Consider the following 54,860-nt stretch of genomic DNA (forward strand, 5'->3'; position numbering starts at 1 on the left):
GGACGCCCTCCGCGGAGGTGGCGATCACACCGGCCAGGATGAAACCGGCGTGCGCGATCGAGGAGTACGCCAGGAGCCGCTTCACGTCGGTCTGGGTCACGGCGATCACCGCGCCCGCCAGCATCGTGACGATCGCGACGCCCCACATCACCGGCCGCCAGTCCCAGCGCAGGCCCGGCAGGACCACGTACAGCAGGCGCAGCAGCGCCCCGAACGCGGCGACCTTCGTCGCGGCCGCCATGAAGCCGGTGACCGGGGTCGGGGCTCCCTGGTAGACGTCCGGGGTCCACATGTGGAAGGGGACGGCGCCGACCTTGAACAGCAGGCCCATCAGGATGAGCGCGCCGCCGATCAGCAGCAGTACGTCGTTGCCCATGGTGGCGGCGAGGGCCGGGTCGAGGTTCTGGACCCTGCCGTCCACGACGTCGGCGATCACCGCGTAGGAGACGGAGCCCGCGTAGCCGTAGAGCAGCGCGATGCCGAAGAGGAGGAACGCCGAGGAGAAGGCGCCGAGGAGGAAGTACTTGACCGCGGCCTCCTGCGACATCAGCCGCTGGCGGCGGGCGAGCGCGCAGAGCAGGTACAGCGGGAGGGAGAAGACCTCCAGCGCCACGAACAGCGTCAGCAGGTCGTTCGCCGCGGGGAAGATCAGCATGCCGGCGACCGCGAACAGGGCCAGCGGGAACACCTCGGTGGTGGTGAACCCGGCCTTGACGGCGGCCTTCTCGCTGTCGCTGCCCGGGACGGACGCCGCCTGCGCGGCGAAGGAGTCCACCCGGTTGCCGTGGGCCGCCGGGTCGAGGCGGCGCTCGGCGAAGGTGAACACGGCCACGATCGACGAGAGCAGGATGATGCCCTGGAGGAACAGCGCCGGGCCGTCCACGGCGAGGGCGCCCATGGCGGCGATGTGTGCCTTGGTGCTGCCGTACCCGCCGGCGGCGAGGCCGACGACCGCGGCGAAGGCCGAGGCCAGTGCGGCGACGGCCAGGAACACCTGGACGTAGTAGCGGGACTTGCGCGGGACGAAGGCCTCGACGAGGACTCCGAGGATCGCCGCGCCCACCACGATCAGCGTGGGCGCGAGCTGCGCGTACTCGATGTGCGGGGCCGGGATCCGGTCGACCGGACCTTCGGCCGCCAGTGTCAGCAGGCTCCGGGCAGCAGTCGCTGTGCTCACTTGGCCGCCTCCCCATTCTTGGCGTGGACCGCCTCGACAGCCACTTCGGGCTTCGGGTCGGTCTGCTTCACGTCCGACAGGGTGTGCTCCACCGCCGGGTTGACGATCTCGGTGAGCGGCTTCGGGTAGACGCCGAGGCCGATCAGCAGCGCGATCAGCGGGGCGACCACCAGTACCTCCCGCAGGCGCAGGTCCGGCATGGTGCGGACCTCCTCCTTGACGGGGCCGGTCATGGTGCGCTGGTAGAGGACCAGCGTGTAGAGGGCGGCCAGCACGATGCCGATGGTGGCGATGATCCCGACGACCGGGTAGCGGGCGAAGGTGCCGACCAGGACCAGGAACTCGCTGACGAACGGGGCCAGGCCCGGCAGGGACAGGGTGGCGAGGCCGCCGATGAGGAAGGTGCCGGCGAGGACCGGGGCCACCTTCTGCACGCCGCCGTAGTCGGCGATGAGCCGCGAACCGCGCCGGGAGATCAGGAAGCCGGCGACCAGCATCAGCGCCGCCGTGGAGATCCCGTGGTTGACCATGTACAGGGTGGCGCCGGACTGGCCCTGGGAGGTCATCGCGAAGATGCCCAGGATGATGAAGCCGAAGTGCGAGATGGACGCGTAGGCGACCAGCCGCTTGATGTCCCGCTGTCCGACGGCGACGAGCGCGCCGTAGACGATGCTGATCAGCGCCAGGACGAGGATCGCGGGCGTGGCCCACTTGCTGGCCTCGGGGAACAGCCCGAGGCAGAAGCGGAGCATCGCGAAGGTGCCGACCTTGTCGACGACCGCGGTGATCAGTACGGCGACGGGGGCGGTGGCCTCGCCCATGGCGTTGGGCAGCCAGGTGTGCAGCGGCCACAGCGGGGCCTTCACCGCGAAGGCGAAGAAGAAGCCGAGGAACAGCAGCCGTTCGGTGTTGGTGGCCATGTCGAGCGTGCCGGCGGCGCGGGCGGCGGTGATCTCCTGGAGGGAGAAGTTCCCGGCGACCACGTACAGCCCGATGACGGCGGCCAGCATGATCAGGCCGCCGACCAGGTTGTAGAGGAGGAACTTGACCGCCGCGTACGAGCGCTGCGCGGCGGCGTTCTCGTCGGTGCCGGAGTGCGCCCGGTCCCCGAAGCCGCCGATGAGGAAGTACATCGGGATGAGCATGGCTTCGAAGAAGATGTAGAAGAGGAAGACGTCGGTGGCCTCGAAGGAGATGATCACCATCGCCTCGACCATGAGGATCAGGGCGAAGAAGCCCTGCGTCGGCCGCCAGCGCGAGGGCTGCCACGTGGCGGAGCCACTAATGGATTCAGCCAGGGGGTCGGCGTCGTTCCAGCCGGCCCCGATCACGAAGGGGATCAGCAGCGCGGTGAGCGCGATGAGCGCCACCCCGATGCCGTCCACGCCCAGTTCGTAGCGGACGCCGAAGTCGGCGATCCAGGCGCGGGACTCGGTGAGCTGGTAGCGGTCGCCACCGGGCTCGAAGCGGACCGCGACGAGCACGGCCAGGGCCAGTGTCGCCAGCGAGAACAGCAGCGCGAGCCACTTGGCGGCGGTCCGGCGGGCGGCCGGGACGGCCGCCGTCAGGATCGCGCCGACCGCGGGCACGGCCGCCGTCACCGTCAGAAGCGGGAAACTCATCTCACACCGCCCTCATCAGCAGGGTCGCGGCGATGAGGATCGCCGTGCCCCCGAACATCGAGACCGCGTAGCTGCGGGCGTAGCCGTTCTGCAGCTTGCGCAGCCGGCCGGAGAGCCCGCCGACCGAGGCCGCCGTACCGTTGACCACTCCGTCGACCAGGCTGTGGTCGACGTAGACGAGCGAGCGGGTCAGGTGCTCGCCGCCGCGTACGAGGACGACGTGGTTGACGTCGTCCTGGAAGAGGTCCCGCCGGGCCGCCCGGGTGAGGAACGAGCCGCGCGGGGCGACGACGGGGACGGGCTTCTTGCCGTACATCGCCCAGGCGATGCCGACGCCGACGAGCAGGACCACCATGGTGGAGGCGGTCACCGCCATGGCGCTGACCGGCGGGTTGCCGTGCTCGTAGCCGGTGACGGGCTCCAGCCAGGTGAGGAAGCGCTCGCCGATCTCGAAGAAGCCGCCGGCGAAGACCGACCCGAACGCCAGGATGATCATCGGGATGGTCATGGACTTCGGGGACTCGTGCGGGTGCGGCAGTTCCCCGGGGCGGGCCTCGGCGCCGGGCTCCACGCCCGGGGTCGTGGCCGGGTCCGGGGCGGGCTGCCAGCGCTTCTCCCCGAAGAAGGTGAGGAGCATGACGCGGGTCATGTAGAAGGCGGTGATGCCGGCGCCCAGCAGGGTGACCCCGCCGAGGATCCAGCCCTGGGTGCCGCCCTTCGCGAAGGCCGCCTCGATGATCATGTCCTTGGAGAAGAACCCGGACAGACCCGGGAAGCCGATGATCGCCAGGTAGCCGAGGCCGAAGGTGACGAAGGTGACCGGCATGTACTTCCGCAGGGCGCCGTACTTGCGCATGTCCACCTCGTCGTTCATCCCGTGCATCACGGAACCGGCGCCGAGGAAGAGGCCCGCCTTGAAGAAGCCGTGCGTGACCAGGTGCATGATCGCGAAGACGTAGCCGATGGGGCCGAGGCCCGCGGCCAGGATCATGTAGCCGATCTGCGACATCGTGGAGCCGGCGAGGGCCTTCTTGATGTCGTCCTTCGCGCAACCGACGATCGCACCGAAGAGGAGCGTGACCGCGCCCACGACGGTGGTCACCAGCTGGGCGTCGGGCGCCCCGTTGAAGATCACGCCCGAGCGGACGATCAGGTAGACGCCGGCGGTGACCATGGTGGCGGCGTGGATGAGGGCCGAGACCGGGGTCGGGCCCTCCATCGCGTCACCGAGCCAGGACTGCAGCGGGACCTGCGCCGACTTGCCGCAGGCGGCCAGCAGCAGCATCAGGCCGATCGCCGTCAGCTTGCCCTCCGTCGCCTCGCCGACCGCGCCGAACACCGGCTCGAAGGCGAAGGTCCCGAAAGTGGTGAACATCAGCATGATCGCGATCGACAGGCCCATGTCGCCGACCCGGTTGACCAGGAAGGCCTTCTTCGCGGCGGTGGCCGCGCTGGGCTTGTGCTGCCAGAAGCCGATCAGGAGGTACGAGGCGAGGCCCACGCCCTCCCAGCCGAAGTACAGCAGCAGGTAGTTGTCGGCGAGGACGAGCAGCAGCATCGCCGCGACGAACAGGTTGAGGTAGCCGAAGAAGCGGCGGCGCCGCTCGTCGTGCTCCATGTAGCCGATGGAGTAGATGTGGATGAGCGTGCCCACGCCGGAGATCAGCAGGACGAAGGTCATCGACAGCTGGTCGAGCTGGAAGGCCATGTCGGCCTGGAAGCCCTCCACCGGGATCCAGCTGAACAGCCGCTGGTGCAGGGTCCGGTCCTCGGCCCCGCGCCCGAGCATGTCGGCGAAGAGGACGACGCCGATCCCGAAGGAGGCGGCCGCGAACAGGGTGCCGAGCCAGTGCCCGGCCTTGTCGAGGCGCCGGCCGCCGCAGAGCAGCACCGCCGCCCCGAGCAGGGGCGCCGCGATCAGCAGCGCAATCAGATTCTCCACTGTGAACGCCCCTTACAGCTTCATCAGGCTGGCGTCGTCGACCGAGGCCGAGTGGCGGGTACGGAACAGCGACACGATGATCGCGAGGCCCACCACGACCTCCGCGGCGGCGACGACCATCGTGAAGAACGCGATGATCTGGCCGTCGAGGTTGCCGTGCATCCGGGAGAAGGCCACGAAGGCGAGGTTGCAGGCGTTGAGCATCAGCTCGACGCACATGAACAGCACGATCGCGTTCTTGCGGATGAGCACCCCGGTCGCGCCGATGGTGAACAGCAGCGCGGCCAGGTACAGGTAGTTGACCGGATTCACTTCGAGGCCTCCTCACGGCCGAGGCGCTCCGTGGAACGCTGCTCCAGTGCCTTGAGGTCGTCCATCGCCTGGCTGGACACGTCGCGGATCTGGCCGCGGGCGCGCAGCGTCTTGCTGACGGTGAGCTCGGACGGGGTGCCGTCCGGCAGCAGGCCGGCGATGTCGACGGCGTTGTGCCGGGCGTAGACGCCGGGGGCCGGCAGCGGCGGGAGCTGGACGCCCTCGCGGACCCGCTGTTCGGCGAGTTCGCGCTGGGTGGCGGCCCGCTCGGTGCGCTCGCGGTGCGTGAGCACCATCGCGCCGACGGCCGCCGTGATCAGCAGGGCGCCGGTGATCTCGAAGGCGAAGATGTAGCGGGTGAAGATCAGCTCGGCCAGGCCCTCGACGTGCCCGGCGGAGTTGACCCTGCCGAGGCCGTTGAAGTGGCTGAGCCCGGCGTTGCCGATGCCGGCGGCGAGCAGGACGCCGAAGCCGAGCCCGCACAGGGCGGCCATCCAGCGCTGCCCCTTGAGGGTCTCCTTCAGGGAGTCGGCGGCGGTGACGCCGACGAGCATGACCACGAAGAGGAACAGCATCATGATGGCGCCGGTGTAGACGATGACCTGGACGACGCCCAGGAAGTAGGCGCCGTTGGCGAGGTAGAAGACCGCCAGGATGATCATCGTCCCGGCGAGGCAGAGGGCGCTGTGGACGGCCTTCTTCATCAGGATCGTGCACAGCGCGCCGATGACGGCGGTGATGCCGAGCACCCAGAACTGCACGGCCTCCCCGGTGGAGGTCACGGTGGCGGCGGACGCCGCGAGGGCGCTCACGCCTGCACCTCCTCGGCCGAGTCGGCCGGGCTCTCGCCCTTGGAGACGGCCACCTGCCGGACGGTGCCCGGGGCGGCCCCGGTCACCAGTCCGCGGTAGTAGTCCTGCTCGTCCGTGCCGGGGAAGACCGAGTGCGGGGCCTCGACCATGCCCTCGGTCAGGCCGGCGAGGAGCTGCTCCTTGGTGTAGATGAGCGACTCGCGGCTCTCGTCGGCCAGTTCGAACTCGTTGGTCATGGTCAGCGCACGGGTGGGGCAGGCCTCGACGCACAGCCCGCACAGGATGCAGCGGGCGTAGTTGATCTGGTAGACCTGCCCGTACCGCTCGCCCGGGGAGTAGCGCTCCTCCTCGGTGTTGTCCGCGCCCTCCACGTAGATGGCGTCGGCGGGACAGGCCCAGGCGCAGAGCTCGCACCCGATGCACTTCTCGAGACCGTCGGGGTGGCGGTTGAGCTGGTGTCGTCCGTGGAACCGCGCGGCGGTGGTCTTCGGCTGCTCCGGGTACTGCTCGGTGAGGCGCTTCTTGAACATGGCCTTGAAGGTCACGCCGAAGCCCGCCACCGGGTTCTGCCACTTCTCGTCAGACATCTCTCAAGCCTCCTCTCGGTCACTGTCAGTATTGGCCTGGCCACTGACAATCAGCTCGCGCTCCGCGCGGGGCCGCCTGCGCGGTACGGGAGCCAGGTGCTGGCCGGGCTTGGGCGGTACGGGGAAACCGCCCGCCATCGGGTCGAAGGGCTCGGCCGCGGCGGCCTTCCCGGCTTCGGTGGCGGCCGTCTTCTCGCGCTTGTCGCGGAAGACGTCCGCGACGAAGGAGAGCAGCAGGATCGCGACGACCCCGCTGCCGACGTAGAGGACGATCTCGCTGAAGTCGTAGCGCTCGTTGCGCAGTGCCCGGACGCTGGCGACCAGCATCAGCCAGACCACGGAGACCGGGATGAGCACCTTCCAGCCGAGCTTCATCAGCTGGTCGTAGCGCACGCGCGGCAGCGTGCCGCGCAGCCAGATGAAGAAGAACAGCAGCAGCTGGACCTTGAGGACGAACCAGAGCATCGGCCACCAGCCGTGGTTCGCGCCCTCCCAGTAGGTGGAGATCGGCGCCGGGGCCCGCCAGCCGCCCAGGAAGAGGGTGACCGAGACCGCCGAGACGGTGACCATGTTGACGTACTCGGCCAGCATGAACAGCGCGAACTTGATGGAGGAGTACTCGGTGTTGAAGCCGCCGACGAGGTCGCCCTCGGACTCCGGCATGTCGAAGGGGGCGCGGTTCGTCTCGCCGACCATCGTGATCACGTAGATGATGAAGGACACCGGCAGCAGCACGATGTACCAGCGGTCCGCCTGCGCCTCCACGATCGCCGAGGTCGACATCGACCCGGAGTAGAGGAAGACGGAGGCGAAGGCCGCGCCCATCGCGATCTCGTACGAGATCATCTGCGCGCAGGAGCGCAGGCCGCCGAGCAGCGGGTACGTCGAGCCGGAGGACCAGCCGGCGAGGACGATGCCGTAGATCCCGACCGAGGCCACCGCGAGGACGTACAGCATCGCGATGGGCAGGTCGGTGAGCTGCATCGTGGTGCGCTGGCCGAAGATCGACACCTCGTTGCCGGAGGGGCCGAAGGGGATCACCGCGATGGCCATGAAGGCCGGGATCGCCGCGATGATCGGGGCCAGGACGTACACGACCTTGTCGGCCCGCTTGACGATGAGGTCTTCCTTCAGCATCAGCTTGACGCCGTCGGCGAGCGACTGGAGCATGCCCCAGGGTCCGTGCCGGTTGGGGCCGATGCGCAGCTGCATCCAGGCGACGACCTTGCGCTCCCACACGATGGAGAACAGCACGGTCACCATCAGGAAGGCGAAGCAGAACACCGCCTTGATCAGGACGAGCCACCAGACGTCCCGGCCGAACAGGCTGAGGTCCTCGGCCGCGAGCTGTACGAAGTCGCCGTGTGCCGCGTTCACGCGCCCACCTCCGCAGTGGTGCCGTCGGCGTCGGCGGGGATGGCCGGGCCGATCCGGACGAGGGTGCCGGGCCGGGCGCCGGTGTCGGCGAGGACGCCGGAGCCGGTGGAGTTCAGCGGGAGCCACACCACCCGGTCGGGCATGTCGGTGACCTTCAGCGGGAGTTCCGTGGATCCCGCCGGGCCGGTGACGGCGAGGAGGTCGCCGTCCTTGACGCCGGTCTCGGCGGCGGTCGCGGCCGAGAGCCGGGCGTTCGCCTCGTGCCGGGTCCCGGCGAGGGCCTCGTCGCCGTCCTGGAGCCGGCCCTGGTCGAGCAGCAGCCGGTGGCCCGCGAGGACCGCCTCGCCCGCGCCGGGGCGGGGCAGCGGCTCGGGGCCGGTGGACTGCTCGGCCGCGAGCTCGCCCTCCCAGGGGCCGAGGCGCTCCAGCTCCCGGCGTACGGCGTGCACGTCGGGCAGGGCGATCGGCCGGTCGGCGGCGTCGGCCAGCATGTGCAGCACGCGGGCGTCGGCCGGGGCGAGGCGGCGGGTCATCTGGTCGGGCTTCAGGGCGGCCTCGAACGGCCGGATCCGGCCTTCCCAGTTGATGAAGGAACCGGCCTTCTCGGCGACGGCAGCCACCGGGAGGACCACGTCCGCCTGGTCGGTGACCTCGCCGGGCCGCAGCTCCAGGGAGACCACGAAGGCCTCCTTCAGTGCGGTCCGGGCGCGCTCCGGGTCCGGCAGGTCGGTGAGTTCGACGCCCGCGACCAGCAGGGCGGACAGCTCGCCGGTGGCGGCGGCCTCCACGATCTGGCCGGTGTCGCGGCCGTAGCGGTGCGGGAGTTCGTCCAGCCCCCAGGCGGTGGCGACCTCGCCTCGGGCCCGGGGGTCGGTGGCGGGGCGGCCGCCGGGCAGCAGCGACGGCAGGGCGCCCGCCTCGACGGCGGCCCGCTCCCCGGCCCGGCGCGGGATCCACACCAGGCGGGCCCCGGTGGCGGTGGCGGCGCGTACGGCGGCGGTCAGCGCGCCGGGCACGCCGGCGAGGCGCTCCCCGACGACGATGACGGCGCCGGGCGCGCGCAGTGCCTCGGCGGCCTCGGCTCCGCCGGCCTCCAGGCCCGTACGGGAGGCCAGTGCGGCCAGCCATTCGGGTTCGGTGCCGGGGGCGGCGGCGAGCAGGGTGCCGCCCGCCTTGCGCAGGCCGGGGGTGGTGAAGGGGGCCAGGGCGAAGGTCCGCTGCTTGTGCTTGCGGTGGGCCTTGCGCAGCCGCAGGAAGACCCCGGGGGCCTCCTCCTCCGCCTCGATGCCGACGAGGAGCACGGCCGGGGCCGCCTCCAGGGAGGTGTAGGTGACGCCGGTGCCGTCGAGGTCCTTGCCGGTGCCGGCGACGGAGGCGGCCAGGAACTCGGTCTCCTCCGCGCTGTGCACGCGGGCCCGGAAGTCGATGTCGTTGGTGTCGAGGACGACGCGGGCGAACTTGGCGTACGCGTAGGCGTCCTCGACGGTGAGCCGGCCGCCGGTCAGGACCCCGGCCCGGCCGCGCGCGGCACCGAGCCCGCGGGCGGCGGCCTCCAGGGCCTCCGGCCAGCTCGCGGGGGCGAGGACGCCGTCGGCGCCGCGCACCAGCGGGGTGGTGAGCCGGTCCGGGCGCTGCGCGTAGCGGAACCCGAAGCGGCCCTTGTCGCAGATCCACTCCTCGTTGACCTCGGGGTCCTCGGCGGCCAGGCGGCGCAGGACCTTGCCGCGCCGGTGGTCGGTCCGGGTCGCGCAGCCGCCCGCGCAGTGCTCGCACACGCTCGGGGAGGAGACGAGGTCGAAGGGGCGGGAGCGGAACCGGTAGGCGGCCGAGGTGAGGGCGCCGACGGGGCAGATCTGGATGGTGTTGCCGGAGAAGTACGACTGGAAGGGGTCGCCCTCGCCGGTGCCGACCTGCTGGAGCGCGCCGCGTTCGAGCAGTTCGATCATGGGGTCGCCGGCGATCTCGTTGGAGAAGCGGGTGCAGCGCGCGCACAGCACGCACCGCTCGCGGTCCAGGAGCACCTGCGTGGAGATCGGGACAGGCTTCTCGTACGTCCGCTTGCGGCCCTCGAACCGGGACTCGGCGTTGCCGTGCGACATGGCCTGGTTCTGCAGGGGGCATTCGCCGCCCTTGTCGCAGACGGGGCAGTCCAGCGGGTGGTTGATGAGCAGCAGCTCCATCACCCCGCGCTGGGCCTTGTCGGCGACCTCCGAGGTCAGCTGCGTCTTGACGACCATGCCGTCGGTGCAGGTGATGGTGCAGGAGGCCATCGGCTTGCGCTGGCCCTCGACCTCGACGATGCACTGGCGGCAGGCGCCGGCCGGGGGGAGGAGCGGGTGGTCGCAGAACCGGGGGATCTCGATGCCGAGCTGTTCTGCGGCGCGGATGACGAGGGTCCCCTTGGGGACGGACAGTTCGAGTCCGTCGATGGTCAGGGACACCAGGTCCTGCGGGGGTGGCACCGCGGCCTCTCCGCCACCGGCGGGAGCGTTCGTGGTGACGGTCATGCGTTCACCTCCGTGTCAGCCCAGAGGGTCGACTTCTTGGGGTCGAAGGGGCAGCCCTTGCCCGTGATGTGCTGCTCGTACTCCTCGCGGAAGTACTTCAGCGAGGAGAAGATCGGGCTGGCGGCGCCGTCGCCGAGCGCGCAGAAGGACTTGCCGTTGATGTTGTCGGCGATGTCGTTCAGCTTGTCGAGGTCGGACATGACGCCCTTGCCGGCCTCGATGTCGCGGAGCAGCTGGACGAGCCAGTACGTGCCTTCGCGGCAGGGGGTGCACTTGCCGCAGGACTCGTGGGCGTAGAACTCGGTCCACCGGGTGACGGCGCGCACCACGCAGGTGGTCTCGTCGAAGCACTGGAGGGCCTTGGTGCCGAGCATGGAGCCGGCGGCGCCGACGCCCTCGTAGTCGAGGGGGACGTCGAGGTGCTCGTCGGTGAACATGGGGGTGGAGGAGCCGCCCGGGGTCCAGAACTTCAGCCGGTGGCCGGGGCGCATCCCGCCGCTCATGTCGAGGAGCTGGCGCAGGGTGATGCCGAGGGGGGCCTCGTACTGGCCGGGGCCGACGACGTGGCCCGAGAGCGAGTACAGCGTGAAGCCGGGGGACTTCTCGGTGCCCATGGCCTTGAACCAGTCCTTGCCCTTGTTCAGGATCGCGGGAACCGAGGCGATGGACTCGACGTTGTTGACGACAGTGGGGCACGCGTAGAGCCCCTCGACCGCGGGGAAGGGGGGACGCAGCCGGGGCTGACCGCGCCGGCCTTCGAGGGAGTCGAGCAGTGCCGTCTCCTCGCCGCAGATGTACGCGCCCGCGCCCGCGTGCACCGTGATGTCGAGGTTGCGTCCGCTGCCCCCGATGTCCTGGCCGAGGTATCCGGCCGCGTACGCCTCGCGCACCGCCTCGTGCAGCCGCCGCAGCACCGGCACGGTCTCGCCGCGCAGGTAGATGAAGGCGTGCTCCGAGCGGATCGCGTAGCAGGCGATGATCATTCCCTCGATGAGGGAGTGCGGGTTGGCGAAGAGGAGGGGGATGTCCTTGCAGGTTCCCGGCTCCGACTCGTCGGCGTTCACGACGAGGTAGTGCGGCTTTCCGTCGCCCTGCGGGATGAACTGCCACTTCATTCCGGTGGGGAAGCCGGCGCCGCCGCGTCCGCGCAGACCGGAGTCCTTGACGTAGGCGATGACCTCGTCCGGTGTCATCGTGAGGGCCTTGCGCAGGCCTTCGTAGCCCTCGTGGCGCCGGTAGGTGGCGAGCGTCCACGACTCGGGCTCGTCCCAGAACGCCGACAGGACGGGCGCGAGGAGCTTCTCCGGACTCGTGCCGTTCTTACTCAGTTCGGTGGACACGGTCATCACTCCCCTCCCTCGGTGATGGCGCTGCCGCGGCCGTCCCCGCGGGACTCGCCGCGCGGGTGGACGATCGGGGTGTGCGGGGACTCGCCGCGGGCGATGCGCAGGCCGATCAGGGAGGCGGGGCCGGCGCCGCCGGTGGCCTCGACCGCGCCCTCGCGCTCGTCGGGGAAGCCCGCCAGGATCCGGGCGGTCTCCTTGTACGTGCACAGCGGCGCGCCCCGGGTCGGTTCGACGGGCCGGCCGGCGAGCAGGTCGTCGACCATGGCCTTGGCGGACTCGGGGGTCTGGTTGTCGAAGAACTCCCAGTTGACCATCACCACGGGGGCGTAGTCGCAGGCCGCGTTGCACTCGATGTGTTCGAGGGTGACCTTGCCGTCGGGGGTGGTCTCGTTGTTGCCGACCCCGAGGTGTTCCTTGAGCTCGTCGAAGATGGCGTCGCCGCCCATCACCGCGCACAGGGTGTTCGTGCAGACGCCGACCTGGTAGTCACCGGAGGGCTTGCGCCGGTACATGGTGTAAAAGGTGGCGACGGCGGTGACCTCGGCGGTGGTCAGGCCCAGCACCTCGGCGCAGAAGCGGATGCCGGTGCGCGAGACGTAGCCCTCCTCCGACTGGGTCAGGTGCAGCAGCGGCAGCAGTGCGGAGCGGCTGTCGGGGTAGCGGGCGATCACCTGCTGCGCGTCCGCTTCGAGCCGGGCGCGTACGTCGGCGGGGAAGTCGGGGGCGGGCAGCTGCGGCATCCCCAGGCTGACCCCTGCGTTCGCTGGGCTGGTGGTCATCGGTCGACGCCTCCCATCACGGGGTCGATGGAGGCGACGGCGACGATGACATCGGCGACCTGGCCGCCCTCGCACATCGCGGCCATGGCCTGCAGGTTGGTGAAGGACGGGTCGCGGAAGTGGACCCGGTAGGGGCGGGTGCCCCCGTCGGAGACGACGTGGACGCCGAGTTCGCCCTTGGGGGACTCGACGGCCGCGTACGCCTGGCCGGCCGGCACCCGGAAGCCCTCGGTCACCAGCTTGAAGTGGTGGATGAGGGCCTCCATGGAGGTGCCCATGATGTTCTTGATGTGGTCGAGGGAGTTGCCGAGTCCGTCGGGGCCCATGGCGAGCTGGGCGGGCCAGGCGATCTTCTTGTCGGCGACCATGACCGGGCCGGGCTCCAGGCGGTCCAGGCACTGTTCGACGATCCGCAGCGACTGGCGCATCTCCTCCAGGCGGACGAGGAAGCGTCCGTAGGAGTCGCAGCTCTCGGTGGTGGGGATGTCGAACTCGTAGGTCTCGTAGCCGCAGTACGGGTCGGTCTTGCGCAGGTCGTGCGGCAGTCCGGCGGAGCGCAGGATGGGGCCGGTGGCGCCGAGCGCCATGCAGCCGGTCAGGTCGAGGTAGCCGACGTCCTGCATGCGGGCCTTGAAGATGGGGTTGCCGGTGGCGAGCTTGTCGTACTCCGGCAGGTTCTTCTTCATGGTCTTGATGAAGTCGCGCAGCTGGTCGACGGCGCCCGGGGGAAGGTCCTGGGCGAGGCCGCCGGGGCGGACGAAGGCGTGGTTCATGCGCAGGCCGGTGATCCGCTCGAAGATGTCGAGGATCAGTTCGCGGTCGCGGAAGCCGTAGATCATGATCGTGGTCGCGCCCAGCTCCATGCCGCCGGTGGCGATGCACACCAGGTGGGAGGAGAGCCGGTTGAGCTCCATCAGCAGGACGCGGATGACGGTGGCGCGGTCGGGGATCTGGTCGGTGATGCCGAGGAGCTTCTCGACGCCGAGGCAGTAGGCCGTCTCGTTGAAGAAGGGCGTCAGGTAGTCCATGCGCGTGACGAAGGTGGTGCCCTGCGTCCAGTTCCGGTATTCGAGGTTCTTCTCGATGCCGGTGTGCAGGTAGCCGATGCCGCAGCGGGCTTCGGTGACCGTCTCGCCGTCGATCTCCAGGATCAGGCGGAGCACCCCGTGGGTGGAGGGGTGCTGGGGGCCCATGTTGACGACGATCCGCTCGTCGTCCGCGCGGGCCGCCGACTGGACGATCTCGTCCCAGTCCCCGCCGGTGACGGTGTAGACGGTGCCCTCGGTGGTCTCGCGCGCGGAGGCGTGGTGCGAGTCGTTGGGGGTGTTCATCAGCTGTACGACCTCCGCTGGTCGGGAGCCGGGATCTGGGCGCCCTTGTACTCGACGGCGATGCCGCCGAGCGGGTAGTCCTTGCGCTGGGGGAAGCCCTGCCAGTCGTCCGGCATCATGATCCGGGTGAGGGCCGGGTGGCCGTCGAAGACGAGGCCGAAGAAGTCGTAGGCCTCGCGCTCGTGCCAGTCGTTCGTCGGGTAGACCGCGACGAGCGTCGGCAGGTGCGGGTCGGCGTCCGGCACGGACACCTCCAGCCGCACGATCCGGCCGTGGGTGAGCGAGCGCAGGTGGTAGACGGCGTGCAGCTCGCGGCCCTTGTCGCCGGGGAAGTGCACTCCGCTGACCCCGGTGCACAGCTCGAAGCGCAGTGCCGGGTCGTCGCGCAGGGTGGAGGCGACGCGGACGAGGTGTTCGCGGTCGATGTGCAGGGTCAGCTCGCCCCGGTCGACGACGACCTTCTCGATCGCGTTCTCCGGGAGCAGGTCCTGCTCCTCCAGGGCGCCTTCGAGCTCGTCGACGACCTCGTCGAAGTACGAGCCGTACGGGCGGACGCTCGCGCCGGGCAGGGCCACGGTGCGGACGAGGCCGCTGTAGCCGCTGGTGTCGCCGCCGTTGTCCGCGCCGAACATGCCCTTGCGGACGCCGATCACCTCGGGGCCGGCCACGGGCCTGGGCGCCGGAACGTTGTTGCCGTTCTCCACGGCTGCCGGGTCGTCGCTCACCGCAGGAGCCCCTTCATCTCGATGGTGGGGAGGGCCTTGAGGGCCGCTTCCTCCGCCTCGCGGGCCGCCTCTTCCCGGTTCACGCCGAGCTTCGAGCCCTGGATCTTGTGGTGGAGCTTGAGGATCGCGTCCAGCAGCATCTCGGGGCGGGGCGGGCAGCCGGGGAGGTAGATGTCCACCGGGACGATGTGGTCGACGCCCTGGACGATCGCGTAATTGTTGAACATTCCGCCCGAAGAGGCGCAAACCCCCATGGAGATGACCCACTTGGGGGCGGGCATCTGGTCGTACACCTGGCGGAGCACCGGCGCCATCTTCTGGCTGACCCGGCCGGCCACGATCATCAGGTCGGCCTGGCGCGGGGAGCCGCGGAAGACCTCCATGCCGAAGCGGGCCAGGTCGTAGCGGCCGGCGCCGGTGGTCATCATCTCGATGGCGCAGCACGCCAGGCCGAAGGTGGCCGGGAAGACGGATGACTTGCGCACCCAGCCCGCGGCCTGTTCGACGGTGGTCAGCAGAAAGCCGCTCGGCAGCTTCTCTTCCAGTCCCATGGAAAATTCAGCCCCTCAGTCCCATTCCAGGCCGCCGCGGCGCCACACGTAGGCGTAGGCGACGAAGACGGTGAGCACGAAGAGCAGCATCTCGACGAGCCCGAAGATCCCCAGGGAGTCGAAGGTGACGGCCCAGGGGTAGAGGAAGACGATCTCGATGTCGAAGACGATGAAGAGCATCGCCGTCAGGTAGTACTTGATGGGGAAGCGACCGCCGCCGGCGGGCATCGGGGTGGGCTCGATGCCGCACTCGTAGGCTTCAAGCTTCGCCCGGTTGTACCGTTTTGGGCCGATCAGCGTGGCCATGACCACGGAGAAGATCGCAAACCCTGCGCCGATGGCGCCGAGCACGAGGATGGGTGCGTACGCATTCACGCTCCTCGCTCCTTCCAGTCGTCCTTGACCGTTGGACCGCTGCGCCGGCGCCGAGTGCTCCGCCTCGCGAGGGCCGGCCCCCGATGGCGGGGCCGGGTGCATGTGAGGCAGTTCACAAGCCGGGCTGGTGCGCATCTTATGCCTGCCGGTCTGTGATCTGCGACACGGGTAACAACACCGAGTTTGTGATCTCCACCACCTGACGAACGATCATGAAGTCGGATGAGTGGTGATCTTCGTACGCAAGGCATCCACATGATCACCAAAGGTGACATCCGGCCCCGTCGCCGCAGGTGGAAGGGGTGTTGCACTATCAAATCGTGGCTGGTGCAGGCAAATTGGCGACATGGCGGCCAGAATGATAAAGGGATCCGCGTCCCCCGGCCGGGGGAAGGGGTGCGTACAGGAGTGGACGCGGTGGCCGGAATTCGCTCGCGGGGCGGAGGAGGGGTGCATCCTGTGCATCCGTTCACGAGCCGTCACCCCGGCGGGCGGCCGCCAAACACACGACACGCTCACGGTCGGATCACGGACCGGCCACGGAGCCCTCCCGGGGGCGGGTCACTGTGACCTGCGACACGCGGAACGGGAGCCACCGAAAGGGGGCTTGGCCATCTGTGCGGGTCGATGGTAGGCGTTGGATCAATTCGGACTTATTGCTGAAAGCCCATGATCACAGGCTTGTGAAGGCGTGTCCGTTACGTCCGTTACGGCGTCAATAAGCGGCGCGACGCGCCCGGTTAAACCCCTTCGCGCGCAACTGTGGCGCAGACCACGTTTCTTGAAGGGAACCCGGCCCCCCTGATAGCGGTTGTTCTCATGTCCCACACCGCTCACATACCCAGCCACCGGAAGCCCCGCCGCAGCGCCTCGAAGCTCGCGGTCCGCGCCGGAGTTGCCGGTGGCGTCCTCAGCACGCTGGCCATGGCCGGCACCGCGAGCGCGTCCCCCGCCGAGCCGGTGGCCGAGACGACGCTCGAGATGCCGGTCCTCGACCTGGACCTCGGCACCGAGGTCTCCACCGCCGTCACCACGGCCGCCGAGAACACCCGCGTCGCCGCCGTGGAAGCCGCCGTGGAAGGCGAGCTGAACGCCCAGGAGGAGAGCGCCCGTACGGGAGCCGCCGCCGAGGCGAAGCAGGCCAAGGAAGACGCCACCAAGGCCGCCGAGCAGAAGGCCAAGCAGGAGGCCGACCGCAAGGCCGCCGCCGAGCGCGCCACCCGCGACTCCGGCCGTGACACCCTGACGAACGCCACCGCGTCCGACAGCGGTTCCGGCTCCGCCGCCGTCAAGGGCTCCGGCTCGGGCACCGCGAGCCAGGGCTCCGGCACCGTGACGGCCCCCGTCAAGGGCTCCGCCGCCGCCATCGTCAACTTCGCCCGCGCCCAGCTCGGCAAGGCGTACGTGATGGGTGCCACCGGCTCCTCCGCGTACGACTGCTCGGGCCTCGTCCAGGCCGCCTACCGCCAGGCCGGCATCACCCTGGACCGCACCTCCCAGGACCAGTCCACCGCCGGCCGCTCCGTCTCGCTGAGCGCCCTGCAGCCGGGCGACATCCTGTACTGGGGCTCCAAGGGCAGCGCGTACCACGTCGCCATCTACGTCGGCGGCGGCAAGTTCGTCGGCGCGCAGAACCCCAGCACGGGCATCGTCGAGCGCAACCTGAGCTACGACATGCCGACCGGCGCCGTCCGCGTCCTCTGATCGACCCGATCACACCGCAAGGGCCGTCGCTCCCCCGCTCGGGGGCGGAGCGACGGCCCTTCGGCGTACCGCGGTCCAGGAACCGGACGGGCGTGCCCGAAGGGGCAGGGTCCTGCGAAGATGGCGGCGGCGTGTCCGTTCCCGCCGAGCGGTCCGAGCGTGGAGGTGGTGGTCCTGTGAGCGCGAAGCCCTACGAGGCGCACGGCGACAGTGACGCCACCGCCGTCCCCGCCGCCGCCTCACTCGCCTTCCTCGCCGTCGGCGGCTGGCTGCTGAGCACCACCCGCCCCTGGCAGAAGCCGGGCCATCCGATCACCCTCGCCCTGGAATGGACCGTCTCCGGCGCGCTGCTGCTGTCCGGACTGGTCCTGCTGGCCCGGTGCGTCCGCACCGTCCACGGCCCGGACGGGGCCGAGGAGCCCGCCGGGGCCGAGAACTGACGAGGCGCCCCCGGCCGGGGGCCAGGAGCGCCTCGGAAGGCCTCAGGGGGCCTCTCAGGCCTTCGGGGCCACCTTCGAGAGGCCGTTGATGATGCGGTCCATCGCGTCGCCGCCCGTCGGGTCCGTCAGGTTCGCCAGCATCTTCAGCGTGAACCGCATCAGCACCGGGTGCGTCAGGCCCCGCTGCGCCGCGATCTTCATGACCTTCGGGTTGCCGATCAGCTTCACGAAGGCACGGCCCAGCGTGTAGTAGCCGCCGTACGTCTCCTTGAGCACCTTCGGGTAGCTGTGCAGCGCCAGCTCGCGCTGCGCCGGGGTCGCGCGGGCGTGCGCCTGCACGACGACCTCCGCGGCGATCTGCCCCGACTCCATCGCGTAGGCGATGCCCTCACCGTTGAACGGGTTGACGAGACCGCCCGCGTCACCGACCAGCAGCAGGCCCTTGGTGTAGTGCGGCTGCCGGTTGAAGGCCATCGGCAGGGCCGCGCCGCGGATCGGCTGCGTCATGTTCTCGGGGGTGTAGCCCCAGTCCTCCGGCATCGACGCGCACCAGGCCTTGAGGACCTCGCGCCAGTCCAGCTCCTTGAACGCGGAGGAGGAGTTGAGGATGCCGAGGCCGACGTTCGACGTACCGTCGCCCATGCCGAAGATCCAGCCGTAGCCGGGCAGCAGCCGGTCCTGGGTACCGCGCCGGTCCCACAGCTCCAGCCACGACTCCAGGTAGTCGTCGTCGTGCCGGGGCGAGGTGAAGTACGTACGCACCGCGACACCCATCGGCCGGTCCTCGCGCCGGTGCAGGCCCATCGCGAGGGACAGCCGCGAGGAGTTGCCGTCGGCCGCGACGACCAGCGGGGCGTGGAAGGTGACCGGGGTCTTCTCCTCGCCGAGCTTCGCCTGCACGCCCGTGATGTGCCCGGTGCGGGGATCGCGGACCGGCTCGCCGACGTTGCAGCGCTCGTACAGGCGGGCGCCGGCCTTCTGCGCCTGACGGGCCAGGGTCTCGTCGAAGTCGTCGCGCTTGCGGACGAGTCCGTAGTCCGGGTAAGAGGCGAGTTCCGGCCAGTCCAACTGGAGCCGCTGGCCGCCGCCGATGATGCGCAGGCCCTTGTTGCGGAGCCAGCCCGCCTCCTCGGAGATGTCGATCCCCATCGCGACCAGCTGCTTCGTCGCGCGCGGGGTCAGACCGTCACCGCAGACCTTCTCGCGCGGGAACGCCGTCTTCTCCAGGAGCAGGACGTCCAGTCCGGCCTTGGCGAGGTAGTAGGCGGTCGTGGAGCCGGCGGGGCCGGCCCCGACGACGATCACATCCGCGGAGTGCTCGGTGAGGGGCTCGGTCACAGCGGGATCTCCCGAAGGCTCGAAGGCTCGATAAGGGGTGCCAACGGCACCGGACAAAGTGCAGTCTAAGCAGCGAGAGAGATCACGATCCGAAGGGCTGCCCCCTATGACCACCTCGCCGACCCGGCCGCTCCCCGACGTACGGCTCCGCGTGCCCACGCACGAGGACGCGCACGCCTGGCACGGCGTCTTCGACGACCCCGACGTCATGGAGTTCCTCGGCGGGCCCGCCGAACTGTCCGCGTACATGGAGTTCACCGCCCGGCAGCGGATGCACGACGCCCAACTCGGCTACTGCCTGTGGACGCTGCTCGACGCGGACGGCGAGGTCATCGGCTTCACCGGGGCGCAGCCGTGGCCGGCGGACAAGGAGTGGGGGCCGGTCGGGGAGATCGAGATCGGCTGGCGGCTCGGACGCGGGGCGTGGGGGCGGGGCTACGCGTATGCGGCTGCGCTGGCGACGGTGGAGCGGGTGCGGGAGCTTGGGGTGCCGAGGGTGGTGGCGATGATCGACGATGCGAACGTCCGCTCGGCGGCGGTCGCGGAGCGGCTGGGCATGACCTTGGCCGCCACCTTCCCCCTGCCGGGGGGCCACCGCCTGGGCCGCCGCTACGAACTCACCTTCACCGAAGCCTGACCCCACCACCCCCGCTGCGCGGAGCCCCTCCCCGCCCCACACGCCGGCGAGGCTGGATCTGTCAGCCTCGCCGGCGTTTGAGGCGGGAACGGTGGAAGGGCGGGTAGGGGACCCCGCCCGCGTAGCGGCAACGGTCCGCAGACGACAGACGGGCCCGGCCACCCGAACCGGCCCCGCCCGGCCACCGCCGGACGGAGTCCGGCGCAGCGGCGCGAAGCCGGGGAGGCCCGCCAGGGCCGAGCCGTGCGAGCGGCGCGTCAGAAAATGGATAGCCCTGTCAGGGTCGTGAAGCGGTCCAGGGCCGCTACGCCCGCTACCGAGTTGCCGCGGGCGTCGAGGCCGGGGCTCCAGACCGCGAGGACGCACCGGCCCGGGACGACCGCGACGATGCCTCCGCCGACGCCGCTCTTGCCCGGCAGGCCGACGCGGTACGCGAACTCCCCCGCCGCGTCGTACGTCCCACAGGTCAGCATGACCGCGTTGATCTGCTTCGCCTCGCTGCGCGTCAGGAGCCGGGAGCCGTCCGCGCGGAGCCCGTGCCGGGCCAGGAACAGGCCCGCGCGGGCGAGGTCCGCGCAGTTCATCTCGATGGAGCACTGCCAGAAGTAGTGGTCGAGCAGGGCCGGTACGGGGTTGTCGATGTTGCCGTAGGAGGCCATGAAGTGGGCGACGGCGGCGTTGCGGTCGCCGTGTTCCTGCTCGGACGCGGCGACTTCCGCGTCGAAGGCCAGCGCCGGGTTGCCGCTCTCCTGCCGGAGGAACTCCAGGAGTTCGCTGCTCGCGTCGCCGGTCAGGGTCTGGAGCCGGTCGGTGACGACGAGCGCGCCCGCGTTGATGAACGGGTTGCGCGGGATGCCGTTCTCGTACTCCAGCTGTACGAGCGAGTTGAACGGATTGCCGGACGGCTCCCGCCCCACCCGCTCCCACAGGCTGTCGCCGCCCTCCGCGAGGGCCAGCGCGAGGGCGAAGACCTTGGTGACGGACTGGACGGAGAAGGGGACCTGCCAGTCCCCCACCCCGTGGACGTTGCCGTCGAGGTCGGCGACGGCCATCCCGAACTGCCGGGGGTCGACGGACGCCAGCGCCGGGATGTACTCGGCGGGGGTGCCGGTGCCGACGAGCGGGGCGACGTCGGCGGCGATCTGTTCCAGGAGTCTCCGGTAGTCCACCGCTGCTTACGCCTTGACCCCGCGGTGCAGGGCGACGATGCCGCCGCTCAGGTTTCGCCAGGCGACCTTGCCCCAGCCGGCCTTCTGCAGCAGGCCGGCCAGCGCGGGCTGGTCGGGCCACTCGCGGATGGACTCGGCGAGGTACACGTACGCGTCCGGGTTGGAGGACACGGCGCGGGCGACCGGCGGCAGGGCGCGCATCAGGTACTCGGTGTACACGGTGCGGAAGGGCGCCCAGGTGGGCTGCGAGAACTCGCAGATGACGACCTGGCCGCCGGGCTTCGTCACCCGGTGGAGCTCGCGCAGCGCCGCGTCGGTGTCCTGGACGTTGCGCAGGCCGAAGGAGATCGTCACCGTGTCGAAGACGTCGTCCTTGAAGGGGAGCTTCGTGGCGTCGCCCGCCGTGAGCGGCAGCCACGGGTTGCGCTTCTTGCCCTCGCGGAGCATGCCGAGGGAGAAGTCGCAGGGGACGACGTACGCCCCGGTCGCGGCGAAGGGCAGCGAGGAGGTCGCGGTGCCGGCGGCCAGGTCGAGGACCGTCTGGCCGGGACGGGCGGCGACCGCCTTGGCGACCTCCTTGCGCCACAGGCGGGCCTGGCCGAGGGAGAGGACGTCGTTGGTGAGGTCGTAGTTCGCCGCCACACCGTCGAACATGGAGGCGACTTCGTGCGGCTGCTTGTCCAGGGAAGCCCTTGTCACTGGCGTTGGCCCCTCGGTGTGCGGTTCGGCAGATACCGGGCCATCCTCTCAGGCCCCGCCGGGCCCCGGTCCGTCCCCCCGCCCCGCCGCGTCGTACCCGCCGTCCGTACGGGCCGCCGGGCACACTGGATGCCGTACGACCTAGGGGGGGTCCACGATGTCGGCTGGCCAGTACCTGAGCGCCCGCCGGGCCGATCGGCGCCGCAGGCTGCGCCGTACGGTCCTGTGCTCGACCGCGTTGGTCGTGCTGGGGGTGGCGGCCTACCAGCGGGGCACGGACGACGGGCAGCCCGCGCCCTCGGACGCCCGCCCGGCGGCCCGCCCCACCGCGGCGGAGTCCGCGTTACCCGCGGCCCCGACGGCCCCGGACAAGGGCTTCGTGGCCTCCACCGTGACCGGGCACGCGCAGGGCAAGGGGCCCGCGCGGCGCTGGCGGGTGGAGACGGAGCGGGGCAGCGGGGTCGACGCGGACGCCGCGGCGCGTGCCGTCGAGGCGATACTCGGGGACCGGCGCGGCTGGATCCGGGACCCGGCGTACGGCTTCCGGCTGGCCGGGCCGGGTGAGCCGGTGGACTTCACCGTGAAGATCGCCACCCCGGCGACCACCGACCGGCTGTGCGAGGTCGTCACCCCCGAGCTGGTCGGCGAGACCAACTGCCGTTCGGGCCACACGGTGGTGGTGAACCTGAAGCGCTGGCAGGAGGGTTCTCCGCAGTTCCGCGGGCCGGTGCAGGAGTACCGGGCGCTCATCGTCAACCACGAGGTGGGGCACGAGCTCGGCCACGAGCACGAGACCTGCCCGGGCCCCGGCAGGCCGGCGCCCGCGATGATGCAGCAGATCAAGGGCCTCCTGGGCTGCACCCCGAACGCCTGGCCGTACTCCGCGGACGGGACGTACCTGTCCGGGCCCCGAGTGCCCTGACGGACGGCCTAGCGGCGCCGGTGCAGGAGCCGGCCGGAGATGACGGTGGCCACGCAGGTCGTGGCGCCCCGGGCCAGCAGCTCGGCCTCGTCCGCGACCGCGAAGACCGCGAAGCGGGCCGGGACGCCCGCCTCCAGGACCCCGTGGAAGGCCTGTCCGGCGGACTCCCGCCCGGTGAGCGGGTCCAGGGCGGGCGGCCCTTCGTAGGGGGCGGGCGGGACGACGGCGAGGCCCGAGCGGACCACCGCGGTGCGCACCGAGGGGACCGTGAAGCGTCCGGCGACCGCCACGACCCCGCGCGCGAGGAGTTTCTGCGTGCCCCGCCGGGCGCTGTTGCCCCAGCGGGACTCGGTCATCTTCAGGGCGTCCAGAGCGGCGGCGCCGGTGATCGGGTCGGCGCCGAGCTCGGTGATCTCGTACGGGTCGTCCGGGTAGTACGTGCGCTCCAGCAGCTCGTCCGCGCCGCGCGCCAGCAGCCCCGGGGTCAGCACCCCGGGCCAGCGGCGGACCCGGGCGTGCGGATGCAGCTCGGTGAGTTCCGCGAAGGGGCCGGCCGCCGCGATCCGGTCGCCCTCGACCAGGACCGCGCCACCGGGCAGGGGGGCGGATCCCGGTCCGGTGACGAGGAGTTCGGCCGTGTGCAGCGTCAGCATCGTGTCGGGTGCGTCAGTTCGTCGAGATGAGCTTCAGCTCGGGGTGCGCGGTGCCGCCCTCGATGGCGGTGGAGGAGATGTGCGAGACGACGCGGTCGTCGACCGGGTCGTTCGCCGGGTCCTCGTGCACGAGGAGGTGTTCGTACGTCGTCGCGCGCTGCGCGGGGACGCGGCCCGCCTTGCGGATCAGGTCGATGATCTCCTGGCGGTTGGAGCGGTGCTTGGCACCGGCCGAGGAGACGACGTTCTCCTCCAGCATGATCGAGCCGAGGTCGTCGGCGCCGTAGTGCAGGGAGAGCTGTCCGGCCTCCTTGCCGACGGTCAGCCAGGAGCCCTGGATGTGCGCGATGTTGTCGAGGAACAGGCGCGCGATGGCGATCATGCGCAGGTACTCGAAGACCGTCGCCTGGGTGCGGCCCTTGAGGTGGTTGTTCTCGGGCTGGTAGGTGTACGGGATGAAGGCGCGGAAGCCGCCCGTACGGTCCTGGGTGTCGCGGATCATCGCGATGTGCTCGATGCGCTCGGCGTTGGTCTCGCCGGTGCCCATCAGCATGGTGGAGGTGGATTCCACGCCCAGCTTGTGGGCGATCTCCATGATCTCCAGCCAGCGCTCGCCGGACTCCTTGAGCGGGGCGATCGCCTTGCGCGGCCGCGCCGGGAGCAGTTCGGCGCCGGCGCCCGCGAAGGAGTCGAGGCCGGCGGCGTGGATGCGGCGGATGGCCTCCTCGGCGGAGACCCCCGAGATGCGCGCCATGTGGTCGACCTCGGAGGCGCCGAGGGAGTGGATGACGAGCTGCGGGAAGGCCTTCTTGATCGCGGAGAAGTGCTCCTCGTAGTACTCCACGCCGTAGTCCGGGTGGTGCCCGCCCTGGAACATGACCTGCGTGCCGCCCAGCTCCACGGTCTCCGCGCAGCGGCGCAGGATGTCGTCGAGGTCGCGGGACCAGCCCTTCTTGGTGTCCTTGGGGGCCGCGTAGAAGGCGCAGAACTTGCACGCCGTGACGCACACGTTGGTGTAGTTGATGTTGCGCTCGATGATGTACGTCGCGATGTGCTCCGTACCGGCGTAGCGCAGCCGGCGCGCGGCGTCGGCGGCCTGGCCGAGCGCGTGCAGCGGGGCGTGCCGGTAGAGGTCGAGGGCCTCGTCCTTGGTGATCCGGCCCCCTGCGGCGGCACGGTCGAGGACAGACTGGAGAGCGGCCTGGTCGGTCACCGGTGCGTCACCTTTCGGCGGTGTGTCAAGGGTTCGGACCGATCCAGCCTACGCCAGGGGCGCTCCGCGGCTGTCAGGGGCTACGGGTGAGGTCGCCCTCGGGGTTCCCGGCGGCCCGGTCGCCCGACTTGTAGTGGAGGGTTCCGTTCGGGTTGAGGGTGAAGCGCTCGTCGGAGGAGCCGCTCGCGCAGACGCCGGGGTTGGGGTTGGGGCCGCCCGCCGTGTCCAGGACGAGGGAGCGGTCGGTGGCGGAGGCCAGCTTCCAGTCCCCGCTGCAGTCGGTGCCGAGGAGGTCGATGACCGACTTGTCCCGGCCGACGACCTCGCCGACCTTGCCGGCCCGGATGGTGATCTCGAAGTTGCTCGGGACGCCGAGGCGGGCGGTGACGACCGAGCCCTTCCAGGTGCCGGTGAGTTCCTTGGGGACGTCGTTACGGGTCCCCTTGGGCGGGGCCGCGGAGTCGCTCGGCGCCGGGGAGGAGGCGGAGGGGCCCGGGGAGGCGGGGGCCGAGGCCGCCGGGAGCGGGGCGGCCGAGTGGCCGTTGTCGGCCGCCGAGTCCCGCTTGGTGCCCTGGCCCGGGAGCATGCCCAGGGCGTAGAGCCCGCCGGGCACCGCGGCGAGCACCGCGGCCGCGCCGAGCACGAGGGTGCAGCTGAAGCGGCGCCCGGCCACGCTGAGGCTCGCCCGCCGGCCGTCGGGGCCGGTCCGCTGCCCCGGCACGACGGGCACACCCTGAGCGGACGCGCCGGACGCGCCGGACGCGCCGCCCGCCGTCTCGGTCGGGGCCCCGTAGACCCCGCCGCCGCCGTACGGGCCCGCCGCGGAGTAGGGGTTGCCGCCCGGGACGCCGCTCCCGTAGGAGGGGTCGGGCGTCCCGAAGCCCACGCCCACGGACCCTCCGACGGAGGAGCCCGTGAACGGCACCGGCCCGGACGGGGCTTCCGCGGGGAACGCACCGCCCGCGGGGGTGTCGGCGTCCAGGTCCAGCAGGGCCACCGCCGCCCGGCTCGCCTCCTCCACCAGCGGCCCCGGCAGCCAGCCCGCGCTGCCCGGCGCCGCACCGAGGGCCGCCGCGAGGTCCTCGGGCGCCGGCCGGTCGGAGGCCGCCTTGGCCAGGCAGGACGCGACCAGCTCGCGCAGCCCCCCGGAGGGCAGCCCGTCCAGCTCCGGCGGCTCGTGCACCACCTTGTAGAGGAGGGTCGCCGAGTTGTCCCCGGTGAAGGGGGGCCGCCCGGTCGCCGCGAAGGCCAGGACCGCGCCCAGCGAGAACACGTCCGAGGCTCCCGTGACGCCCTTGCCGAGAATCTGCTCCGGCGACATGTAGCCGGGCGAGCCGACGGAGACCCCGGTGGAGGTGAGGGAGGCGGTGCCGTCGGTGGCGCGGGCGATCCCGAAGTCGATCAGACGCGGCCCGTCGAGGGTGAGCATCACGTTCGACGGCTTCACGTCCCGGTGGACGAGGCCCAGCGCGTGCACCGCGACCAGCGCGCGGGCCAGCCCCGCGCCGAGGGCCCGTACCGACGCCTCGGGCAGCGGCCCGTGCGCGGCGACCGCCCGGTCCAGGGAGGGGCCGGCCACGTAGCCGGTCGCCACCCACGGCACGGCCGCGTCCGGGTCGGCGTCCAGGACGGGCGCGGTCCACTCCCCGCCCACCCGCCGCGCGGCCTCCACCTCGCGGCGGAAGCGGGCGCGGAACTCCTGGTCGGCGGCGAAGTGCGGGTGCACGATCTTGACGGCCACGGTCCGGCCGCCCGCGCTGCGCCCGAGGTAGACCCGGCCCATGCCACCGGCCCCGAGCCGGCCGAGCAGCCGGTACGCGCCGATGGTCCGCGGTTCGCCGGCTTCCAGCGGCTGCATCGGCATCCCGTCCCCCCGATCGTGTGTGTCACCTGGACAGCAGCACCTTAGGGGGTGCGCCGGGATGCCCGTGAGAGATCGCCTACGGTGGGCGCCGGGCGGCACGCGAGGGGGAGAACATGGGCGGAGCGGACGTGGACACGGGTACGGACGCGGATGCGGACACGGGCCTGAGGGGCCTGACGGGGCGGAACCGGGCGGCCAGGATCGGGCTGTTCCTCGCCCTCGGCTCCCTGGGCTTCCTCGGGAACTTCGCCGGGCCGATCGCCTGGCTCAACCCGGTGCTCTTCGCCCTCCTGGCCCTGCTGTGCGCCCTGCTGGCGATCCCGTTCGGGCACGCCGGCCGGTTCAGGGCGCGGCGGCTCGGCGGGGAGGGCCGGGGCGCGGCCCTGGCCGCCGTCCTGATCGGCTGGCTGTGCCTGCTGGTCCTGCTGCTGGCCGGCGCCGCCGCCCTCCTGCTCGGGCTCTCGCTCGGCGCCCTCCTGGAACACGGCTGATCCGAAAGGCGAATGTGCGCAATCGCCCCCGGAGGCGGCCGATCCGGTAACGCCTCCGGGACAGGAATGCGAAAGGGGAACGAATTCCCGGGAAACGGGCGCATTCGGCTTCCGGGATGCGGAACGCCTCTCCGGATTCCCTTTACCGGACCCGTGCGGACATAAGCCCGACTAATGGCCGGGGCCGGCCGCCTTCAGGAGGTCGACGGTGACGTCCGACGCGTATCCCGTCGTCGCTCCGGTACGCCGCGCGAATTCCCGAACGCCGGCCAGTTGCTCGGGGCCGAAGCGGAAGTCGAGGGTCGTGAAGTAGCGCTCCAGCAGCTCGGCGTCGAAGGCCTCCCAGCGGGCGGCCTGGTCGGCGACCTTGGCGACCTCCTCCAGGGAGACGTCGCGGGAGGCGAGGAAGGCCCGGTGGATCTCGTGGACGGTCTCGGGCTCGCGGGCCAGGTAGTCCTTGCGGGCGGCCCAGACGGCGAAGACGAAGGGGAGTCCGGTCCACTCCTTCCACATCAGCCCCAGGTCGTGGACGGCCAGCCCGAGCCGGGGCGCGTCGTGCAGCGAGGCACGCAGCGCGGCGTCGCCGATCAGCACCGCCGCATCGGCCTCCTGCATCATCAACCCCAGGTCAGGGGGGCAGGTGTAGTAGTCGGGGCGTACTCCGTACTGCTCCGCGAGCAGGAGCTGGGCCAGGCGTACGGACGTACGGGACGTCGAGCCGAGGGCGACGCGGGCGCCGTCGAGGTGCTCCAGCGGCACCTGGGAAACGATCACGCAGGACATGACGGGGCCGTCGCAGCCGACCGCCAGATCGGGGAAGGCGACGAGCTGGTCGGCGTTGCGGAGGAACTCCACGAGGGTGATCGGAGCGATGTCCAGCTCACCCCGTACGAGGCGCTCGCTCAGCTTCTCGGGGGTGTCCTTGGTCAGGTCCATGTCCAGCAGCGTGCCGGTTCGGGCCAGCCCCCAGTAGAGGGGCAGGCAGTTCAGGAACTGGATGTGGCCGACGCGGGGCCGGCTGCGATAGACGTCCACATCGCGAGACTAGCCCCCGCCTCTCCGTCAGCGATCCAGCGGGTCTCAAACGTCCGGGTGACGTGATCTTTCCCTCTGGTCTCGCCCCGAGGGTGCGTGCTACGCTCGACGCAAGTTGCAGTTTGGTTTCCCTTGCAGTACGAGGCCTGCGGAGCATGTGACCCGCAGGCTTTTGTAGTTTTCAGACTTCTTAGCAGGTTCTGGAGCAGGGCGACCCTTTGGCCCATAGGAGGGCTCATGGCTACCGGAACCGTGAAGTGGTTCAACGCTGAAAAGGGCTTCGGCTTCATCGCCCAGGACGGCGGCGGCCCGGATGTCTTCGTCCACTACTCCGCGATCAACGCCTCTGGCTTCCGCTCCCTCGAGGAGAACCAGCAGGTGAACTTCGACGTCACGCAGGGTCCGAAGGGCCCGCAGGCTGAGAACGTCTCCCCGGCCTAGTCGCCTGGCCGGCCGGATCGCGGCTGGATTAGCAGTACCCAAGGAGCCCTGCCTCCTCCGTGCGAGCGGAGGGGGCGGGGCTCCTGCCTTTTGCCTCCGGCGGTTCCGGGGGGCTCCGGGGGTTCCGGGGGTTCCGGGGGGTCCGGACGACTCCGTTCGAGGGGTCCTGGCGGCGCCAAAGAGTGACGGGCCGTTACTTTGTGTGCGCGTTCCGGAGAGGGCGGGGAAAGCCGTTCCCGGAAACTCTCCTTCAGGGAAAGGAAGCACATGAGGAAGCTCGCTTGGGCTGCGCGTGGCATCTCGGCCGTATCGGGGGCCGTACTCCTCGGGGCGCTCATGGTCCCGTCCGCGGTCGCCGCCGACGGCCCGGCCAAGTCCTCCGACGGCAAGAAGAAGTGCGGCCCGGTGTCGCGCGACATCAGCACCGCGGCCCCGGACTTCGTCAACTTTCCGTCCGGTGTGGTGTTCCACGTCGCGACCGACCGGAAGGGACACGCCTTCGTCAACGACAGCCGGAACCCGGGCGTGTGGGTCAACCTCGGGCTCCTCGCGAACGCCCCGAAGTGCGTCGTGGACACCGCCGCCTCCGTCACCGAGGCGAACCCCGGCTACCTGTACATCACCCTGCAAGGGCACGACGGTGTGATCCACCAGGCCCGTTGCACCACCGACAACACGCCGTTCGCCCCGGCGACAATCGTCGGGGCCTGCGGCGCCGGGTTCTCGGAGCTGGCGAACACCCCGGTCTGACCCGTCCGGCGACAGCACGACGGCCGCTCGCTGGTGCGACCGGCCGTCGTGGCGTTCCGGGGAGCCCGGTACTTCAGTGCGTCAGGACTTCTTCTCCGTGGCGTCCGCCGCCGGGGCGGTGCCCGTCCCCGGCGCGGGGGCCGTCGTCGACCCGGAAGCGGTGACCTTGAGGTCGACGACCGCCGAGGTCGTCCCGTCCTCCGTGCTCAGCCGCAGGTGGTAGGTGCCCGCGGGCACGTCCTTGGTGAGCAGCTCCGGTACGGCGATCAGGCCGTCGTCGCCCGTCTTCTTCAGTTCCAGGGAGAACACCTTCGCGGTGCCCTCGCCCGGGAAGTACGGGCCCTTCGAGGTCGCCGGGTTCACCAGGGCCCATTCGCCCGGCTTGTCCTTCTTCTTCTCGACGAGCTCGGCCTTGACCTGCACCCCGGCGACCGGCTTGCGGCCGGTCACGGCGCGGAACTCCAGGCCCTTGACCGGGGTGCCGGCGACGGTCTCGACGGCGCCGCTGCCGTCCAGGCGGTTCAGGACGACCGGCTTGGCCTCGACCTTGCCCTTCACCGCCAGGGTGAACTGGTTCTTGGCGTCGTAGGCCGTGGCCCGCAGGGTGAAGGTGCCGCCGCTCTCGCCCGCCTTCAGCTCGGGGGCGGTCGCGATGCCCTCGGCGTCGGTACGGACGACCACGCTGGTCTCCTTGGCGAAGACGAAGCCGGTGCCGCCGGTGGTGTCCTGCTCGACGGCGATGACGACGGCCTGGCCGACGGCCGGCTTGCCGTCGCTGAGCAGCGCCTTGAAGCGGGGGCGCTCGGCGAACAGGCCGCCCGCCTCGGCCTCCAGCGCGACATCGCCCTGCCGCTCCAGCTTGGCCAGGGTGGCCGGTGCCGGGGTGGGCTTGGTGGGCTCGGTCGGCTTCGTCGGCGTGGTGGGGGTGGTCGGGTTGGTCGGCGTGGTCGGGTTGGTCTTCGGCGGGGTGACCGGCGCGGGCGGGGTGACCGGCGGGACCGGGGGCCGCGGGGTGGGCAGGGTGGGCGCGGGCGGGGTCGGGTAGGACCCGGTCGGCGGGTTCTCCACGCCGGTGGCGCCCTGCTGGTACTGCCGCATGTAGCCGAGGACGGTGTTCACGTACTCGCGCGAGTTGTTGTAGGCGAGGATCGCCTTGTCCAGGTCGGCGGGGAGCGTGAGGTCCTTGCCGCCCGAGCAGAGGTAGAGGCCGGTGCCCAGCGCCGCGTCGTAGATGTTGTTGGCGTCGCGCTTGCCGTCGGCGTTGCCGTCGGCCTTCCAGGTCACCCAGGTCGACGGGATGAACTGGAGCGGGCCGAAGGCGCGGTCGAACTCGGTGTCCCCGTCCCACTCGCCCTTGTCGGTGTCGGTGATCTTCGCGAAGCCGTTGCCGTCGAGGCGCGGGCCGCGGATCAGCTTCTCCGTGTAGCCGTCGGACTTGAGGCCGTAGCCGGAGGCGTGCACCGACTCGACCCGGCCTATGCCCGCGATCAGCTGCCAGGGCAGTTTGCAGTTCGGGAGGGCGGCGGCGACCGACACCTCCGCGCGCTTGTAGGCGTCCAGGGCGGTCGCGGGTATGCCCGAGGCGCCCTCGGTGGCGACGGTGCCGCCCGCGGCGGGCGGGACGACCGGATCGGCGACCGCGGGGGGCACGTCGAGGCGGGCGTCACCGCGGTCGACGGCCTGCGGGCTGTCCGGGGTCGGTTCGGCCTCTCCCGCGCCGGCGACCGGGCTGCTGGTCACGACGGCGGCGGTGGTCAGGCTGGCCGCTAGCGCGGCCGTGCACAGGACCTTGCGCGAGGTGTTGACTACGTGACGGTGAAGCGGCTTCACAGTGCGGCGATCCCCCCAAGGCGGCCGGCGAAGGCATCCGGCTGGTCCAGCCGTGATTCTTCTGTCTATCAGGTATTCCGATACGACTCGCCGTCGCCCCCGGAGATATGACACACCATTCGTCTCGGCTTCACCGGCTGGTGGCCCAGGACGTCCAGACCCGCCGCCGGGGACCCTCCGGGTCCGCCCCAAAGGCCCCAATGGCCTGCTCCGGCAGGCCTCGTGGGTCTTTGGCCTGGTTTCATGGCGGGCAGCAGCAGGAGGGACCAGCGCCGCGGCGAGGCCCCTACGCGCGGCTGCGGGCGCGGCGGGAGGCCGAGGCCCGGCGGGCGCGGCTGCGCGGGCGGCTGCTCGTCGCGGGCGCTCCGTTCGCGGTGGCCGGCGTCGCGGTCGGGGCGGGGTTCTTCGCCGCGCGGTCGGCGGCAAGGGGTCCAAGCGTGCGCCGAGCGGGCCGGGGGCCGTTCGCGCAGCCTGGTACTTTCAGGCCACACGAGAGCACCGGCGCTCCGTCCCGCGCGCCCCGGCACCGAGGTGAACGCACCCTCCGCGGGGGAACGCGGGCCGTGGCACCGGCTGTTCGCCGTTCCCCTGCCCGCGCAGATCCCGAAGGCCCCTTCATGAGCACTCCCCCTCCGCATTCCGGCGCGCCCGTCCCGCCCAACCCGTACGGCGCCTCCCCCAACCCGTACGCCGCCCCGCAGCCGGGGCAGCAGGTCCCCGCCCAGCCGTACCCGGCGCAGCAGCCGTACCCCGGCCAGCCCCAGCCCGGGCAGCCGTACCCGGGGCAGCCGTACGCCGGGCAGCCCCACCCCGGGCAGCAGTACCCGGGGGCGCCCGGCGGCGGCTGCCGCAACTGCGGTGCCGCGCACGCGGTGGACACCTCGGTCCGGGCCCACGTCGGTGTGCTGATCATGATGCGGTTCCACCGCGTCGACGGCCCCTTCTGCCGCCGCTGCGGCCGGGCCATGGTGCGGATCATGACCACGAAGACGCTGTGCCAGGGCTGGTGGAGCCCGCTCTCCGTGGCGATCTTCACGCCGTTCACGCTGATATGGAACCTGATCGCCTCGATGCGGTTCTCGAAGCTCCCGCCGTCGGAGCCGGCGCCGGGGCGCCAGCCGCTGGACGAGGGCCCGCCGGTGCACGCGCGCCCGCTGGCCTACGTGGCGATCGTGCCGCTGCTCTGGGTGGTCTGGATCATCTCGAACATCATCGCGGACGCGAGCGGCTGAACCCCCGGCGGCGGGACCGGTCCGGTCCCGCCGCCCCTTTGCCGCCGCCCCTTCACAACACCGGCCCGCACCCCTACCCTGACGCACCGTCAGATCGTCCAGGCCGTCAGGGGGCGCGTCATGCTGCTGCGAGGGAAGACCGTCATCGTCTCGGGGGTCGGGGCCGGGCTCGGGCACCAGGTGGCCGCGGCCGTGGTCCGCGACGGCGGGAACGCCGTGCTCGGGGCCCGCACGGAGGCCAATCTGGCCAAGTCCGCCGCCGAGATCGACCCCGACGGCGCGCACACCGCGCACCGGCCGACCGACATCACCGACGAGGCCCAGTGCGAGGCCCTGGTGGAGCTGGCCCGGGAGCGGTTCGGCGGGGTCGACGCCGTCGTGCACGTCGCCGCCTGGGACTCGTACTTCGGCGGCCTCCAGGACGCCGACTTCGGGACCTGGCAGCAGATCCTCGACGTGAACCTGCTGGGCACCCTGCGCATGACGCGGGCCTGCCTGCCGGCCTTCACGGAGCGCGGCGCCGGTTCCGTCGTCATCATCGGCACCCAGTCCGCCATCGCCTCCCCCAACGAGGTCCAGCAGGCCGCCTACGCCGCCTCCAAGGGCGCGCTGACCTCCGCCATGTACTCCATGGCCCGGGAGCTCGGCCCGCGCCGGATCCGGGTCAACACGGTGCTGCCCGGCTGGATGTGGGGGCCGCCCGTGCAGGCCTTCGTCACCTTCACCGCGCACACCGAGAACGTCCCGGAGGCCGAGGTCCACGCCCGGCTCACCGAACGGATGGCGCTGCCCGACCTGGCCACCGACGGGGACGTGGCCGATGCCGCCGTCTTCCTCGCGAGCGACCGGGCGCGGGCGATAACCGGCCAGTCGCTGCTGGTCAACGCCGGTGAGCTGATGCGATGACGCCCTCCGCGCACCGCCGGACGGATCGTATGCTCGCCGTATGACCACTCCGAGTGACGCTCCCACCGACAACGCGATGCGCCGCGCGCTCCGGCGGGCCCGCGACGGTGTCGCGCTGGACGCGGCCGAGGCGGCCGTACTCCTCCAGGCGCGCGGCGAGGCCCTGAAGGACCTGGCCGCCTCCGCCGCCCGCGTCAGGGACTCCGGGCTCGCCGCCGCCGGGCGGCCCGGGGTCATCACGTACTCGCGCAAGGTGTTCATCCCGCTCACCCGGCTGTGCCGCGACAAATGCCACTACTGCACCTTCGTGACCGTCCCCGGCAAGCTCCGCAAGGCCGGCCACGGCATGTACCTATCCCCCGACGAGGTCCTCGACATCGCCCGCCAGGGTGCGGCGATGGGCTGCAAGGAAGCGCTGTTCACCCTCGGGGACCGGCCCGAGGACCGCTGGCCCGAGGCCCGCGAGTGGCTCGACGCGCACGGCTACGACGACACCCTCGCCTACGTGCGGGCGATGGCGATCCGCGTGCTGGAGGAGACGGGCCTGCTGCCCCACCTCAACCCGGGCGTGATGAGCTGGTCCGAGCTCCAGCGCCTCAAGCCCGTGGCCCCGTCCATGGGCATGATGCTGGAGACCACCGCCACCCGCCTGTGGTCCGAGCCGGGCGGCCCGCACCACGGCTCCCCCGACAAGGACCCGGCCGTGCGGCTGCGCGTCCTGGAGGACGCCGGCCGCTCCAACGTGCCCTTCACCACCGGGGTGCTCATCGGGATCGGCGAGTCCTACGAGGAGCGCGCCGACGCCTTCTTCGAGCTGCGCCGGATCCAGCGCAGCTACCACGGCATCCAGGAAGTCATCGTCCAGAACTTCCGGGCCAAGCCGGACACCGCCATGCGCGGGATGCCCGACGCGGAGCTGGAGGAGCTGGCCGCCGCCATCGCCGTGGCCCGGCACATCCTGGGGCCGAGCGCCCGCATCCAGGCCCCGCCGAACCTGGTGGACGCCGAGTACGCCCTCCTGATCGGCGCCGGGATCGACGACTGGGGCGGGGTGTCCCCGCTGACCCCGGACCACGTGAACCCGGAGCGGCCCTGGCCGCACATCGAGGAGCTGGCCGAGCGGACCGCCGCGGCGGGCTTCGAGCTGCGCGAACGGCTCACGATCTACCCGGAGTTCCTCCAGCGCGGGGAGCCCTGGCTGGACCCCCGGCTGCTGCCGCACGTGCGCGCGCTGGCCGACGTCGGGACCGGGCTCGCCGACGAGGCGGCGACGGTGGAGGGCCGGCCGTGGCAGGAGCCCGACGAGGGCTTCGCCGCGTACGGGCGCACCGACCTGCACACCGCGATCGACACCGAGGGCCGCACCGGGGACCGCCGCGAGGACTTCGACCACGTGTACGGCGACTGGGAGGCCCTGCGCGAGGCGGCGGCCCCCGGGATGGTGCCCGAGCGGATCGACACGGACGTCCGGGCGGCCCTCGCGCAGGCCGCCGACGACCCGCAGCGGCTGACCGACGAGCAGGCCCTCGCCCTGCTGCACGCGGACGGCCCGGCGCTGGACGCCCTGTGCCGGATCGCGGACGACCTGCGCCGGTCGGTCGTCGGGGACGAGGTCACGTACATCGTCACCAGGAACATCAACTTCACCAACGTCTGCTACACCGGCTGCCGTTTCTGCGCCTTCGCGCAGCGCCGCACCGACGCCGACGCGTACACCCTGTCCCTGGACCAGGTCGCCGACCGGGCGGCGCAGGCCTGGGAGGTGGGCGCGGTCGAGGTGTGCATGCAGGGCGGCATCCACCCGGACCTGCCGGGGACGGCCTACTTCGACATCGCGCGGGCGGTGAAGGCGCGGGTGCCCGGCATGCACGTGCACGCCTTCTCCCCGATGGAGGTCGTCAACGGCGCCACCCGCACGGGGATGTCCGTACGGGACTGGCTGACGGCGGCGAAGGAGGCCGGGCTGGACTCCATCCCGGGCACGGCGGCGGAGATCCTGGACGACGAGGTCCGCTGGGTCCTCACCAAGGGCAAGCTGCCGACGGCCGACTGGATCGACGTGGTGTCCACCGCGCACGAGCTGGGCATCCGCTCCTCCTCCACCATGATGTACGGGCACGTGGACCAGCCCCGGCACTGGCTCGGCCACTTCCGCACGCTGGCCCGCCTCCAGCGGGAGGCCCTCGCCAAGGGCGTGGAGGGCTTCACGGAGTTCGTGACGCTGCCCTTCATCCACACCAACGCGCCCGTGTACCTGGCGGGCATCGCCCGGCCCGGTCCGACGGTCCGCGACAACCGGGCGGTGACGGCGATGGCCCGGCTGCTGCTGCACCCGTACATCCCGAACATCCAGACCAGCTGGGTGAAGCTGGGGGCGGAGGGCGCGGCCGAAATGCTGCGGTCCGGGGCCAACGACCTGGGCGGGACCCTGATGGAGGAGACCATCTCCCGGATGGCCGGATCGAGTTACGGCTCGTACAAGTCGGTCCAGGACCTGATCGCGGTCGCGGAGGCGGCGGGGCGGCCCGCGAAGGCCCGTACGACGCTGTACGGGGAGGTGCCGCAGGAGCGGCAGGACGCGGCGCGCGCCTCGGACGGGCACCTGCCGGAGCTGCTGCCCGTGCTCGAGTAGGCACCGGGACGTACGCGAGGGCCCAACCGGGGGAGTTCCGGCCGGGCCCTCGCGCGTTCACCCGCGGCCGGGTCAGCCGACGAGCAGGTCCTTCTTGAGCTGCTTCAGCTCGCGGGAGTCGATGCCGAGGCCGTCCTTCAGATAGCGGTCGAAGGAGCCGTACTCCGCCTTGACCTCGTCGTAGCCCGAGTTGAGGTACTCGGGGCGGACGTCGAGCATCGGCTTGTAGACGGCGGCCTGCGGGGCGGGCAGGTGCGAGAGGATCGCGTCGTTGGCGGCCTTGCGGTAGTCGTTGCTGGCCAGGTAGTCGGCCATCACCGTCTCCTGCGGGACGCCGAGGGCGGTCAGCAGGGTGGCGTTCGCCCAGCCCGTGCGGTCCTTGCCGGCGGTGCAGTGGAAGAGGACGGAGCGGCCGCGGTCGTTCCCGATGCCCTCGAAGACCTGGGTGTAGGCCTTCTTGCCGCCCTCGCCGCTGACCATGGCCTTCTCGGCGTCGACCATGGCCTTGACGGCCTCGTCGGGGGTCTTCGGCAGGCTCTGGAAGGAGCCGGAGCCGGCGAAGACGTCGGCGACGACGTAGGTGGCGCCGGCCGGGACCTTGTCGGCGTCCTTGGTGCGCTCGTCCTGCATGCGCAGGTCGAAGACCGTCTTCACGCGCAGCCGCTGGAGCTTGGCCAGGTCGTTCGCGGTGAGCTTGTTGAGGGCGTCGGATCGGTAGACCTCGCCCATCTTGACCCACTGGCCGGTGGTGGTGCGGTAGCCGCCCGCGTCGCGGAAGTTGGCCGTGCCCTCCAGCTTGACCAGGCGGTCGGCCAGGCGCAGGCCCTCGCCACGCTCCGGGTCGAAGTCGAACCACTGGCGGTCGGCGGCGGGCAGCCCGGAGACCACGGCCCGGCCCTGGGCACCGCCCTTGGCGACGACCTTGCCGTTGGCCTTGATCTCGACGCGCTTGGTGCCCTTGGCGTTCCACGTGAGGGTGTACGAGCCGTCGGCGCCGGCCGTGACCGTGGCCTCGGTGAAGGGGATGGCGGAGTGGCTCTGGTGACCGTTGTTCCAGGGGAGGTCCCAGCCGGAGGCGGTGGCGGCGGGGGCCACGACCAGGGAGGCGGTGAGTGCGGAGGCGACGACGGTCGCGGCGAGGAGAGCCTTCTTCATGTCCATGAGGCTGTGGGCGCCGGAAGAACGCCGTGTGAACGAGGCATGGCCGAAACCAGCCCCCTCGAAGGCGAGTGGCAAAACGTGCCATTGATCAGGGGCGGGGCTGAAACCGTTCGCATTCCGGCCGTTCTCCGCTCACTTACGGGCGACGCGACGGAGTCCTTCCGGATTCGACCGAAGCTGTCCATTACAGTGCGACGCGCCAGAGTCTGGGGGGAGACAACATGGACACGACGATCAGAACGGCGGCCTCCGATACGGCCGCCGAGCCCGCACCGACTGCCGCGGCGACCACCGCACCGCTGACCGCACTGTGGGGCCGTACCGAACAGCAGGACTTCCGCAGCCGGGTGCGCGGCACCCTGCTCGGCGCCGCCGTCGGCGACGCCCTCGGCGCACCCGTCGCCGGCCTGTCCCTCGACGGGATCCGCGCCGCCCACGGCCCGGCGGGCCTCACCGGACCGGCCCCGGCCCACGGCCGCCGGGGCGCCGTCACCGCCGCCACGCAGCTCACCCTGTTCACGGTGGACGGCCTGGTACGGGCCCACGTACGCCGGGACGCCGGCGGCTGGCACCCGCCGACCGACGTCCACCGCGCCCACCGCCGCTGGGCCGCGACCCAGCACGACTGGGGCCCCGACGAGCGCCGCGCCGACAACGGCTGGCTCGCCCAGGAGGAGTGGCTCTACGTCCGGCGCGACCCGGAGCGGGCCTGCCTGACCGGCTTCGCCGACGACACCCTCGGCACCCTGGAACACCCCAAGAACCCCACCGCCCGGGACGCGGCCGCCGCCGTACGCTCCGCGCCGTTCGGGCTCCTCGTCGGGTGGGAGCCCGGCCTCGTCCTCCAGCTGGCCGTCGAGTGCGCCACCCAGAGCCACGGCCACCCCGGCGCGTACCTGTCCGCCGGAGCCGTCGCCGCCGTCGTCCACGGCCTCACCCGGGGCGAGTCCCTGGAGGCGGCGGTCCAGCGCACCCTGGGCCTGCTCGCCGCCCGGCCCGGCCACCAGCCGGTCACCGACGCCCTCCGACGGGCGCTCACCGCCGTCACCCGGGGCGCGCCCGGGCCGAACGCCGTGGAGGCGCTCTCCGCCGGCGACGGCCGCGACGCCGAGGACGTCCTCGCCGTCGCCGTGTACTGCGCGCTCGTCGCCGAGGACGTCGCCCACGGGCTGCGGCTCGCCGTCAACCACGGCGGCGACTCGACCGCCGCGGGCGCGGTGTGCGGGGCGCTGCTCGGCGCCCTGCACGGGGAGACGGCCCTGCCGGCGGCGTGGCTCACCGAACTGGAGGGCCGGGCCACGGTCCTGGAACTCGCCGACGACTTCGCCCTGGAAATGACCCAGGGCCCCGCCCTCCACGGCCCGAAGTCCTCGTCCCCGGCCTGGGCGGCCCGCTACCCGACGGCGACGGCCTAGTCGGCCCTCGTGTAGGTCAGGCGCTCCACCTGGCCCGGCTGGAACACGTCGTGGATCCGCTTGCCGTTGACGACGAGCCGGACGGCGCTCGCGTCGCCCAGCACGAGGTCGATCCGCTCGTCGTCCGTGAAGGTCTTGCTCTCGCCGCTCGCGATCGTGCCGTCGAAGAGCAGCTTGCCCTTGGAGTCCTTGGCCGAGATCCAGGAACTGCCCTGGGCATCGACCTGAACGGTGGCCTGCGATCGGGCGGGGTCGCGCGGCGGCGTGGCCGCGTCCGGCCCGGACCGCCCCGGGTCGGGCGAGGCCCCGGGCCGGGACGCGGACGGCGACGAGGACGCGGGAGGCGACGCGGCGCCTCTGTCCTGGCCGTCCCCCTTGTCGGCGATGATGACCACCGTCGCGATGACCGCCCCCAGGACGACGGCCGCCACGGCCCCCCGCAACACCTTCGCCCGGCCCGCACCACCGGCCAGCCCCACCGAGGCAGCCACATCAACCGGGGCGGTCATATCCACCGGGGCGGCCCCATCCAGCCTCGCCGGCGTTTGAGGCGCCGGGATCCGGGGGTCGGCCACCGGCACCGGAGCCGCCCCATCCAGCCCCTCCGGCGTTTGAGGAGCGGGGGTCCGGGGGCTGGCCCCCGGCAACGGACCCGCGGGGGCGGGCGCAGCCCCATCCAGCCCCGCCGGCGTTTGAGGCGCGGGGGTCCGGGGGCCGGCCCCCGGCAACGGGCCCGCAGGCGCGGCCTGGGTGGGCTCCGGCGCGGCCGGCGCAGGGGCGAAGAGGTCCAGGAGGGTGGACGGGAGCGGGCGGGACGACGGGGACTTGGCCAGGCAGGCTTCGACCGTCGCGCGGAGCGGTTCCGGGACCGCCGACACGTCGGCCGGCTCGTGCACCGAGCGGTACATCAGGCCCAGCGGCGTACCCTCCCCGAACGCACTGCCCCCGGCCGCCGCGACCAGCACCGCACCCAGCGCGAACACATCGGCGGCGCCGGTCACGTCGAGGCCCTGCGCCTGTTCGGGGGCCAGGAAGCCGGGGGTGCCGAAGGCCGAGCCCGTGGAGGTCAGCCGGGTCGACTCGACGGCCCGGGCGATGCCGAAGTCGAGGACGCGCGGCCCGTCCTCGGCCATGATGATGTTCCCGGGCTTCAGGTCCCGGTGCACCAGCCCGCAGGCGTGCACCGCCTGGAGCGCCTCCGTCAGGGCCGCGCCGAGCCGCCGTAGCCGTTCCTCGTCCATCGGGCCCCGCTCGGCGAGCAGCCCGGACAGCGTCGGCCCCGGAATGTAGGCGGTGGCCAGCCACGGCACGTCCGCGTCGGGGTCGGCGTCCACGACCGGGGCGGTGTGGAAGCCGCCGACCTTGCGCGCCGCGTCGACCTCCGCCCGGAACCGCTCGCGGAAGTGCCGGTCGGCGGCCAGTTCGGGCCGCACCACCTTGACGGCGACGGCCCGCCCGCCCCGCGACCGGGCCAGGTACACCGTCCCCATGCCGCCCGCGCCGAGCTCCCGCTCGACGGCGTACGACCCGATCCGCTCCGGCAGATCCGCCCCGAACCGCATTCCGCACCCCTCCGCCGCGACACCGCGGATCAGTATGACCGAGCCCGCCCGGCCCCGGGGGGCATCAGGGGCGCGGCCGTACCCACAAGGCCTCGGCGTGGGCGCGGAGTTCGCCCTCCGCCGTGGCCAGGGCGGTGCCGACGCGGACCTTGCGGCCCTCCACCCCGAGGAGCCACGCGTACGAGATGAGGCCCCCGCCCGCCGGTACGGGCCGCAGCAGCCGCGCCGTCAGCGCCGCGGTGAACGCTCCGGGCGGGCCCGGGTCCAGCAGGCGTCCGGCGGCGTTGCCGGGGCAGTCCAGCGCGCCCCATACCAGTACGGGCGGCAACAGCCCGTCTTCGGTGGCGAGTTCGGGGCCGGGTGTCCAGGCCGTCGCGACGATGTCCCGGCCGGGGACCGTCCCGCAGTGCAGGCGCAGTCCCGTCGCCGCCGTCCGGTCCAGGCCGCAGCCGAAGCAGTCGGGGCTCTCGCCGGCCGGCGGGTCGGCGCGGTACGCGTCGGCGGCCTTCGACGCCTCCGCCCAGGTCGGGGCCGGCGGTACCTCCCCGGCGGGGGCGGGTACGGGCGTGGCCGCGGCGAGCAGGACCCCGTCCCGGCCCAGCAGCTCCGTGCCCCCGTCGGGTCCGGGGGCCGCCCGTACGGCGGTCCCGGTCGGTACGGGCCGCCGGAAGTCCACCCGTACGGCCCCCGTCTCCGCCGCCGGTGTCCGCGCGGCCAGCAGCCCGGCGACGTAGCCGCCGAAGGCCACCCCCGGGTAGCCGTGCAGGGTCTCCGGAACGGTGATCATCTCGATGCTGTCCATGCCGCCCACCCCATCACACGCCCGGCCCTGCCAACCTTCCGCGCCAGCCAGTACCTTGCCCTCCCCACGTCCCGGAGGTGCCCTCGCCCATGCGGATCGCCACGACCGTCTTCCTCACCGATCTGACCGTCACCCCCACGCGCCTGGCCCGCTCCCTGGAGGAGCGCGGCTTCTTCGGCCTCTACCTCCCCGAGCACACCCACATCCCGGTCAGCCGTGTCACCGCGGCCCCGATGGGCGGGGACCTGCCCGAGCGGTACGGCCGCACCCTCGACCCGTTCGTCGCCCTCGGCCAGGCCTGCGCCGTCACCGAGCGGCTCCACCTCGGCACCGGCATCACCCTGGTGGCCCAGCACGATCCGGTCGGTCTCGCGAAGCAGGTGGCGACCCTCGACCACCTCAGCGGCGGCCGCTTCACCCTGGGCATCGGCTACGGCTGGAACGTCGAGGAGGCCGCCGACCACGGCGTCGACTGGCCGACGCGGCGGGAGCGGGTATGCGACCACATGGCCCTGATGCGTGCGCTGTGGGCGCCGCGGCCCACCGCGTACGAGGGCCCGTACGGCTCCGTCCAGGCGAGCGCGGCGCACCCCAAGCCGGTGCAGGCCCCGCGCGAACTCGGCCCCGGCAGGCCCCTGTACGGTCCGCGCACCCTGATCGGCGGGGCGGCCGGGCCGAAGCTGTTCGCGGCGGTCGCCGACCACGCCGACGGCTGGCTGCCCATCGGCGGGGGCGGCCTCACCGAGTCCCTGCCGGTGCTGCGGCGGGCCTGGGAGGACGCGGGCCGCGACCCGAAGTCCCTCCAGGTGGTCCCGTACGCGGTGCGGCCGACGCCGGGCAAGCTGGGCCACTACGCCGAGCTGGGCATCGAGGAGGTCGTCCTCCAGCTCCCTTCCGTCGGGGAGGCGGAGATCCTGCGCACCCTGGACGCCTTCGCCCAGTACCTGTGAACCCAGCACCTGGGAGCCCCGGACCTGCGAACTCCGGCCGCACGGAACCGGATCACCCCCCTCCTGCGTGTCTGCGGGTGCCGCCGGTCGCCCTGACGGGCTGGTAGCTTGGCCCGTCTTTCGATCGACTCGGTTTCCTGGGGGACCTCCCGTGCACAGCAACCTGCGTATCTCCGTCGTCGCCGCCGCCGGCCTCGTGGCCGCCCTGACCCTGACGGGCTGCGGCAGCGACAGCGGCCCGGCCGCCGACAAGCAGACGGGCGTCCCGGCCCCGGCCACGCCCGCCCCGGGCGGGAGCGCGGCCGCGGGCGCGGGCGCCGGCAGCCTGGACGGCGGCTGGATCGCGATGGCGAACCCGGGCAAGGGCGTCGTCCTCACCGTCAAGGGCCAGATGGCCTTCGTCGTCGAGGCGGCCACCGGCCTGACCTGCGAGGGCACCACCGACGGCAAGACCCTCGACCTGAAGTGCCCGGCGGGCGCGACGCGCTCGAAGGGCAAGGTCGACTCCGTCGACGCCACCTCCCTGAAGGTCACCTGGGAGGGCGCGGCCGGCACCGACACCTTCCAGAAGAGCGAGCCGGGCAAGCTCCCGTCCCTCCCGGCCACGCTCCCGAGCAAGAAGTAACGCCGCCGCCCCGCCCCCGGCCGCCCGGGGGCGGGCCTTCCGTACGCTGATCCGCATGGACGCGTACCCGCAGGTGACAGCCCTCCTCCACACCCTGGACCGGCTGCCGGGCCCCCGCCACCTCTGCTTCCCCGACGGCTACGACCCCGCCCGCGCGCAGGCCCGGGCGGAGCGCCTCAGGGCCCGGCTGGAGCAGACCCTGGGCGGCCCGTGCGTCCTCACCCTCGCCGAGGACGCCGGCTACTACGGCACGATCGTCGTCCCACCCCGGGCCACGCAGGCGGGCGTCCCGATCGCGGTCCGCCTGAGCAACTACGGCGACCTGGCCGTGGTGACCACACCGGCCCCCGACAGCCACCACGACCTCGACCACGCGGTGGCCGCCGGCGCCCTCACCGCCTCCGACCGCCACCACATCGAGACGGCCCTGTCGGACCACTACCTCGTCCCCCTCCCCCCGCTCCACCACCTCTACGACGGGGTCGTCACCACCCTCAGGGACGACACCCCCCGCGTGAGCTACGGCCCCCACGCGGGCCGCACCACCTGGTGGACCCGCTTCTTCGAGCACCTGTGAGGCCTGCGGCGTGCAACCAGCCAAAGAATGAGGCAATGATAGGAAGCAAGTATCATTGACTCATGCTGTACTCCACGCCCCGCCTCCAGCCGGTCGACCTCCGCGTCCTCGACGAGGTCGACGACCTGCGCTCACAGCTACGCGACGCGGTGCAGCAAGCCCCCATGAAGTGGACCCAGGACCTGCGCAAGGCCCTGACGGCCAGTGCGATCGCCGCATCGAACACCATCGAGGGGTACCGGGTCGACGAGAAGGACGTCGCCGACCTGATGGACGGTGAACGCGAGGTCGACGCCAGCGAGGAGAACAAGGCCGAGACCCTCGCCTACCAGCAGGCCATGACGTACATCCAGTCCCTGCACGACGCGCCCGACTTCCGCTACAGCAAGGAGTTGCTCAACGCCTTGCACTGGATGCTCCAGGGCCACCACCACCCGGGCAGGACCGCGGGCCAGTGGCGCAAGACGGCGATCCGCATCACGGCCCCCGGGGACGAACTCGCCACGGACTACGACGGCCCGGACCGTGAGCTCGTCCCCGCGCTGATGACCGAACTGGTCGACTGGCTCAACGAGGGCGACCTCGACGCCCACACGCTGATCCGGGCCGCCATGGCGCACTTGAACCTGGTGAAGATCCATCCGTGGTCGGACGGCAACGGCCGCATGTCCCGCTCGCTCCAGACGCTCCTGATCGCGCGCGGCGGAGAACTCGCCCCGGAGTTCTCCTCCATCGAGGAGTGGCTCGGGATGCCGGGACACACCTGGGAGTACTACCAGGTCCTGCGGACGGTCGGCGGACCGGTGTACTCCCCCATGCGGGACACCTTGCCCTGGATCAAGTTCAACCTCCGCGCCTACCACGAGCAGGCCCAGCGGGTGCAGCACCGGGTCAACCGCTCCAACCAGTGCTGGATGGAGCTCCTCGAAGCCGCGGAACCCGCCGGGATCAGCGAACGGCAGGTGACCGCCCTGCACGAAGTGGCCATCACGGGCAGGGTGCGCCGCTCCCGGTACGAACGGGCCGAGGCGATCAACACCCAGCAGGCGACCCGGGACCTCCAGTCCCTGACGAAGTCCGGCGTGCTGACGGCGGTCGGCCAGACCAAGGGCCGCCACTACGTCGCCGGGCCCCGCTTCCCCCGGAACGCCCTGGACACCGCCAAGCGCCCCCACCGCATCGTCGACCCGTACGCGGACTGAGACCGGCCCGACGCCGCGTTCAGGAAGATCGGGTGCTCACGAGCGCCGGACGGGGCTCCGCGTCCGCGTCCCGCACCCGCTTCGGGCGGAAGCCGAGGGACAGGCAGGCCGCGCCCGCGAGGGCGAATCCCGCTGTCCAGAGGGCGCCCACGTGCATGGCGTGGAGGAACGCCGAGTCGGCGGCCGCCGCGAGCCCGGCGTCCTGGGTGGCGGCAGCCACGTGGCGGGCGAGTTCGGCCGAGACCCGGGCCTGTTGGCGGACCCCTTCCGGGAGGCCGGTCAGGGAGCCGTCGATGGCGCGCTGGTAGACGATCGAGGTGATGGTGCCGCCGGCCGCGATGCCGAGGACGCTGCCGGTCTGGCGCAGGGTGCTGTTGACCGCGCTGCCCGCGCCGGAGCGTTCCAGCGGCAGGGAGCCGAGGACGGCTCCGGTGACGGGTGCGATGACCATGCCGATCGCGGCGCCCTGCACCAGCATGACCGCCGAGTACCAGGCGATCGGGGTGGTCGCGTCGAACAGGGCCAGCGATCCCATCGCCAGCGCGGCGACGCCCAGCGACACGGAAGAGACCAGCCGGACGGAGGTCCGGCGGGCCAGCCGGACGGCGACGGGCGAGCCGACGACCACGCCGAGCGCTCCGGGGAGCCCGAGGAGCGCGGCGTCGAACGCCGAGTACTGGCGGGCGCCCTGGAGGTAGAAGGCGAGGTAGAAGGAGCCGGCCGTCATGGCCAGGAAGACCGTCATCAGGGCGATGTTGCCGGTCGCGAAGCGCCGCTGCGCCAGCAGCCGGGGGTCGAAGCTGGGGTGTGCGATCCGCAGCTCGACGACGACGAACACCGCGAGCAGCGCGAGCCCGGCCAGGGTGCATGCCCAGACGCGCGGGTGGGCGAAGGAGGCGTCCTGCCCGGCGCGGATCAGCCCGTACGCGAGGAGCCCCAGCCCGCCCGTGGACAGCACCAGCCCGGCCGGGTCGAGCCGGCGGACCTGGGTGCTGCGGAAGTTGGGCACGTAGCGGGCGATGAAGCCGAGGCCGAGGACGACCACGGGGACGTTGACGAGGAACACCGACCCCCACCAGAACCTCGCCAGGAGCAGCCCGGCCAGGATCGGCCCGGCGGCGATGCCGACACCCGCGAAGGACGAGAGGGTGCCGAAGGCCGCCGGGCGCTGGGCGGGCTCGAAGGTCCAGCTGACGACGGCCATGGTGGCCGGTACGAGCAGCGCCGCGCCGACACCCATGACAGCCCGCCCGGCGATGAGCTGGCCGGGGGTGGAGGCGTACGCCGCGAGGGCCGAGGCGGCGCCGAACAGGGCCATGCCCACCAGCAGGGTGTTGCGGTGCCCGAACCGGTCCCCCAGCGCGCCCCCGGTGAACATCAGGCAGGCGAAGGCCAGCGTGTACGCGCCCGTGGCCCACTGGAGCTGACCCGGCGTGGCCCCTAAGCCCCGGACGGGGTCGGAGAGGGTCTCGAACGCGGTGGACAGGATGGTGCCGTCGAGCCAGATGAGGAGCTGGGCGAAGACGAGGACGCCGAGGATGAGACGCCGGCGGGCAGGTGTGGTGGATGACATGCGTGACTGCCTTCGGAGGGCCATAGAATCGTCAGGTACCTGACGGCCCGTTCATCGTGACAACTCGTCAAGTTCCTGTCAATCATGTGGAGGTCGCCCCATGGGCGAGCAGACCGACGGTCCCGTGCTGAGCTTCCTGGTCCGGCACGCCTGGCTCGACATGCGGGCGGCGATCGGCGCCGAGCTGGAGGAATTCGGCCTGACCGTCCCGCAGTTCGCGACCCTGCTGATGGTCAGGCACACCCCGGGCATGTCGGCGTCCCAGGTGGCCCGCGAATGCGGGAGCACCCGCCAGGCCGCCAACGAGATGCTCACGACCCTGGAGCGCGACGGCCTGATCACCCGCTCCCCGCACCCCACCGACCGCAGGACGCACCAGGTGCACCTGACCGACCTCGGCGCCACCCGCTACGCGGAGACCCTCCCGGCCGTCATGCGCCGGGAGGCCGCACTGATGGAGGGAATTGCGCCGGAGGTGCGGGACGCGGCCGTCGCCTGGATGACGGCCGTCTCCACCGCCTGCAAGCTCGCTAAGTGACGGCGGGCCGGGCCAGCTCGGCCCACACCGTCTTGCCGACGACCCGGTCCATGACACCCCAGTCGACCGCGAGCCCGTCCACGATGCGCAGCCCGTAGCCCGACTCCGCCTGGTACTCCGCCGGCCGCACCTGCGGGCGCCTCTCCCGCCGGGCGTCGGACACCTCGACGCGCAGCACGCCGGCCAGGAGCACCATCCGCACCTCGAAGTCCCGCCCGGGGACCCGCCCATGGGTGACGGCGTTGGCGGCGAGCTCGGCGACGAGCAGCCCGGCACCGTCGGACAGGGCCGTGCCCTCGGGGACACCCCAGTCATGCAGCTCGACGAGGGCCAGCTGCCGGGCGAGGCGGGCTCCGCGCGGGGTGGAACTGAAACGCTGAGTGAACACGCGTACGAGGTTCCGGGTGGGGCCGGATGGTGTGGTCATGGGAACAACCTCCCCCGCAACAAGGGCAGTTCCCAGCAACTCAACTACTACCGGGAAAGAGTAGTAGCCCACTCTCTGGACAGGCGCAGTCACCGACCGTGAGCATGTGACGGGGAGGTGACCGTGATGACGGCTGACGACGACAGCGACAACGGTGGCAAGCAGGAGCGTGACCCTGACCTGCGGAACTTCGGTGAGACCTTGGCGGCCTGCCGCAAACGCGCGGGCCTGACACAAGAAGAATTCCGCCCGCTGGTCGGGTACTCGGTGCAGTACGTGGCCTCGGTGGAACAGGGCCGACGACATCCGTCCCCGAAGTTCGTGAACAAGGCGAACGAGGTCCTCGACACCTACGAGGTCCTCCAGATCGCCGCCCGGAACCTGTCCCGGAGGCGGGGCCTGGCAGCCTGGTTCCGACGGTGGGCGGAGCTGGAGGAACAGGCCGTCATCCTCAATACCTATGAGTGCAGGGTGGTGCCGGGGCTGTTGCAGACGGAGAACTACGCACGGGCCCAGATCGCGAACGTCCCGCCCATGGCCACGGCCGAGGAGGTGGAAGACCGCATCGCCCAGCGCCTGGTGCGGCAGGAACTGCTGACCCGCACCCCGTACATCTCCTTCAGCTTCATCATCGAGCAGAGCGTGATCGAGCGGTGCACCGGCGGACTGGAGGTCACGCGCGAGGTGATCGACCGCCTGTTGGAATGTGGCCAACTTCCCAACGTGGACATCCAGATCATGCCGACGTTCAGCCCGGAGCACGCCGGCACAGATGGCTCCTTCCGGCTCCTCCAGACCCAGGAGCACGAGTGGATGGGGTACACGGAAGGCCAGCAGACCGGCCGCGTCATCACCGAGCCGGAAGACGTCAGCTTTCTCCACCAGCGGTATGCCAAACTTCGCATCCAGGCCCTCAATCCCGTGGACAGTGCGGGCCTGTTGATGCGATTGCGAGGATCCCTGTGAACAGCTCCCAGCTCCGGTGGTTCAAGAGCAGCTACAGCGGCAGTCAGGGCGACAGCTGCGTCGAAGTCGCACTCTCCTGGCACAAGTCCACGTACAGCGGCAGCCAGGGCGACGACTGCGTCGAGGTAGCCGCCTGCACCGACACCGTGCACATCCGGGACTCCAAGCTCACCGCGAGCCCCGAGCTGACGGTCGGTCCTGCCACCTGGACCGCGTTCCTCGGCGGGCTCGGCGCGTAGCCGGGGCTACTCCAGCACCACCGGGTCGCCGACCCGGGCGGTGCCCGGGGTGAGGACCGTGGCGAGCATGTCGAGCCGGTTGTCGTGCGCCCGGGCGATGGCCTTCAGGACCAGCGGCGAGTGCGGCAGGTCGTGCTGGGCCTGGTTGGTCATGACGCACCGCTCGCTGGAGCGTACGAACTCCAGGCGCAGGCCGTCTCCCGTGTACGCCTTGCGCCCGGCCCACTCGTCCTCGACGAAGGGGCGGGTGCCGGGCGGGGTGCGCAGGAGGACGTTCGGCCGGAAGCGGCGTTCGTCGACGGGGACGTCGGGGATCTCCGCGCGGAGCCAGTCCAGGGTCGCGGTGGTGAGGACGCTGACGGGCAGCTGGTCGAAGTGCGAGATGCCGCCCTCACGGGCCAGCTCGACGTCGTCCCGGCCGAGGTAGCCACGGAGGTAGGCGGTGGGGTCGGCGACGACGTCTCCGTGCGGGTCGATCAGTTCGGGCTGCCCGCCTGCGGACGGGTAGCGGGAGCTCAGGTGCAGCAGGCCGTCCATGCGCCGGAAGCGGCGGGTGTTCTTGCCCGAGCCGAACTTGCCGTCGCCGTCGCGCACCGCGTAGAGCCGGTCGCCGACCAGGCCGCGCCCGTCGACGTCTGCGCTACGGAGCCGCTCACCGCCGGTCGACTTGACCGGGTACCGCCACAGCTGCTCGATCACACCCACGATGTCCGTCACGGTCGGACGCTAACTCACGGCGGCGGGATCGGTCCCGGGGCGGTGGTGCCGGCGGCCGGACGCCAGAAGCGCCCGTCAGGCAGGGCCTGACGGGCGCCGAGGAAGTAGTCAGCGTCACGCTCGAACCGGACGCCCGGCACGGTGGCCCGCACCTGGGCCCAGAGACTCGGTGCCACGCGGTACTCGCCCGCCACCATCCAGGGATCGTCGCCCAGCACGAAGAGGTGGCGTATCTCCAGGAACTGGTCGCGGGACAGCGAGACGGACTCGACCAGTTCCTCGTCGGCGCCACGGAACCCGGTCAGATCCCACACGAGGTTGTAGCCGTCGGCGAATGGATAGTCGCTGCTCACGGCCTCAAGCTAGGCGCCCCTCGCGTGCACCCGCACCTGTTTTTACGGCAGTTCCGGGGCTTCCGGTGGCGGCGGGATCCCCCGGAACGGTCTTGACAACCCATCATGCACCTGACAGCAGTGTCCCTGCACGCACTGCACCACTCCCCCCGAACGGCAGTACACCCCGAAGGGAGCGATCAGCGCATGACCAACCCTGAGAGCGCGGGACACGACGCCGACTACGACGCCGACGCCGACGCCGACGACAACGACTACGACGTGGTCATCAGCGGGGCCGGCCTCGCCGGCAGCGCCGCCGCGATCCTGCTCGCCCGGCGCGGTGTCCGCGTCGCACTGCTGGAACGCCGCTCGGACCCCGAGTCGTACAAGGCGCTGTGCACCCACTCCATCCAGTACAGCGCCCACCCGGTGCTGGCCGAACTCGGCCTCCTCCCCGCCCTGGAGAAGGCGGGTGCCGTCCACAGCGGGGCGCGCTGGCACACCCGCTGGGGGTGGATCGAGCCGAAGGCGCCGCCGGCGGGCCCCGAGCTGCCGTACTCGTACAACGTCCGGCGCAGCACCCTCGACCCGCTGATCAGATCCCGCGCGGCGGACACGACCGGCGTCGACCTGCTCCTCGGCCATCAGGTGACCGGGCTGATCACGGAGGCCGGACGGACCGTGGGCGTGCGCACCTCGACGCCGCAGGGCGAGCGCGAGATCCGTGCCCGGCTGGTGGTCGGGGCCGACGGCAAGGACTCGGCGGTGGCGAAGCTCGCCGCCGTCCCCGCCCGGCAGTACGAGAACGCACGGTTCGCGTACCTCGCGCACTTCCGAGGTCTCCCGCTCAACAACGGGGTCAGCCACACCTGGTTCCTCGAACCGGACATGGCGTACACGTTCCCGAACGACGACGGGGTGACGGTCGTCGCGGTGGTCCCGGGCAAGGAGCGGCTGCCGGCCTTCCGGGAGGACCTGGAGGGCAGCTTCCTCAACCTCGTCCGCTCGCTCCCCGAGGGACCGCCCATCGACTCAGCCGAGCGCGTCACAAAAATCACCGGCTTCGTCGACTACCCGCTGCACAGCCGCAGGCCGACCGCACCGGGCGTCGCGCTCGTCGGCGACGCCGCCGTGACCGGCGACCCGCTGTGGGGGGTGGGCTGCGGATGGGCCCTGCAGTCCGCGCAATGGCTGGCACAGGCGGCCGCCGCTCCCGCAGCCGGACGGGGCGACCTCGACAAGGCGCTCGCACTGTACGCACGCAGGCACCGGCGCCGCGTCCTGGGCCACCAGTACCTGGCCGCCGACTTCGCCACGGGCCGTCCGTTCAACCCCCTGGAGCGGCTGATGTTCTCGGCGGCGACGCGCGACGCGTCGGTGGCGCGGCACATGCACCGCTTCGCGAACCGCCTGATCGGTCCCGCGCGCTTCCTGAACCCCGCAGTGCTGGCCAAAGCCTCGGCCGTCAACATCAAGCACCGTGCGACAGCGCCGTGACCGGCTCCCCTCCCCCTCCACCACCCACAGCCGTCGGCCGCTGAGAAATGAGGAGCGCGTAGCGATCCGACGCGCCTCCCCACTCCACGCCCGGGCCCGCAAAGGACCTCTGAGCTGCCCGGATGCGCATCTGGCGGCCGAAGACAGCCCGCCCCTCCCTGGCTGACCCGCCCCTCCCCCCTTCCCCCCCGTCCCGTTCCTTCGGGGGTTTCCCGGCAGTCTTCGTTTTTCCGGGGCGGGACGGCTGTCAAGGGTGGCCGAAGGCCATCGCGAAGCGACGCGAACGCAGTGAGCGCCCTTGACAGGCCGACCCGCCCCGGAAGGACGATGAGACTGACGGGAAAGCCCCAACCCCTCCCTGACACCGCCCCGCCGGGACGCCGCCGTCGTGAGCTCAGCCCTTCGCCGCCGGCCGGTACGTGCAGACGTTCACGCCGGCCGGGCTCGTCACCGTGGAGACGAGTTCCAGGGTCCGCAGGCCGCCGTCCGCCGGGAAGATCGACTTGCCGCCGCCCAGGAGGACCGGCATCACGATCAGGCGGAGTTCGTCGACGAGACCCTCGGCGATGAGGGCGCGCGCCAGGGTGGGGCTGCCCATGACGACGAGGTCGCCGCCGTGCTTCTCATGCAGCGCGCGGATCTCGTCGAAGGCGATCCGCGAGGTGTTGTTCCACGTCAGGTCGGCGTCCGCGAGGGTCCCGGAGACGACGTACTTGGGAACAGAGTTCATCTGGTCCGCGAAGGGATCTCCGGCGCGGCCGGGCCAGGCCGCCGCCATCGTCTGCCAGGTGCGGCGGCCGAAGAGGAGGGCTTCGGCCTTGGCGGTGGCGTCGGCGAAGGCGCCGCCGACGATCTCCGGGTCGAAGAAGGGGTGCGTCCAGCCGCCGTGCGCGAAGCCGCCGTCGGTGTCCTCCTTCGGCCCGCCCGGGGCCTGGACGACGCCGTCGAGGCTGATGAATTCGGTGATGACGATGCGCATGGGACTGGTTCCTCTTCCTCGGGTCACTCACGCCGGACGTACTGAAGAAGAGACTGCCGGGCCTGACAAAAATCATCGCCCCTGCGACTACGACATGGCCCACATGGCCGTACGAGCCGGCAGGAGGCGGGCGGCCGCCACGAAGAGGGCGTTCGCGCGGCCGGGGACGACGGTCGGGCGCCGGCGCCGGCGCAGGGCGGCCAGGGCGGTGGCGGCGACCTGCTCCGGTGTGCGGACGAGCACGGCGGCAGCGGGACCTGCTGTTCGACTACTTCCGCCGGGCGGCCCCGGCCTTCCGCGAGGCGACGGAGACGATCCGCGCGGGCACCCAGGAACGCAAGGCCCGCTGACCCCTGCGGGGCGGCGTGCCCGGCACCCGGGGGTACCGGGGGGCACCGGCGGGCACGCGGGCGGGGGCACCCGGGCACCCCTCCCCGGAAGCCGCCCGGTACCTGACACACAGACGGTGCGGGTGTAGGGAGCGCGGACGCGGAGCCATACCCTCCGCCCATGATCGATTCACGCACCCACATCCGCGTCGCCCGGCCCTCCCTCGACCTGGTCGCCGCCGAGCGGTTCTACGTCGAAGGGCTCGGGCTGGAGGTCCTGTGGCGGACCGCGGGGCACGTCTCCGGCGAGCACGACCTCGTCATGGTCGGACCGGCCGGAGGCGGCTGGCACTTCGAGCTGACCCACGACCCGGAGAACCCGCTCGCCCCCACCCCCACCGTCGACGACCTGTTCGTCGTGTACCTCGGCCAGGCCCCCGACGAGGCCCTCGTGCGGCGGCTCATCGAGCACGGCGGGCGGCGCGTGTCCTCGCACAACCCGTACTGGGACGACTACGGCGTCACCGTCGCCGACCCCGACGGCTACCGGCTCGTGCTCTGCTCCCGCACCTGGGGCTGAGCTACCTGGGGCTGAGCCAGGGCGGCCAGACCGGCCTCCTGGGCGTCGAGGAGTTCGTCCCAGTGCTCCAGCGTCCACGCGCACGCCGCGTCCAGGGGGCCCAGCAGGCCGCGCCCGAGCAGGGTGAGCGCGTAGCCGCCGGCCTCCTCACGGACGACGAAGCCGTCTCGCTCCAGCCCGCGGAGGGACTGCGTCAGCGACTTCGAGGTGATCCCGCGCATCGGCACCTTGAGCTCCGAGAAGCGGCGCGGACCGCCCTCCAGGCAGCGCAGCACCATCGGGGCCCACTTGTCGCCGACGCGGAACGGCACCAGGGGCGAGGGGCAGACGGGGTCGAACATCTCGGGGTCCAGGGGCGGCTTCGTCATGATCGCCACGGTAGGCCGGTATCCGATCGGTCACCAGCCCTTTCCCTACGCTCGCCCCATGACGACGAACGAGGCGAACGAGCCGAACCAGCCCAACCAGCAGCCCAACCAGCAGCCCAACCAGCAGCCGCAGCCGCAGTCCCCCAGGATCATCGTGTTCGGCGGCTCCGGCCGCGTAGGCCGGGCGGTCGTCGCCGGGGCCCGGGCGCGCGGGGTCGAGGTGACGGCGGTGGGCCGGGCCGACGGGGAGGTGACCTCGGCGGCGGACGTGGCCCGGCTCGCGGCGGGGCACGACGCGGCGGTGGTCGCGGTGTACGACGCCGGGGCGGCGCCCGCCGAGTTCTTCCCGGCACTCGCCCGGGCCTTGGCAGCGGGGCTGCCGCAGGCGGGGGTGCGGCGGGTGGTGTCGGTGGGGCTGGCCTCCGTCCTGGCCACGCAGGCGGGGCCGCTGCTGATGGACACCCCGGGGTACCCGCAGGAGTGGCGGGAGTTCTACGTCGGCCACGGCGCCGGGACCGAGGCCCTGCGGGAGGCCGCGCCGGAGGGGCTGGACTGGGCGGTACTGAGCCCGGCCGGGGACTTCGGCGACGGCCCGGAGGCCGGGGGCTACGCCTTCGCCGCGGCGGACGCGGAGAGCCGGATCACCCACGCCGACTTCGCCCACGCGGTCCTCGACGAAACGACGACCCCGACGCTCCACGGCACCCACACGGGGGTGACGGCGGCATGACCCCCACCCCCCTGCTCACCGAGCCCGTGGAGGACAGTGCGAACCCCTGGGTCGCCGAGCACATCCGACGGTTCGAGGAGACCGCCGGGCGGCCGCGGCCCGGGTTCCAGGACCTGCTCCTGACCACCCGGGGCCGCCGCTCGGGAACGCTGCGCCGCACGGCGCTCGTCTACGTACGCGCCCCGCACCCGGACGCGGCCCCGGCCACAGGCTCCGGCTCCGGCTCCGGCACGGGCACGGATCCGGGCCCGACCGTCGGCCCGGAGGTGTACGTCCTGACGGCCTCCAACGCGGGAGCGGACCGGCATCCCGCCTGGTACCTGAACCTGGCCGCCGACCCGGCCGTCATCCTCCAGGTCGGCGCCGAGACCTTCCCCGGGCTCGCCCGTCGCGCGAGCCCGGAGGAGGAGGCGCGGCTGTGGCCGGTGGTGGTGGCCGCGATGCCCTCGTACGCGGCCTACCGCGAGGCCACGGACCGCGAGATCCCGCTGGTCCTGGTCACCCGCACCGCGTGAACCCGGTACGGCCGGGCCCCGCACACCCGGGCACCGCACACCCGAGCCCGCACGCCCGAGCCCGCACGCCCGGGCACCGCACACCCGAGCCCCGCACCGCCCGCCCCCGGCCCGGTGCGGCGCCGGTCAGCCGACCGACGGGGTCTTCGGGAGGCCTGCCGACAGGGCGGTGCCCGCGCCTCCCAGGGAGGCGTCGGTGGCGTGCGAAGCGCTCTGCGCGGCTCCGGCGGTGACGCCGACGGCGGTCTTGGTGTCCTCCACCGCCTGGCCGGGGTGGTCGACGATGTCGGTGACGCGCTGGGCGATCGGCGGGCCCTGGATGGCGGCGCCGTCGGCGCCGTCGGCCGCGGAGGCGACCGCAGGCGTGAGGGCGAGGGCGGCTCCGCCGGTGAGGACCAGGGCGGAAACGGTGCGCTTCATGGCTTTCATGGCATTCATGCCCCGCCCAACGACCCCGCCGGGCCCCCGGTCACTGCGGCGTCACCCGGGAACGCGCCGCGGCCCCGGATCGGGGGGATCCGGGGCCGCGCGATGACACAGCGGGACGGGACGACAGCGGGACGGGACTACGCAGGACGGAGCGACAGCGGAACGCGACGACAGCGGGACGGGGCGACAGCGGGACGGGGCAACAGCCCGCGGACCTGTCTCACGCGGAGCAACAGCCGGCCGGGTCAGTCCTCGACGACCAGCGCCGGGGTGGACTTCGTGAGGATCTCACCGCGGAAGAACGCGGGGCTGCGCCGTTCGGTGACGATCATGATGACCAGGCCGAGGGCCAGCAGGCCGACGCCGATGACGAAGACGCTGCCGACGCCGAGCCCGGGGATCGTGGAGCCGGAGCCGTACGAGGGGTCCCAGGCGTCGGTCAGGGTCTTGAAGAAGACCGCGGCGAGCAGCAGGCCGCCGAGCACCGGGAAGACGCCCTTGAAGAACAGGTCGCGGGCGGAGCGGCGCAGTTCGCCGCGGAAGTACCAGGCGCAGGCGAAGGCCGTCAGCGAGTAGTAGAAGCAGATCATCAGGCCGAGCGCGAAGATCGTGTCGGTGAGGACGTTCTCGCTGACCAGGGTCATCACGGTGTAGAACGCGCCGGTGGCGACGCCCGCCATGACGGTGGCGCGGCCCGGGGTCTTGAAGCGCGGGTGGACCTTGGCGTAGGAGGCGGGCAGGGCCTCGTACGTGGACATGGCCAGGACCGTGCGGGCGACCGGGATGAAGGTGGTCTGGAGGGACGCGGTGGCGGAGGCGAGGACGGCGACGAAGAGCAGGATGCCGAGCATCGGGCCCATGACGGGGCCGGCGAGGGCGGCGAAGACGTTGCCGGAGGTCTCCGGGTTGCCGAGGCCGAGACCGCCGGTGCCGGAGCCGACGGCC

Annotated in this window: 57 protein-coding genes (2 of these 57 cut by a window edge); 23 read left to right on the plus strand and 34 right to left on the minus strand. The window is 71.9% G+C overall.

The window, feature by feature from the left end; genetic code table 11:
* The 14 genes in view from nuoN to OOK31_RS32135 are tightly spaced (at most 15 nt apart) and all read right to left on the minus strand, a layout consistent with a single transcriptional unit that may run on beyond the window.
* On the minus strand, nt 1-1,177 hold the 5' portion of the coding sequence (gene nuoN / locus OOK31_RS32070) for an NADH-quinone oxidoreductase subunit NuoN (protein ID WP_267090906.1). The gene continues 479 nt to the left of window position 1, outside the view; the window shows 1,177 of its 1,656 coding nt (coding positions 1-1,177); its start codon is at nt 1,175-1,177; the stop codon falls past the left edge of the window.
* Complete coding sequence (locus OOK31_RS32075) at nt 1,174-2,799, minus strand: NADH-quinone oxidoreductase subunit M (protein WP_267090907.1); 1,626 nt, start codon at nt 2,797-2,799, stop codon at nt 1,174-1,176. The genes nuoN and OOK31_RS32075 overlap by 4 nt, the downstream gene beginning before the upstream one ends.
* A 1-nt stretch (nt 2,800) precedes the next feature.
* Nucleotides 2,801-4,741, minus strand: a complete 1,941-nt coding sequence (nuoL, locus tag OOK31_RS32080) for an NADH-quinone oxidoreductase subunit L (RefSeq protein ID WP_267090908.1) — start codon at nt 4,739-4,741, stop codon at nt 2,801-2,803.
* Between the two features lie 12 nt (nt 4,742-4,753).
* Nucleotides 4,754-5,053, minus strand: a complete 300-nt coding sequence (gene nuoK, locus OOK31_RS32085) for an NADH-quinone oxidoreductase subunit NuoK (protein WP_030653455.1) — start codon at nt 5,051-5,053, stop codon at nt 4,754-4,756.
* Nucleotides 5,050-5,865 carry an NADH-quinone oxidoreductase subunit J gene (locus tag OOK31_RS32090; protein ID WP_267090909.1) on the minus strand — a complete coding sequence of 272 codons (816 nt, stop codon included), beginning with the start codon at nt 5,863-5,865 and terminating at the stop codon, nt 5,050-5,052. The genes nuoK and OOK31_RS32090 overlap by 4 nt, the downstream gene beginning before the upstream one ends.
* Nucleotides 5,862-6,452 carry an NADH-quinone oxidoreductase subunit NuoI gene (nuoI, locus tag OOK31_RS32095; protein ID WP_267090910.1) on the minus strand — a complete coding sequence of 197 codons (591 nt, stop codon included), beginning with the start codon at nt 6,450-6,452 and terminating at the stop codon, nt 5,862-5,864. The genes OOK31_RS32090 and nuoI overlap by 4 nt, the downstream gene beginning before the upstream one ends.
* Before the next feature lie 3 nt (nt 6,453-6,455).
* A complete protein-coding gene (nuoH, locus tag OOK31_RS32100) occupies nt 6,456-7,829 on the minus strand; it encodes an NADH-quinone oxidoreductase subunit NuoH (protein ID WP_267090911.1) in 1,374 nt (457 codons plus the stop codon).
* Nucleotides 7,826-10,336 (minus strand): NADH-quinone oxidoreductase subunit G, encoded by a 2,511-nt coding sequence (locus tag OOK31_RS32105; RefSeq protein ID WP_267090912.1) that lies wholly within the window; start codon nt 10,334-10,336, stop codon nt 7,826-7,828. Before OOK31_RS32105 ends, nuoH begins: the two co-directional genes overlap by 4 nt.
* Complete coding sequence (gene nuoF, locus OOK31_RS32110) at nt 10,333-11,682, minus strand: NADH-quinone oxidoreductase subunit NuoF (protein WP_267090913.1); 1,350 nt, start codon at nt 11,680-11,682, stop codon at nt 10,333-10,335. Before nuoF ends, OOK31_RS32105 begins: the two co-directional genes overlap by 4 nt.
* On the minus strand, nt 11,682-12,461 hold the full coding sequence (gene nuoE / locus OOK31_RS32115) for an NADH-quinone oxidoreductase subunit NuoE (RefSeq protein WP_267090914.1): 780 nt from the start codon (nt 12,459-12,461) through the stop codon (nt 11,682-11,684). Before nuoE ends, nuoF begins: the two co-directional genes overlap by 1 nt.
* Entirely contained in the window at nt 12,458-13,792 is a 1,335-nt protein-coding gene (locus OOK31_RS32120; RefSeq protein ID WP_267090915.1) for an NADH-quinone oxidoreductase subunit D, read from the minus strand. The genes nuoE and OOK31_RS32120 overlap by 4 nt, the downstream gene beginning before the upstream one ends.
* Nucleotides 13,792-14,517: an NADH-quinone oxidoreductase subunit C gene (locus tag OOK31_RS32125; protein WP_267090916.1), complete on the minus strand. Its 726-nt coding sequence runs from the start codon at nt 14,515-14,517 to the stop codon at nt 13,792-13,794. Before OOK31_RS32125 ends, OOK31_RS32120 begins: the two co-directional genes overlap by 1 nt.
* Entirely contained in the window at nt 14,514-15,068 is a 555-nt protein-coding gene (locus OOK31_RS32130) for an NADH-quinone oxidoreductase subunit B family protein (protein ID WP_267090917.1), read from the minus strand. Before OOK31_RS32130 ends, OOK31_RS32125 begins: the two co-directional genes overlap by 4 nt.
* Nucleotides 15,069-15,083: 15 nt before the next feature.
* The gene (locus OOK31_RS32135; protein WP_045946775.1) at nt 15,084-15,443 is read right to left on the minus strand and encodes an NADH-quinone oxidoreductase subunit A; all 360 of its coding nucleotides are present in this window, start codon (nt 15,441-15,443) and stop codon (nt 15,084-15,086) included.
* Between the two features lie 819 nt (nt 15,444-16,262).
* Here OOK31_RS32135 and OOK31_RS32140 point away from each other — a divergent pair.
* Together OOK31_RS32140 and OOK31_RS32145 are read left to right on the plus strand one after the other, a co-directional pair.
* Nucleotides 16,263-17,147: a C40 family peptidase gene (locus OOK31_RS32140; RefSeq protein WP_267090918.1), complete on the plus strand. Its 885-nt coding sequence runs from the start codon at nt 16,263-16,265 to the stop codon at nt 17,145-17,147.
* Nucleotides 17,148-17,323: 176 nt separating this feature from the next.
* On the plus strand, nt 17,324-17,587 hold the full coding sequence (locus OOK31_RS32145) for a hypothetical protein (RefSeq protein ID WP_267090919.1): 264 nt from the start codon (nt 17,324-17,326) through the stop codon (nt 17,585-17,587).
* 54 nt (nt 17,588-17,641) lie between these two features.
* Here the strand turns inward: OOK31_RS32145 and OOK31_RS32150 are convergent, their stop codons facing one another.
* Complete coding sequence (locus OOK31_RS32150) at nt 17,642-18,925, minus strand: geranylgeranyl reductase family protein (RefSeq protein ID WP_267090920.1); 1,284 nt, start codon at nt 18,923-18,925, stop codon at nt 17,642-17,644.
* Between the two features lie 106 nt (nt 18,926-19,031).
* Here OOK31_RS32150 and OOK31_RS32155 point away from each other — a divergent pair, with 106 nt between their 5' ends.
* A complete protein-coding gene (locus OOK31_RS32155) occupies nt 19,032-19,562 on the plus strand; it encodes a GNAT family N-acetyltransferase (protein ID WP_267090921.1) in 531 nt (176 codons plus the stop codon).
* Nucleotides 19,563-19,819: 257 nt separating this feature from the next.
* On the opposite strand, the gene OOK31_RS32160 is transcribed toward OOK31_RS32155, so the two are convergent.
* Both OOK31_RS32160 and OOK31_RS32165 read right to left on the minus strand, forming a co-directional pair.
* Nucleotides 19,820-20,731 carry a glutaminase gene (locus OOK31_RS32160; protein ID WP_267090922.1) on the minus strand — a complete coding sequence of 304 codons (912 nt, stop codon included), beginning with the start codon at nt 20,729-20,731 and terminating at the stop codon, nt 19,820-19,822.
* Nucleotides 20,732-20,737: 6 nt separating this feature from the next.
* On the minus strand, nt 20,738-21,430 hold the full coding sequence (locus tag OOK31_RS32165) for a demethylmenaquinone methyltransferase (protein WP_267090923.1): 693 nt from the start codon (nt 21,428-21,430) through the stop codon (nt 20,738-20,740).
* Nucleotides 21,431-21,587: 157 nt separating this feature from the next.
* Between OOK31_RS32165 and OOK31_RS32170 the strand changes: the two genes are divergently transcribed.
* On the plus strand, nt 21,588-22,352 hold the full coding sequence (locus OOK31_RS32170) for a DUF3152 domain-containing protein (RefSeq protein ID WP_267090924.1): 765 nt from the start codon (nt 21,588-21,590) through the stop codon (nt 22,350-22,352).
* An 8-nt stretch (nt 22,353-22,360) separates the two neighbouring features.
* On the opposite strand, the gene OOK31_RS32175 is transcribed toward OOK31_RS32170, so the two are convergent.
* From OOK31_RS32175 to OOK31_RS32185, 3 genes are all read right to left on the minus strand, one after another.
* A complete protein-coding gene (locus OOK31_RS32175) occupies nt 22,361-23,005 on the minus strand; it encodes a hypothetical protein (RefSeq protein WP_267090925.1) in 645 nt (214 codons plus the stop codon).
* Between the two features lie 13 nt (nt 23,006-23,018).
* Entirely contained in the window at nt 23,019-24,218 is a 1,200-nt protein-coding gene (gene mqnC, locus OOK31_RS32180) for a cyclic dehypoxanthinyl futalosine synthase (protein ID WP_267090926.1), read from the minus strand.
* Nucleotides 24,219-24,291: 73 nt separating this feature from the next.
* Nucleotides 24,292-26,076 carry a serine/threonine-protein kinase gene (locus tag OOK31_RS32185; protein WP_267091223.1) on the minus strand — a complete coding sequence of 595 codons (1,785 nt, stop codon included), beginning with the start codon at nt 26,074-26,076 and terminating at the stop codon, nt 24,292-24,294.
* 119 nt (nt 26,077-26,195) lie between these two features.
* On the opposite strand from OOK31_RS32185, the gene OOK31_RS32190 reads away from it, so the two are divergent.
* Nucleotides 26,196-26,573 (plus strand): hypothetical protein, encoded by a 378-nt coding sequence (locus tag OOK31_RS32190; protein WP_267090927.1) that lies wholly within the window; start codon nt 26,196-26,198, stop codon nt 26,571-26,573.
* A 171-nt stretch (nt 26,574-26,744) separates the two neighbouring features.
* On the opposite strand, the gene OOK31_RS32195 is transcribed toward OOK31_RS32190, so the two are convergent.
* Nucleotides 26,745-27,608: a menaquinone biosynthetic enzyme MqnA/MqnD family protein gene (locus tag OOK31_RS32195; protein ID WP_267090928.1), complete on the minus strand. Its 864-nt coding sequence runs from the start codon at nt 27,606-27,608 to the stop codon at nt 26,745-26,747.
* 237 nt (nt 27,609-27,845) lie between these two features.
* On the opposite strand from OOK31_RS32195, the gene OOK31_RS32200 reads away from it, so the two are divergent.
* Both OOK31_RS32200 and OOK31_RS32205 read left to right on the plus strand, forming a co-directional pair.
* The gene (locus tag OOK31_RS32200; RefSeq protein WP_267090929.1) at nt 27,846-28,049 is read left to right on the plus strand and encodes a cold-shock protein; all 204 of its coding nucleotides are present in this window, start codon (nt 27,846-27,848) and stop codon (nt 28,047-28,049) included.
* Nucleotides 28,050-28,316: 267 nt separating this feature from the next.
* Complete coding sequence (locus OOK31_RS32205; protein ID WP_267090930.1) at nt 28,317-28,799, plus strand: hypothetical protein; 483 nt, start codon at nt 28,317-28,319, stop codon at nt 28,797-28,799.
* An 81-nt stretch (nt 28,800-28,880) separates the two neighbouring features.
* Here OOK31_RS32205 and OOK31_RS32210 read toward each other — a convergent pair whose 3' ends face one another.
* Nucleotides 28,881-30,629 (minus strand): hypothetical protein, encoded by a 1,749-nt coding sequence (locus OOK31_RS32210; RefSeq protein WP_267090931.1) that lies wholly within the window; start codon nt 30,627-30,629, stop codon nt 28,881-28,883.
* Between the two features lie 617 nt (nt 30,630-31,246).
* Here OOK31_RS32210 and OOK31_RS32215 point away from each other — a divergent pair.
* The 3 genes from OOK31_RS32215 to OOK31_RS32225 all read left to right on the plus strand — a co-directional run bounded on the left by OOK31_RS32215 (nt 31,247) and on the right by OOK31_RS32225 (nt 35,399).
* Complete coding sequence (locus tag OOK31_RS32215; RefSeq protein ID WP_267090932.1) at nt 31,247-31,861, plus strand: hypothetical protein; 615 nt, start codon at nt 31,247-31,249, stop codon at nt 31,859-31,861.
* A gap of 120 nt (nt 31,862-31,981) precedes the next feature.
* Nucleotides 31,982-32,767, plus strand: a complete 786-nt coding sequence (locus OOK31_RS32220) for an SDR family oxidoreductase (protein WP_267090933.1) — start codon at nt 31,982-31,984, stop codon at nt 32,765-32,767.
* Nucleotides 32,768-32,807: 40 nt separating this feature from the next.
* The gene (locus OOK31_RS32225; RefSeq protein ID WP_267090934.1) at nt 32,808-35,399 is read left to right on the plus strand and encodes a bifunctional FO biosynthesis protein CofGH; all 2,592 of its coding nucleotides are present in this window, start codon (nt 32,808-32,810) and stop codon (nt 35,397-35,399) included.
* Between the two features lie 72 nt (nt 35,400-35,471).
* Here OOK31_RS32225 and OOK31_RS32230 read toward each other — a convergent pair whose 3' ends face one another.
* Nucleotides 35,472-36,554, minus strand: a complete 1,083-nt coding sequence (locus OOK31_RS32230) for a tyrosine-protein phosphatase (protein ID WP_267090935.1) — start codon at nt 36,552-36,554, stop codon at nt 35,472-35,474.
* A 314-nt stretch (nt 36,555-36,868) separates the two neighbouring features.
* Between OOK31_RS32230 and OOK31_RS32235 the strand changes: the two genes are divergently transcribed.
* On the plus strand, nt 36,869-37,975 hold the full coding sequence (locus tag OOK31_RS32235) for an ADP-ribosylglycohydrolase family protein (protein ID WP_267091224.1): 1,107 nt from the start codon (nt 36,869-36,871) through the stop codon (nt 37,973-37,975).
* Here OOK31_RS32235 and OOK31_RS32240 read toward each other — a convergent pair.
* Entirely contained in the window at nt 37,972-39,537 is a 1,566-nt protein-coding gene (locus OOK31_RS32240; RefSeq protein ID WP_267090936.1) for a RodZ domain-containing protein, read from the minus strand. The genes OOK31_RS32235 and OOK31_RS32240 overlap by 4 nt on opposite strands.
* Before the next feature lie 64 nt (nt 39,538-39,601).
* Nucleotides 39,602-40,339, minus strand: a complete 738-nt coding sequence (locus OOK31_RS32245) for a hotdog fold domain-containing protein (protein ID WP_267090937.1) — start codon at nt 40,337-40,339, stop codon at nt 39,602-39,604.
* Nucleotides 40,340-40,428: 89 nt separating this feature from the next.
* Here OOK31_RS32245 and OOK31_RS32250 point away from each other — a divergent pair, with 89 nt between their 5' ends.
* The 4 genes from OOK31_RS32250 to OOK31_RS32265 all read left to right on the plus strand — a co-directional run bounded on the left by OOK31_RS32250 (nt 40,429) and on the right by OOK31_RS32265 (nt 43,693).
* Entirely contained in the window at nt 40,429-41,289 is an 861-nt protein-coding gene (locus OOK31_RS32250) for a TIGR03619 family F420-dependent LLM class oxidoreductase (RefSeq protein ID WP_267090938.1), read from the plus strand.
* Nucleotides 41,290-41,440: 151 nt separating this feature from the next.
* The gene (locus tag OOK31_RS32255; RefSeq protein ID WP_267090939.1) at nt 41,441-41,914 is read left to right on the plus strand and encodes a hypothetical protein; all 474 of its coding nucleotides are present in this window, start codon (nt 41,441-41,443) and stop codon (nt 41,912-41,914) included.
* Nucleotides 41,915-41,969: 55 nt separating this feature from the next.
* Nucleotides 41,970-42,491: a hypothetical protein gene (locus tag OOK31_RS32260; RefSeq protein ID WP_267090940.1), complete on the plus strand. Its 522-nt coding sequence runs from the start codon at nt 41,970-41,972 to the stop codon at nt 42,489-42,491.
* Nucleotides 42,492-42,553: 62 nt separating this feature from the next.
* A complete protein-coding gene (locus OOK31_RS32265; RefSeq protein ID WP_267090941.1) occupies nt 42,554-43,693 on the plus strand; it encodes a Fic family protein in 1,140 nt (379 codons plus the stop codon).
* 19 nt (nt 43,694-43,712) lie between these two features.
* On the opposite strand, the gene OOK31_RS32270 is transcribed toward OOK31_RS32265, so the two are convergent.
* On the minus strand, nt 43,713-45,266 hold the full coding sequence (locus tag OOK31_RS32270; protein ID WP_267090942.1) for an MFS transporter: 1,554 nt from the start codon (nt 45,264-45,266) through the stop codon (nt 43,713-43,715).
* Nucleotides 45,267-45,366: 100 nt separating this feature from the next.
* Here OOK31_RS32270 and OOK31_RS32275 point away from each other — a divergent pair, with 100 nt between their 5' ends.
* Entirely contained in the window at nt 45,367-45,804 is a 438-nt protein-coding gene (locus OOK31_RS32275; protein ID WP_267090943.1) for a MarR family winged helix-turn-helix transcriptional regulator, read from the plus strand.
* On the opposite strand, the gene OOK31_RS32280 is transcribed toward OOK31_RS32275, so the two are convergent.
* Nucleotides 45,797-46,231, minus strand: a complete 435-nt coding sequence (locus tag OOK31_RS32280; protein WP_267090944.1) for an ATP-binding protein — start codon at nt 46,229-46,231, stop codon at nt 45,797-45,799. The genes OOK31_RS32275 and OOK31_RS32280 overlap by 8 nt on opposite strands.
* Before the next feature lie 126 nt (nt 46,232-46,357).
* Here OOK31_RS32280 and OOK31_RS32285 point away from each other — a divergent pair, with 126 nt between their 5' ends.
* Both OOK31_RS32285 and OOK31_RS32290 read left to right on the plus strand, forming a co-directional pair.
* On the plus strand, nt 46,358-47,197 hold the full coding sequence (locus OOK31_RS32285; protein WP_267090945.1) for a helix-turn-helix transcriptional regulator: 840 nt from the start codon (nt 46,358-46,360) through the stop codon (nt 47,195-47,197).
* On the plus strand, nt 47,194-47,436 hold the full coding sequence (locus OOK31_RS32290) for a DUF397 domain-containing protein (protein WP_267090946.1): 243 nt from the start codon (nt 47,194-47,196) through the stop codon (nt 47,434-47,436). The genes OOK31_RS32285 and OOK31_RS32290 overlap by 4 nt, the downstream gene beginning before the upstream one ends.
* 6 nt (nt 47,437-47,442) lie before the next feature.
* Here OOK31_RS32290 and OOK31_RS32295 read toward each other — a convergent pair whose 3' ends face one another.
* Nucleotides 47,443-48,153, minus strand: coding sequence for an MOSC domain-containing protein (locus OOK31_RS32295; protein WP_267090947.1), 711 nt, complete (start codon nt 48,151-48,153; stop codon nt 47,443-47,445).
* A gap of 14 nt (nt 48,154-48,167) precedes the next feature.
* Nucleotides 48,168-48,506, minus strand: coding sequence for a hypothetical protein (locus OOK31_RS32300; protein ID WP_267090948.1), 339 nt, complete (start codon nt 48,504-48,506; stop codon nt 48,168-48,170).
* Between the two features lie 186 nt (nt 48,507-48,692).
* Between OOK31_RS32300 and OOK31_RS32305 the strand changes: the two genes are divergently transcribed.
* Complete coding sequence (locus OOK31_RS32305) at nt 48,693-49,985, plus strand: NAD(P)/FAD-dependent oxidoreductase (RefSeq protein ID WP_267090949.1); 1,293 nt, start codon at nt 48,693-48,695, stop codon at nt 49,983-49,985.
* Between the two features lie 394 nt (nt 49,986-50,379).
* On the opposite strand, the gene OOK31_RS32310 is transcribed toward OOK31_RS32305, so the two are convergent.
* Nucleotides 50,380-50,964, minus strand: coding sequence for a dihydrofolate reductase family protein (locus tag OOK31_RS32310; RefSeq protein ID WP_267090950.1), 585 nt, complete (start codon nt 50,962-50,964; stop codon nt 50,380-50,382).
* Nucleotides 50,965-51,051: 87 nt separating this feature from the next.
* Nucleotides 51,052-51,207 carry a hypothetical protein gene (locus OOK31_RS32315; protein ID WP_267090951.1) on the minus strand — a complete coding sequence of 52 codons (156 nt, stop codon included), beginning with the start codon at nt 51,205-51,207 and terminating at the stop codon, nt 51,052-51,054.
* Between OOK31_RS32315 and OOK31_RS32320 the strand changes: the two genes are divergently transcribed.
* Nucleotides 51,192-51,314 (plus strand): hypothetical protein, encoded by a 123-nt coding sequence (locus OOK31_RS32320; protein WP_267090952.1) that lies wholly within the window; start codon nt 51,192-51,194, stop codon nt 51,312-51,314. The two genes, OOK31_RS32315 and OOK31_RS32320, sit on opposite strands and share 16 nt — an antisense overlap.
* A gap of 160 nt (nt 51,315-51,474) precedes the next feature.
* Nucleotides 51,475-51,873: a VOC family protein gene (locus OOK31_RS32325; protein WP_267090953.1), complete on the plus strand. Its 399-nt coding sequence runs from the start codon at nt 51,475-51,477 to the stop codon at nt 51,871-51,873.
* On the opposite strand, the gene OOK31_RS32330 is transcribed toward OOK31_RS32325, so the two are convergent.
* Nucleotides 51,837-52,241: a helix-turn-helix domain-containing protein gene (locus tag OOK31_RS32330; RefSeq protein WP_267090954.1), complete on the minus strand. Its 405-nt coding sequence runs from the start codon at nt 52,239-52,241 to the stop codon at nt 51,837-51,839. The genes OOK31_RS32325 and OOK31_RS32330 overlap by 37 nt on opposite strands.
* Before the next feature lie 58 nt (nt 52,242-52,299).
* On the opposite strand from OOK31_RS32330, the gene OOK31_RS32335 reads away from it, so the two are divergent.
* Both OOK31_RS32335 and OOK31_RS32340 read left to right on the plus strand, forming a co-directional pair.
* A complete protein-coding gene (locus OOK31_RS32335) occupies nt 52,300-52,971 on the plus strand; it encodes an NAD(P)H-binding protein (protein WP_323188278.1) in 672 nt (223 codons plus the stop codon).
* Nucleotides 52,968-53,486: a nitroreductase/quinone reductase family protein gene (locus OOK31_RS32340; protein WP_267090955.1), complete on the plus strand. Its 519-nt coding sequence runs from the start codon at nt 52,968-52,970 to the stop codon at nt 53,484-53,486. Before OOK31_RS32335 ends, OOK31_RS32340 begins: the two co-directional genes overlap by 4 nt.
* Before the next feature lie 126 nt (nt 53,487-53,612).
* Here OOK31_RS32340 and OOK31_RS32345 read toward each other — a convergent pair whose 3' ends face one another.
* On the minus strand, nt 53,613-53,906 hold the full coding sequence (locus tag OOK31_RS32345) for a hypothetical protein (protein ID WP_267090956.1): 294 nt from the start codon (nt 53,904-53,906) through the stop codon (nt 53,613-53,615).
* A 254-nt stretch (nt 53,907-54,160) separates the two neighbouring features.
* Nucleotides 54,161-54,860, minus strand: the 3' end of a protein-coding gene (locus OOK31_RS32350; RefSeq protein ID WP_267090957.1) for an APC family permease. Its footprint extends 869 nt past the window's final position; only the last 700 of its 1,569 coding nucleotides appear in the window; its start codon lies off the right edge, out of view; its stop codon occupies nt 54,161-54,163.

Origin of the sequence: Streptomyces sp. NBC_00249 (assembly GCF_026342355.1) — a bacterium.
Lineage (GTDB): Bacteria > Actinomycetota > Actinomycetes > Streptomycetales > Streptomycetaceae > Streptomyces.

What these genes read in the sequence shown, in the direction of transcription:
- OOK31_RS32270 (WP_267090942.1), bottom strand. Translation starts at nt 45,266, where the DNA reads ATGTCATCCACCACACCTGCCCGCCGGCGTCTCATCCTCGGCGTCCTC.
- OOK31_RS32185 (WP_267091223.1), bottom strand. Translation starts at nt 26,076, where the DNA reads ATGCAGCCGCTGGAAGCCGGCGAACCGCGGACCATCGGCGCGTACCGG.
- OOK31_RS32240 (WP_267090936.1), bottom strand. Translation starts at nt 39,537, where the DNA reads ATGCGGTTCGGGGCGGATCTGCCGGAGCGGATCGGGTCGTACGCCGTC.
- OOK31_RS32345 (WP_267090956.1), bottom strand. Translation starts at nt 53,906, where the DNA reads ATGAAGCGCACCGTTTCCGCCCTGGTCCTCACCGGCGGAGCCGCCCTC.
- OOK31_RS32225 (WP_267090934.1), top strand. Translation starts at nt 32,808, where the DNA reads ATGACCACTCCGAGTGACGCTCCCACCGACAACGCGATGCGCCGCGCG.
- OOK31_RS32245 (WP_267090937.1), bottom strand. Translation starts at nt 40,339, where the DNA reads ATGGACAGCATCGAGATGATCACCGTTCCGGAGACCCTGCACGGCTAC.
- OOK31_RS32200 (WP_267090929.1), top strand. Translation starts at nt 27,846, where the DNA reads ATGGCTACCGGAACCGTGAAGTGGTTCAACGCTGAAAAGGGCTTCGGC.
- OOK31_RS32310 (WP_267090950.1), bottom strand. Translation starts at nt 50,964, where the DNA reads ATGCGCATCGTCATCACCGAATTCATCAGCCTCGACGGCGTCGTCCAG.
- OOK31_RS32170 (WP_267090924.1), top strand. Translation starts at nt 21,588, where the DNA reads ATGTCGGCTGGCCAGTACCTGAGCGCCCGCCGGGCCGATCGGCGCCGC.
- OOK31_RS32140 (WP_267090918.1), top strand. Translation starts at nt 16,263, where the DNA reads ATGTCCCACACCGCTCACATACCCAGCCACCGGAAGCCCCGCCGCAGC.
- OOK31_RS32120 (WP_267090915.1), bottom strand. Translation starts at nt 13,792, where the DNA reads ATGAACACCCCCAACGACTCGCACCACGCCTCCGCGCGCGAGACCACC.
- OOK31_RS32275 (WP_267090943.1), top strand. Translation starts at nt 45,367, where the DNA reads ATGGGCGAGCAGACCGACGGTCCCGTGCTGAGCTTCCTGGTCCGGCAC.
- OOK31_RS32075 (WP_267090907.1), bottom strand. Translation starts at nt 2,799, where the DNA reads ATGAGTTTCCCGCTTCTGACGGTGACGGCGGCCGTGCCCGCGGTCGGC.
- nuoF (WP_267090913.1), bottom strand. Translation starts at nt 11,682, where the DNA reads ATGACCGTGTCCACCGAACTGAGTAAGAACGGCACGAGTCCGGAGAAG.
- OOK31_RS32205 (WP_267090930.1), top strand. Translation starts at nt 28,317, where the DNA reads ATGAGGAAGCTCGCTTGGGCTGCGCGTGGCATCTCGGCCGTATCGGGG.
- nuoE (WP_267090914.1), bottom strand. Translation starts at nt 12,461, where the DNA reads ATGACCACCAGCCCAGCGAACGCAGGGGTCAGCCTGGGGATGCCGCAG.
- OOK31_RS32175 (WP_267090925.1), bottom strand. Translation starts at nt 23,005, where the DNA reads ATGCTGACGCTGCACACGGCCGAACTCCTCGTCACCGGACCGGGATCC.
- OOK31_RS32230 (WP_267090935.1), bottom strand. Translation starts at nt 36,554, where the DNA reads ATGAAGAAGGCTCTCCTCGCCGCGACCGTCGTCGCCTCCGCACTCACC.
- OOK31_RS32130 (WP_267090917.1), bottom strand. Translation starts at nt 15,068, where the DNA reads ATGGGACTGGAAGAGAAGCTGCCGAGCGGCTTTCTGCTGACCACCGTC.
- OOK31_RS32155 (WP_267090921.1), top strand. Translation starts at nt 19,032, where the DNA reads ATGACCACCTCGCCGACCCGGCCGCTCCCCGACGTACGGCTCCGCGTG.
- OOK31_RS32220 (WP_267090933.1), top strand. Translation starts at nt 31,982, where the DNA reads ATGCTGCTGCGAGGGAAGACCGTCATCGTCTCGGGGGTCGGGGCCGGG.
- OOK31_RS32280 (WP_267090944.1), bottom strand. Translation starts at nt 46,231, where the DNA reads ATGACCACACCATCCGGCCCCACCCGGAACCTCGTACGCGTGTTCACT.
- OOK31_RS32215 (WP_267090932.1), top strand. Translation starts at nt 31,247, where the DNA reads ATGAGCACTCCCCCTCCGCATTCCGGCGCGCCCGTCCCGCCCAACCCG.
- OOK31_RS32285 (WP_267090945.1), top strand. Translation starts at nt 46,358, where the DNA reads ATGACGGCTGACGACGACAGCGACAACGGTGGCAAGCAGGAGCGTGAC.
- OOK31_RS32105 (WP_267090912.1), bottom strand. Translation starts at nt 10,336, where the DNA reads ATGACCGTCACCACGAACGCTCCCGCCGGTGGCGGAGAGGCCGCGGTG.
- nuoI (WP_267090910.1), bottom strand. Translation starts at nt 6,452, where the DNA reads ATGTCTGACGAGAAGTGGCAGAACCCGGTGGCGGGCTTCGGCGTGACC.
- OOK31_RS32325 (WP_267090953.1), top strand. Translation starts at nt 51,475, where the DNA reads ATGATCGATTCACGCACCCACATCCGCGTCGCCCGGCCCTCCCTCGAC.
- OOK31_RS32335 (WP_323188278.1), top strand. Translation starts at nt 52,300, where the DNA reads ATGACGACGAACGAGGCGAACGAGCCGAACCAGCCCAACCAGCAGCCC.
- OOK31_RS32260 (WP_267090940.1), top strand. Translation starts at nt 41,970, where the DNA reads ATGGACGCGTACCCGCAGGTGACAGCCCTCCTCCACACCCTGGACCGG.
- OOK31_RS32305 (WP_267090949.1), top strand. Translation starts at nt 48,693, where the DNA reads ATGACCAACCCTGAGAGCGCGGGACACGACGCCGACTACGACGCCGAC.
- OOK31_RS32330 (WP_267090954.1), bottom strand. Translation starts at nt 52,241, where the DNA reads ATGACGAAGCCGCCCCTGGACCCCGAGATGTTCGACCCCGTCTGCCCC.
- OOK31_RS32265 (WP_267090941.1), top strand. Translation starts at nt 42,554, where the DNA reads ATGCTGTACTCCACGCCCCGCCTCCAGCCGGTCGACCTCCGCGTCCTC.
- OOK31_RS32340 (WP_267090955.1), top strand. Translation starts at nt 52,968, where the DNA reads ATGACCCCCACCCCCCTGCTCACCGAGCCCGTGGAGGACAGTGCGAAC.
- OOK31_RS32250 (WP_267090938.1), top strand. Translation starts at nt 40,429, where the DNA reads ATGCGGATCGCCACGACCGTCTTCCTCACCGATCTGACCGTCACCCCC.
- OOK31_RS32190 (WP_267090927.1), top strand. Translation starts at nt 26,196, where the DNA reads ATGGGCGGAGCGGACGTGGACACGGGTACGGACGCGGATGCGGACACG.